The organism is Phaeobacter sp. QD34_24 (assembly GCF_028890115.1).
Lineage (GTDB): Bacteria > Pseudomonadota > Alphaproteobacteria > Rhodobacterales > Rhodobacteraceae > Phycobacter.
On record NZ_JARCJD010000004.1, the window covers coordinates 1 to 57177 of the forward strand.

At 63.5% G+C, this 57177-nt stretch carries 47 protein-coding genes, 1 tRNA gene, 1 pseudogene and 2 riboswitches (1 of these 51 only partly in view); of the genes and pseudogenes, 21 read left to right on the top strand and 28 right to left on the bottom strand.

Annotation, left to right across the window (positions count from 1 at the left end):
- Both PXK07_RS03940 and PXK07_RS03945 read left to right on the top strand, forming a co-directional pair.
- Window positions 1-88 (top strand): annotated as a pseudogene (locus PXK07_RS03940) (IS5/IS1182 family transposase); the annotation flags it as partial.
- A 122-nt stretch (window positions 89-210) separates the two neighbouring features.
- Entirely contained in the window at window positions 211-534 is a 324-nt protein-coding gene (locus tag PXK07_RS03945) for a hypothetical protein (RefSeq protein ID WP_274846893.1), read from the top strand.
- 37 nt (window positions 535-571) lie between these two features.
- Here PXK07_RS03945 and dxs read toward each other — a convergent pair whose 3' ends face one another.
- The 6 genes from dxs to PXK07_RS03975 all read right to left on the bottom strand — a co-directional run bounded on the left by dxs (window position 572) and on the right by PXK07_RS03975 (window position 5753).
- Window positions 572-2500, bottom strand: a complete 1929-nt coding sequence (gene dxs, locus PXK07_RS03950) for a 1-deoxy-D-xylulose-5-phosphate synthase (protein ID WP_274846894.1) — start codon at window positions 2498-2500, stop codon at window positions 572-574.
- A gap of 41 nt (window positions 2501-2541) precedes the next feature.
- Window positions 2542-3426: a polyprenyl synthetase family protein gene (locus tag PXK07_RS03955; protein ID WP_342455858.1), complete on the bottom strand. Its 885-nt coding sequence runs from the start codon at window positions 3424-3426 to the stop codon at window positions 2542-2544.
- A 4-nt stretch (window positions 3427-3430) separates the two neighbouring features.
- Entirely contained in the window at window positions 3431-3679 is a 249-nt protein-coding gene (locus PXK07_RS03960; RefSeq protein ID WP_274846895.1) for an exodeoxyribonuclease VII small subunit, read from the bottom strand.
- Window positions 3680-3854: 175 nt separating this feature from the next.
- Window positions 3855-4340 carry a hypothetical protein gene (locus PXK07_RS03965; RefSeq protein ID WP_274846896.1) on the bottom strand — a complete coding sequence of 162 codons (486 nt, stop codon included), beginning with the start codon at window positions 4338-4340 and terminating at the stop codon, window positions 3855-3857.
- 202 nt (window positions 4341-4542) lie between these two features.
- Window positions 4543-5244, bottom strand: coding sequence for a response regulator (locus PXK07_RS03970; protein WP_274846897.1), 702 nt, complete (start codon window positions 5242-5244; stop codon window positions 4543-4545).
- Window positions 5241-5753: a MarR family winged helix-turn-helix transcriptional regulator gene (locus PXK07_RS03975; RefSeq protein ID WP_274846898.1), complete on the bottom strand. Its 513-nt coding sequence runs from the start codon at window positions 5751-5753 to the stop codon at window positions 5241-5243. The genes PXK07_RS03970 and PXK07_RS03975 overlap by 4 nt, the downstream gene beginning before the upstream one ends.
- A 190-nt stretch (window positions 5754-5943) precedes the next feature.
- Here PXK07_RS03975 and PXK07_RS03980 point away from each other — a divergent pair, with 190 nt between their 5' ends.
- Window positions 5944-6810 (top strand): branched-chain amino acid aminotransferase, encoded by an 867-nt coding sequence (locus PXK07_RS03980; RefSeq protein ID WP_274846899.1) that lies wholly within the window; start codon window positions 5944-5946, stop codon window positions 6808-6810.
- A 100-nt stretch (window positions 6811-6910) separates the two neighbouring features.
- On the opposite strand, the gene PXK07_RS03985 is transcribed toward PXK07_RS03980, so the two are convergent.
- Window positions 6911-7339 (bottom strand): organic hydroperoxide resistance protein, encoded by a 429-nt coding sequence (locus PXK07_RS03985; RefSeq protein WP_274846900.1) that lies wholly within the window; start codon window positions 7337-7339, stop codon window positions 6911-6913.
- A gap of 111 nt (window positions 7340-7450) precedes the next feature.
- Here PXK07_RS03985 and PXK07_RS03990 point away from each other — a divergent pair, with 111 nt between their 5' ends.
- Both PXK07_RS03990 and PXK07_RS03995 read left to right on the top strand, forming a co-directional pair.
- Window positions 7451-7882 (top strand): MarR family winged helix-turn-helix transcriptional regulator, encoded by a 432-nt coding sequence (locus tag PXK07_RS03990; RefSeq protein WP_274846901.1) that lies wholly within the window; start codon window positions 7451-7453, stop codon window positions 7880-7882.
- 119 nt (window positions 7883-8001) lie between these two features.
- On the top strand, window positions 8002-9564 hold the full coding sequence (locus PXK07_RS03995; RefSeq protein ID WP_274846902.1) for an alkaline phosphatase D family protein: 1563 nt from the start codon (window positions 8002-8004) through the stop codon (window positions 9562-9564).
- A gap of 60 nt (window positions 9565-9624) precedes the next feature.
- On the opposite strand, the gene PXK07_RS04000 is transcribed toward PXK07_RS03995, so the two are convergent.
- Window positions 9625-10566, bottom strand: a complete 942-nt coding sequence (locus PXK07_RS04000; protein ID WP_274846903.1) for a DMT family transporter — start codon at window positions 10564-10566, stop codon at window positions 9625-9627.
- A gap of 96 nt (window positions 10567-10662) precedes the next feature.
- Here PXK07_RS04000 and PXK07_RS04005 point away from each other — a divergent pair, with 96 nt between their 5' ends.
- Window positions 10663-12165 (top strand): malonate--CoA ligase, encoded by a 1503-nt coding sequence (locus tag PXK07_RS04005; RefSeq protein ID WP_274846904.1) that lies wholly within the window; start codon window positions 10663-10665, stop codon window positions 12163-12165.
- 104 nt (window positions 12166-12269) lie between these two features.
- On the opposite strand, the gene PXK07_RS04010 is transcribed toward PXK07_RS04005, so the two are convergent.
- Window positions 12270-12896 carry a cation transporter gene (locus PXK07_RS04010; RefSeq protein ID WP_274846905.1) on the bottom strand — a complete coding sequence of 209 codons (627 nt, stop codon included), beginning with the start codon at window positions 12894-12896 and terminating at the stop codon, window positions 12270-12272.
- Between the two features lie 73 nt (window positions 12897-12969).
- Here PXK07_RS04010 and PXK07_RS04015 point away from each other — a divergent pair, with 73 nt between their 5' ends.
- Entirely contained in the window at window positions 12970-13389 is a 420-nt protein-coding gene (locus PXK07_RS04015; RefSeq protein ID WP_274846906.1) for a MerR family transcriptional regulator, read from the top strand.
- A 9-nt stretch (window positions 13390-13398) separates the two neighbouring features.
- Here the strand turns inward: PXK07_RS04015 and PXK07_RS04020 are convergent, their stop codons facing one another.
- Together PXK07_RS04020 and PXK07_RS04025 are read right to left on the bottom strand one after the other, a co-directional pair.
- Window positions 13399-14433 carry an ACP S-malonyltransferase gene (locus tag PXK07_RS04020; RefSeq protein ID WP_274846907.1) on the bottom strand — a complete coding sequence of 345 codons (1035 nt, stop codon included), beginning with the start codon at window positions 14431-14433 and terminating at the stop codon, window positions 13399-13401.
- Window positions 14430-16619: a dehydrogenase E1 component subunit alpha/beta gene (locus PXK07_RS04025; protein ID WP_274846908.1), complete on the bottom strand. Its 2190-nt coding sequence runs from the start codon at window positions 16617-16619 to the stop codon at window positions 14430-14432. Before PXK07_RS04025 ends, PXK07_RS04020 begins: the two co-directional genes overlap by 4 nt.
- A gap of 330 nt (window positions 16620-16949) precedes the next feature.
- Here PXK07_RS04025 and PXK07_RS04030 point away from each other — a divergent pair, with 330 nt between their 5' ends.
- The 6 genes from PXK07_RS04030 to PXK07_RS04055 all read left to right on the top strand — a co-directional run bounded on the left by PXK07_RS04030 (window position 16950) and on the right by PXK07_RS04055 (window position 26479).
- Window positions 16950-17951: an efflux RND transporter periplasmic adaptor subunit gene (locus PXK07_RS04030; RefSeq protein ID WP_274846909.1), complete on the top strand. Its 1002-nt coding sequence runs from the start codon at window positions 16950-16952 to the stop codon at window positions 17949-17951.
- Window positions 17948-21205, top strand: coding sequence for an efflux RND transporter permease subunit (locus PXK07_RS04035; RefSeq protein ID WP_274846910.1), 3258 nt, complete (start codon window positions 17948-17950; stop codon window positions 21203-21205). The genes PXK07_RS04030 and PXK07_RS04035 overlap by 4 nt, the downstream gene beginning before the upstream one ends.
- A 129-nt stretch (window positions 21206-21334) precedes the next feature.
- The gene (acsA, locus tag PXK07_RS04040; protein ID WP_274846911.1) at window positions 21335-23086 is read left to right on the top strand and encodes an acetate--CoA ligase; all 1752 of its coding nucleotides are present in this window, start codon (window positions 21335-21337) and stop codon (window positions 23084-23086) included.
- Window positions 23083-25086 carry a pyruvate dehydrogenase (acetyl-transferring) E1 component subunit alpha gene (gene pdhA / locus PXK07_RS04045; RefSeq protein WP_274846912.1) on the top strand — a complete coding sequence of 668 codons (2004 nt, stop codon included), beginning with the start codon at window positions 23083-23085 and terminating at the stop codon, window positions 25084-25086. The genes acsA and pdhA overlap by 4 nt, the downstream gene beginning before the upstream one ends.
- Window positions 25083-26237: a dihydrolipoamide acetyltransferase family protein gene (locus PXK07_RS04050; protein WP_274846913.1), complete on the top strand. Its 1155-nt coding sequence runs from the start codon at window positions 25083-25085 to the stop codon at window positions 26235-26237. The genes pdhA and PXK07_RS04050 overlap by 4 nt, the downstream gene beginning before the upstream one ends.
- Window positions 26234-26479, top strand: coding sequence for an acyl carrier protein (locus PXK07_RS04055; RefSeq protein WP_274846914.1), 246 nt, complete (start codon window positions 26234-26236; stop codon window positions 26477-26479). The genes PXK07_RS04050 and PXK07_RS04055 overlap by 4 nt, the downstream gene beginning before the upstream one ends.
- 24 nt (window positions 26480-26503) lie before the next feature.
- Here the strand turns inward: PXK07_RS04055 and PXK07_RS04060 are convergent, their stop codons facing one another.
- The 6 genes from PXK07_RS04060 to PXK07_RS04085 all read right to left on the bottom strand — a co-directional run bounded on the left by PXK07_RS04060 (window position 26504) and on the right by PXK07_RS04085 (window position 38908).
- The gene (locus PXK07_RS04060) at window positions 26504-29185 is read right to left on the bottom strand and encodes a cation-translocating P-type ATPase (RefSeq protein WP_274846915.1); all 2682 of its coding nucleotides are present in this window, start codon (window positions 29183-29185) and stop codon (window positions 26504-26506) included.
- Window positions 29186-29255: 70 nt separating this feature from the next.
- A complete protein-coding gene (locus PXK07_RS04065; RefSeq protein ID WP_274846916.1) occupies window positions 29256-29693 on the bottom strand; it encodes a hypothetical protein in 438 nt (145 codons plus the stop codon).
- Between the two features lie 274 nt (window positions 29694-29967).
- Complete coding sequence (locus PXK07_RS04070; protein WP_274846917.1) at window positions 29968-31740, bottom strand: diflavin oxidoreductase; 1773 nt, start codon at window positions 31738-31740, stop codon at window positions 29968-29970.
- A gap of 5 nt (window positions 31741-31745) precedes the next feature.
- Window positions 31746-37250 carry a glutamate synthase-related protein gene (locus PXK07_RS04075; protein WP_274846918.1) on the bottom strand — a complete coding sequence of 1835 codons (5505 nt, stop codon included), beginning with the start codon at window positions 37248-37250 and terminating at the stop codon, window positions 31746-31748.
- A 174-nt stretch (window positions 37251-37424) separates the two neighbouring features.
- The gene (locus PXK07_RS04080; RefSeq protein WP_274846919.1) at window positions 37425-38465 is read right to left on the bottom strand and encodes a zinc-dependent alcohol dehydrogenase family protein; all 1041 of its coding nucleotides are present in this window, start codon (window positions 38463-38465) and stop codon (window positions 37425-37427) included.
- A gap of 367 nt (window positions 38466-38832) precedes the next feature.
- Window positions 38833-38908, bottom strand: a tRNA-Lys gene (locus PXK07_RS04085).
- 188 nt (window positions 38909-39096) lie between these two features.
- On the opposite strand from PXK07_RS04085, the gene dapF reads away from it, so the two are divergent.
- The 3 genes from dapF (at window position 39097) to PXK07_RS04100 (ending at window position 42431) form a co-directional block, all read left to right on the top strand.
- The gene (gene dapF / locus PXK07_RS04090) at window positions 39097-39939 is read left to right on the top strand and encodes a diaminopimelate epimerase (RefSeq protein ID WP_274846920.1); all 843 of its coding nucleotides are present in this window, start codon (window positions 39097-39099) and stop codon (window positions 39937-39939) included.
- On the top strand, window positions 39936-41228 hold the full coding sequence (gene mtaB / locus PXK07_RS04095) for a tRNA (N(6)-L-threonylcarbamoyladenosine(37)-C(2))-methylthiotransferase MtaB (RefSeq protein WP_274846921.1): 1293 nt from the start codon (window positions 39936-39938) through the stop codon (window positions 41226-41228). Before dapF ends, mtaB begins: the two co-directional genes overlap by 4 nt.
- 132 nt (window positions 41229-41360) lie before the next feature.
- Window positions 41361-42431, top strand: coding sequence for a calcium-binding protein (locus PXK07_RS04100; protein ID WP_274846922.1), 1071 nt, complete (start codon window positions 41361-41363; stop codon window positions 42429-42431).
- Window positions 42432-42527: 96 nt separating this feature from the next.
- Here PXK07_RS04100 and PXK07_RS04105 read toward each other — a convergent pair whose 3' ends face one another.
- From PXK07_RS04105 to PXK07_RS04125, 5 genes are all read right to left on the bottom strand, one after another.
- Complete coding sequence (locus PXK07_RS04105; RefSeq protein ID WP_274846923.1) at window positions 42528-43319, bottom strand: cytochrome c1; 792 nt, start codon at window positions 43317-43319, stop codon at window positions 42528-42530.
- A gap of 19 nt (window positions 43320-43338) precedes the next feature.
- Window positions 43339-44670 carry a cytochrome b gene (gene petB, locus PXK07_RS04110; RefSeq protein ID WP_274846924.1) on the bottom strand — a complete coding sequence of 444 codons (1332 nt, stop codon included), beginning with the start codon at window positions 44668-44670 and terminating at the stop codon, window positions 43339-43341.
- A gap of 11 nt (window positions 44671-44681) precedes the next feature.
- Complete coding sequence (gene petA / locus PXK07_RS04115) at window positions 44682-45242, bottom strand: ubiquinol-cytochrome c reductase iron-sulfur subunit (protein ID WP_274846925.1); 561 nt, start codon at window positions 45240-45242, stop codon at window positions 44682-44684.
- 214 nt (window positions 45243-45456) lie between these two features.
- Window positions 45457-46059 (bottom strand): glutathione S-transferase, encoded by a 603-nt coding sequence (locus PXK07_RS04120; protein WP_274846926.1) that lies wholly within the window; start codon window positions 46057-46059, stop codon window positions 45457-45459.
- 60 nt (window positions 46060-46119) lie between these two features.
- Window positions 46120-46740, bottom strand: a complete 621-nt coding sequence (locus PXK07_RS04125) for an FMN-binding negative transcriptional regulator (protein WP_274846927.1) — start codon at window positions 46738-46740, stop codon at window positions 46120-46122.
- A gap of 58 nt (window positions 46741-46798) precedes the next feature.
- Window positions 46799-47058, top strand: a riboswitch (FMN riboswitch).
- 79 nt (window positions 47059-47137) lie between these two features.
- On the opposite strand from PXK07_RS04125, the gene PXK07_RS04130 reads away from it, so the two are divergent.
- Window positions 47138-47593, top strand: coding sequence for a 6,7-dimethyl-8-ribityllumazine synthase (locus PXK07_RS04130; RefSeq protein WP_274846928.1), 456 nt, complete (start codon window positions 47138-47140; stop codon window positions 47591-47593).
- A gap of 38 nt (window positions 47594-47631) precedes the next feature.
- On the opposite strand, the gene PXK07_RS04135 is transcribed toward PXK07_RS04130, so the two are convergent.
- From PXK07_RS04135 to thiB, 3 genes are read right to left on the bottom strand one after another with little or no spacing between them, the layout of a single operon-like run.
- Window positions 47632-48324, bottom strand: a complete 693-nt coding sequence (locus PXK07_RS04135) for a thiamine ABC transporter ATP-binding protein (protein WP_274846929.1) — start codon at window positions 48322-48324, stop codon at window positions 47632-47634.
- Entirely contained in the window at window positions 48311-49867 is a 1557-nt protein-coding gene (locus PXK07_RS04140; RefSeq protein ID WP_274846930.1) for a thiamine/thiamine pyrophosphate ABC transporter permease ThiP, read from the bottom strand. Before PXK07_RS04140 ends, PXK07_RS04135 begins: the two co-directional genes overlap by 14 nt.
- Window positions 49843-50820: a thiamine ABC transporter substrate binding subunit gene (gene thiB, locus PXK07_RS04145; RefSeq protein WP_274846931.1), complete on the bottom strand. Its 978-nt coding sequence runs from the start codon at window positions 50818-50820 to the stop codon at window positions 49843-49845. Before thiB ends, PXK07_RS04140 begins: the two co-directional genes overlap by 25 nt.
- Window positions 50821-50864: 44 nt before the next feature.
- Window positions 50865-50960, bottom strand: a riboswitch (TPP riboswitch).
- A 159-nt stretch (window positions 50961-51119) separates the two neighbouring features.
- Between thiB and aroC the strand changes: the two genes are divergently transcribed.
- The gene (gene aroC / locus PXK07_RS04150; protein ID WP_274846932.1) at window positions 51120-52223 is read left to right on the top strand and encodes a chorismate synthase; all 1104 of its coding nucleotides are present in this window, start codon (window positions 51120-51122) and stop codon (window positions 52221-52223) included.
- 13 nt (window positions 52224-52236) lie between these two features.
- The gene (locus PXK07_RS04155) at window positions 52237-53181 is read left to right on the top strand and encodes an AEC family transporter (protein ID WP_274846933.1); all 945 of its coding nucleotides are present in this window, start codon (window positions 52237-52239) and stop codon (window positions 53179-53181) included.
- A gap of 247 nt (window positions 53182-53428) precedes the next feature.
- On the opposite strand, the gene PXK07_RS04160 is transcribed toward PXK07_RS04155, so the two are convergent.
- The 3 genes from PXK07_RS04160 to PXK07_RS04170 form a co-directional block, all read right to left on the bottom strand.
- On the bottom strand, window positions 53429-54982 hold the full coding sequence (locus PXK07_RS04160; protein ID WP_274846934.1) for a DUF427 domain-containing protein: 1554 nt from the start codon (window positions 54980-54982) through the stop codon (window positions 53429-53431).
- Between the two features lie 129 nt (window positions 54983-55111).
- Window positions 55112-55813, bottom strand: coding sequence for a winged helix-turn-helix domain-containing protein (locus PXK07_RS04165; protein ID WP_274846935.1), 702 nt, complete (start codon window positions 55811-55813; stop codon window positions 55112-55114).
- A complete protein-coding gene (locus PXK07_RS04170; protein ID WP_274846936.1) occupies window positions 55785-56078 on the bottom strand; it encodes a hypothetical protein in 294 nt (97 codons plus the stop codon). Before PXK07_RS04170 ends, PXK07_RS04165 begins: the two co-directional genes overlap by 29 nt.
- 209 nt (window positions 56079-56287) lie before the next feature.
- Between PXK07_RS04170 and PXK07_RS04175 the strand changes: the two genes are divergently transcribed.
- Complete coding sequence (locus PXK07_RS04175) at window positions 56288-56788, top strand: hypothetical protein (protein WP_274846937.1); 501 nt, start codon at window positions 56288-56290, stop codon at window positions 56786-56788.
- 109 nt (window positions 56789-56897) lie between these two features.
- A protein-coding gene (locus PXK07_RS04180) for a ribonuclease HII (protein WP_274846938.1) crosses the window boundary here: on the top strand, window positions 56898-57177 show its start. It continues 338 nt past the right edge of the window; the window shows 280 of its 618 coding nt (coding positions 1-280); it begins with the start codon at window positions 56898-56900; its stop codon lies off the right edge, out of view.

Sequence of the window (57177 nt, forward strand, 5' to 3'; positions counted from 1 at the left end):
GCGACGTGTCGCAACCCGCTACGACAGGTGCCCAAAGGTCTTCCTGTCAGCCATCGCACTCGCAGCGCTCGTCATTTACTGGCTATGAGTCCTGACCCTAATGCGCGCCCGCGCTATTCGGAACTAGTCTTCTTCGCCGTGGTTGCATTTCTGCTCCAAGTTGCTTTGATAGTGGCATTATTCATTTGATGCTTCTTATAGGTGACGAAGTTGGAGCCTCCCAGTTCTGAGAGAGATAGTAACGACAAGGAAGTTGTCGAGCTACGGATATTAATTGCTTCACTTCAGGGGCAACTCAGTAAAACTCCAGGCCGGTTTGAGTATTTTACCACTGTCTTGGGGGTAGTAACTTTGTTGACTGGTGTGTTCGCTACAGCCTTTTTTCTTGTTGTTGACAAAAGCCAAAGGGACTTCGAGGCTCAAGTCATTAGTATCATCGAAGAAAGAGAAAAGGCCCAAGCGGAAGAGTTAAACGACTTGCTCATGATGTTTAAGGATAAAATACCAAGCACTCCGAAGGCGCCGCTTGAGTAACGAGTTTGCGTGATGCTCAGGGCTGGGTCATCTCGAGTTAGGCCCGCTTTTCCCCAATCGTGGCGATGCCCAGCACCTCCAGCACCTTGGCTTCGATCTGGGGGGCGTTCATGGCGGCCACGTCGTACATGTCCTTGGGGCTGGCCTGATCGATGAAGGTATCGGGCAGCACCATGGACCGGTACTTGAAGCCGCTATCGAACACGCCCTCATCCGCCAAAAGCTGCGCCACATGGCTGCCGAAGCCGCCTACAGCGCCTTCCTCGATGGTGATCAGCGCCTCGTGATCACTCGCCAGCTGCAAGATCATGTCGCGGTCCAGCGGTTTGGCAAAGCGCGCATCGGCAATCGTCGGCGTGATCCCCTTGGCCGCGAGCGCCTCGGCGGCTTTTTTCACCTCTCCCAGGCGGGTGCCGAAGGACAGGATCGCGACGCGGGCACCTTTCTGGATCATTCGGCCCTTGCCGATCTCCAGAATTTGCGCCTCTTCGGGCATTTCGACGCCTTCGCCCTCACCACGCGGATAGCGGAAGGCGATGGGGCCGTCGTCATGGGCGGCGGCGGTGGCGACCATATGCTTCAGCTCGGCCTCGTCGGCGGCGGCCATCACCACCATGCCGGGCAGGTTGGCCATATAGGCGATATCGTAGCTGCCCGCATGGGTGGCGCCGTCGGCGCCCACCAGACCGGCGCGGTCGATGGCGAAACGCACCGGCAGGCGCTGGATCGCCACGTCATGCACCACCTGGTCATAGCCGCGCTGCAGGAAGGTGGAATACATGGCGCAGAAGGGCTTCATCCCGCCGGCGGCCAGGGCGGCGGCAAAGGTGACGCCATGCTGTTCGGCAATCCCCACGTCAAAGGTGCGGGAGGGGTAGCGCTCTGCCATCAGGCCAAGGCCGGTGCCATCGGGCATGGCGGCGGTCACCGCACAGATCTTGTCGTCCTTGGCGGCCAGCTTCACCAGCTCGTTGCCAAAGACCGAGGTATAGGAGGGCGCGTTGGAGGGCGGCTTGTTCTGCTTGCCGGTCACCACGTCAAAGGTCGCCGTTGCGTGGCCCTTGTCATCGGCGCGCTCGGCGGGGGCATAGCCCTTGCCCTTTTTCGTCAGCACATGGATCAGGATCGGACCCGAGGCGCGCGCCTTCACGGTACGCAGCACCGGCAGAAGCTGGTCCATGTCATGCCCGTCGATGGGGCCGAGATAGGAAAAGCCAAGGGATTCGAACAGGGTGCCGCCCACGGCCATGCCCTTGAGCATGTCCTTGGCGCGTTTGGCGCCCTCGCGGAAGGGTTCCGGCAGCAGCGATGCGGCGCCCTTGGCGACGGCTTTCAGCTCCTGGAAGGGTTCCTCGGCATAAAGGCGGCTGAGGTAGGAGGACAGCGCCCCCACCGGCTGGGCGATCGACATTTCGTTGTCGTTGAGGATCACGATCAGGCGCTTGCCCAGGTGGCCCGCGTTGTTCATCGCCTCGAAGGCCATGCCGCCGGACATGGCGCCGTCGCCGATCACCGCGATGGCATCGCCCAGACCCTCGGGGATGTTGCCGCCCAGATCGCGCGCCACGGAGAACCCAAGGGCCGCACTGATCGAGGTAGAGCTATGGGCGGCGCCAAAGGGATCATAGGGGGATTCGGATCGCTTGGTGAAACCGGACAGGCCGCCCTTCTTGCGCAGGGTGCGGATACGGTCGCGACGCCCGGTCAGGATCTTGTGCGGATAGCATTGGTGCGAGACATCCCAGATCAGCTTGTCGCGCGGCGTCTCGAAGACCGCATGCAGCGCCACGGTCAGTTCCACCACACCCAGGCCCGCGCCCAGGTGGCCACCGGTTTCGGAAACGGCAGAGATCGTCTCCTGGCGTAGCTCGTCTGCAACCTGCACCAGCTGGCGGTCGCTGAGGCCCTTCAGATCTGCCGGGCGGGCGATCTGGTCGAGTAGCGGGGTGTGGGGCCTCTCTGACATGGCTCCTCCTCAGGAGTGGCGCGGCGGGGGCTGCGCTTTGGTTAGCTGTCGCGCGAGATAACGAAGCGCGCGGCGTCCTTCAAGGTTGCGGCCCCCTCTCCATAGGGGGAAAGCGCGGCGCATGCGGTCTCGCACAACTCTTTTGCGCGGGCTTTTGCCGCCTCCAGTCCCAACAGGGACACGAACGTGGCCTTGCCAGCGGTTTCATCCTTGCGCAGGGCCTTGCCGACCTTGGCGACGTCACCCTCAATATCCAAGATGTCGTCAGCGATCTGAAAGGCAAGGCCCAAGGCGCTGGCATAGGCACGTAAAGCACCTGCATCGGCACCTGCCAGAACGGCGCCGGCGGTGGCGGACCATTCGATCAGGCAGCCGGTCTTGCGGGCCTGAAGCCGGGTGATCTCATCCAGGGTGAGCGGGGCGGCGGCGGTTTCGGCGGCGATATCCAGCATCTGCCCGGAGACCATGCCATCCTTGCCGGCCGAGGCGGCCAGCGCCCGGATCAGTGGCAGGGCATGCACACCCATGTGATCGGAAGAGAGGAGCTCGAAGGCAAAGCTCTGCAGGGCATCCCCGGCGAGCGTCGCGGTGGCCTCGTCCCATTTTCGGTGCAGGGTGGGCTGGCCCCGGCGCAGATCGTCATCGTCCATGCAGGGCAGGTCGTCATGCACCAGCGAATAGGCATGGATGCATTCGATGGCCAGTGCCGCATCCAGCGCCGCCGTTTCATCCACCCCGTGCAGGCGGGCGCTTTCCAGCACCAGGAAGCCGCGCAGCATCTTGCCGCCCAGCATGGCATAGCGCATGGCGTCATGCAGCTGGTCGTCGCCGGTCAGCCTTTTGTGCATATGAGCGGTGATACGGGTCTGCGCGTCCAGAAGCGCAGGTTTGAAGGCCTGCGCGCCGGTCTTGGTCGTGGCGGTCATCCCGTCAGCCCGCATCCAGCGGCTGGGTGCCTGTCGGAGTGCCACTGGCATCCAGGGTGATGGCGGCGACCTTTTCCTCGGCGCGCTTCAGCTCGTCCTCGCAGCGTTTCTTCAGGGCCGCACCGCGCTCATACAGCGCGATCGAGTCATCCAGCGCCACGTCGCCGCGCTCCAGCTGGTCCACCGCGCGCTCCAGCTCGGCCATGGCCTGTTCAAAGCTCATCTCTTCGACGGGGGTCTGGGTCTCACTCATCTGGCTGCCTTTGTCGATCTTGCTCTGTCCACATGTCCCGCAAGCCGGTTCAGCTTGGGCGGGCAGGCCGTTCAGAACATATCCAAGACGCAAAGTCGAGGTGATAAGGCCGCGCAAAGGGGCGATGGATGGCAGATCAAACCGGGATTGGCCTATGCCGGCGAAGGACGCTGACCTAGCCCAGCTCTTCCTGGCACGCGATGGCGGCCTCCAGCCCGACATAGGTGCCGCCGAGATCGATGGCCATGACCTCTCCGTACTCATTATAGAGCGTCATCGTGTATTTCTCGGCGATGTCGAACAGGAAACCCGGGTTGGTGAAATAGATATCCGCGCCGGGCACGCCATTGAGGTAGATGCCGGTGGCCTCGCCGTTGTATTCCTGCCCGTCCAGATCGAAGAGGATCGGATAGGCGGCGCCTTCCTCGATGGATCCCCAGGCCTCGTTAAAGGCGGTGACATAGCCCGCGCCCGCATTGCGGTCGAAACCGATGCGCACCACCGAACCATCCTGATAGGCGGCCTGGATCAGGCAGCCATCGCCAAGGCTTGGGTCGATCATCACGTCCCAACCGCCTGCGGTGCCCCATTGTTCCAGGCCCTGTGCCGTTGCCGCCAGCGGCAGCATCGCGGCAAGTACGGCATATGTGATACGTTTCATTTGGTTGTCCCTCCCGTTGACCATGGGCACGCTGAGTGTCAGCCGGTGTGTCATCCGGCGCCCGTCTACTTGGTACTCTACTTGGTACGTGGTGCAGCCTTGCCAGGCCTGCCTCAAGACAGGGCTGGGCAGCGTCACTGCCTGAGAGGTTAAACGATTTTGCGCAATCTGCCTTCAGAAAATCCCCGAAGCGATGCTGTGGTCAATCCGGCGCCAGCATATAGCCCGCGCCGCGCACGGTTTGCAGGTATTGCGGCTGTTTGGGATCGGCTTCGATCTTGCGGCGCAGACGGGTGATCTGCACATCCACCGCGCGTTCCTGCGCCTGGCCGCGGTCACGGCCCAGGTCCTCGACCAGCTTGGCACGGCTGACCGGCTCGCCGGGGCAGGCGGAGAAGATCTTCATCAGCTGGACCTCGGTGCCGGTGAGGCGGATCAGCTCATCGCCCTGCCACATCTCGCCCCGTTCGATATCATAGCGGATATCGCCAAGATGCAGCACCTTGGGCGCGCTGTCCTCGGCTACCGTATCGGGAATGCGCCGCAGGATCGCGTTAACGCGCAGCAAGAGTTCCTTGGGTTCGAACGGTTTCGACAGATAGTCGTCGGCGCCTGCCTCAAGCCCGGCAATCCGGTCCGGGGTTTCGCCCTTGGCCGTCAAGAGCAGGATCGGCGTTGCCATGGTTTCGCGCAAAGAGCGCGTCAGGCTGACGCCATCCTCTCCCGGCATCATCACGTCCATGATGATCAGGTCGAAATCGAGTCCCGCCAACAGCCGCCGGGCATGGGCGCCGTCGCGGGCTGCGGTGACCAGGAAACCGGCCCGCATCAGGAACTTCTTCAGCAGGCTGCGGATGCGTTCATCGTCATCGACGATCATCAGATGGGCTTCGGGGCTGCTCATGATCCGGTTTCCCGCAGTTTGGCATAGGCGCGGCGCATGTCCGGATCCATCATTGCTTCCAGCACCTTCTTGAACCCCTGCACCGCCTCGGGGCCGGCCTCCTTGTAGGCGGCGCGCATGCGGGCGCGCTGGGCGTCCGACAGGGCTGTTTCCAGGGCGGTGCCCTTGTCGGCCAGGAACAGGTGACGTTCGCGTTTGTCGGCGGTGCCGATGCGGCTTTCGACCAGCCCGTCCTCGATCAGGGTGCGTAACACGCGGTTCAGGGACTGTTTGGTCACGCCGAGGATGGTCAGCAGGTTGTTCACCGTGGTGCCCGGCGCCCGGTTGATGAAGTGGATCGCCCGGTGGTGCGCCCGCCCGTAGGCCATCTCGGCCAGGATCCGGTCGGGATCGGCGGTAAAGCCCCGATAGGCAAAGAACATTGCCTCGATCCCCTGGCGCAGCTGCTCATCGGTCAGAAATAACAGGCTTTCGCCGCCAAATCCCTGCCCTGATCGCCCTTCCGGCATGGCAGTCCCCCCTAAATGATACTCTTCCGGATGGTGATCCGGCCTGCTCTCACAGGCAGTTTAAGTCAGCGTTATTGACATTCCAAGGGTGAAGATGTATCGAATCGCAGCTTTGGCGCAACAATATGTCCGGTTCGGTCATTTCAGGCGCAACTTATGAAAATATCGATGGATTTAGGGGAGGTGCGGCATGGCCGGATATGATGACCGTGACGGATTGATCTGGATGGACGGCGAAATGGTCGAATGGCGGGATGCCAAGGTGCATATCCTGACCCATGCGATGCATTATGCCTCCTCCGTGTTCGAGGGCGAGCGCGCCTATAACGGCAAGATCTTCAAGAGCCGCGAACATTCCGAACGTCTGATGGCCTCGGCCAAGGCGCTGGACATGCCGATGCCCTATACCGTGGACGAAATCGAGGCGGCCAAGGAAGAGACCCTGAAGGCCTCGGGGCTGACCGACGCCTATGTGCGCGCGCTGGTCTGGCGCGGCGCGGGCGAGGACATGGGCGTGGCTTCGGCCAAGAATCCGGTGCGGATGGCGGTGGCCGTCTGGGGCTGGGGCGCCTATTATGGCGACGCCAAGATGCAGGGCGCCAAGCTGGATATCGCGGAATGGAAACGGCCCAGCCCGGAGACCATCCCGGTGCACGCCAAGGCGGCGGGTCTTTACATGATCTGCACCATCTCCAAGCACAAGGCAGAGGCCAAGGGCTGCTCGGATGCGCTGTTCATGGATTACCGCGGCTATGTGGCCGAAGCGACCGGTGCCAATATCTTCTTCGTGAAGGATGGCGAGGTGCATACGCCGAAACCCGATTGCTTCCTCAACGGGATCACCCGGCAGACCGTGATCGGCATGCTGAAGGAGCGCGGCATCACCGTGCATGAGCGCCACATCCTGCCCGAGGAAATGGAAGGCTTCGAGCAGTGCTGGCTGACCGGCACCGCCGCCGAGGTGACCCCGGTGGGCGAGATCGGCCCCTACACGTTTGAAGTGGGTCAGATGACCCGCGAGATCGCCGAAGCCTACGAGGCGCTGGTGCGCAGCTGATCGCACTGGGCTGTTATCAAGATGCAAAAGCGCGGACCGAATGGCCCGCGCTTTTTCAGTTTCAGCACCTGCGGTGCCGGGAGTGCCTTGTGGAAGGCGATCAGACCACCTCGGTGGTGACTTCGATATTGCCACGGGTGGCATTGGAGTAGGGGCAGATGGCGTGGCCCGCATCGGCGATGCGCTGCACCTCAGCCTTGTCGACGCCGGGCATGGAGACTTTCAGCTTCACCTCAAGGCCAAAGCCGCCGCTCTCGCTGGGGCCGATCCCGACCTCTGCATCGACCGAGACATCGTCGGGAACCTTGGCCAGGGTCGCATCCTGGGTGGTGGCGAATTTCATCGCGCCGATATAGCAGGCGGCATAGCCCGCGGCGAACAGTTGCTCGGGGTTGCTGCCCTTGCCGCCGCCGCCCATTTCCTTTGGCGGATCCAGGTCCAGGGTGACCTCGCTGCCGTGGATGCTGGCCTTGCCGTCGCGCCCGCCGGTTGCGGTGGCGCCTGCGGTGTAGATTGCGTTGATGGACATCTCGTCTCCTTGTTGACTCGCGCGTTTTTATATCGTGCGCGATAGAAATAGCAGGCCGATCCCGAAAATCAAGCGCTTGCGATTAAAGCGTGCGCGACATAAACCCACCTCATGACCTCTGCGCTGACAATCGACGATCTGCTGTGTTTTTCGCTCTACTCGGCGAACCACGCGCTGACGCGGCTGTATCGCCCGTTGTTGGAGCCCTTGGGGCTGACCTACCCGCAATACCTGGTGCTGGTGGCCCTGTGGGAGCAGGACGCGCAAAAGGTCAGCGATCTGGGCAAGCGGCTGGATCTTGAGACCAACACGCTGACGCCTTTGCTGAAACGGATGGAGAGCGCGGGCTACCTCAGCCGTCGGCGCAACCCGCAGGATGAGCGCAGCCTGATCGTGTCACTTACCGACAAGGGGGCGGGGCTCAAGGGCGAGGCGCGCCATATCTCTACCTGCGTGATCGAGGCAATGGGCGGGGACCTGGAAGAGCTGATCGAGCTGCGCGATCGGGTCAATGCCCTGCGCGCGCGGATCGACCAGGCCTGAGCGCAAGCCGCCGGTCTTCACAAAACATTTTCCAAAGTTTCATTTTGATCCCGTGGTACTTTTACATTCCCGGGGTCTGTCTGGCGCCACCTATCCAATTGCAACAGACAGGGTTTGTCATGTCTTCTCATCGCTTTATGCGTCCCAGCCGCCGGGCCTTCCTGGCGGGCGGTACCGCTTTTGCCGCCGCGCTGGCGGCGCCTTCGATTTCCCGCGCCGGCGCGCGCCCGATCTTTACCCACGGTGTTCAGTCGGGTGACGTCAACACCATGTCCGGCATGATCTGGACCCGCACCGACCGCCCCGCGCGGGTGATGATGGAAGTCTCCACCACCGAGAGCTTTGCCAATGCGCGCCAGCTGACGCCGATGAACGCGCTGCCCGGAAGCGATTTCGCGGTAAAGCGCATGGTGGACGGTCTGCCGTCCGATCAGGATATCTTCTACCGCTTCGTGGCGGCGGATCTGAACGACCTGCAGGCCACGTCAGAACCCATCGTCGGCCAGTTCCGCACCGCCCCCACCGCGCGCCGCGATGTGCGGTTTGCCTGGTCGGGCGACACCGCCGGTCAGGGCTGGGGCATCGATGACGAAGGCATGCGCACCTATGCCACCATGGCCCAGCACCGCCCCGATTTCTTCATCCACTCGGGCGACACCATCTATGCCGACGGCCCGATGAAGGATGAGGTCGAAAAGGACGGCAAGCTGATCTGGAAGAACGCCACCCTGATCGAGGAAAAGCGCAAAGTGGCCGAGACGCTGGACGAGTTCCGCGGCCAGTGGAAATACAACATGATGGACGAGCACGTGCGCGCGATGAACGCGCTCTGCCCGACCTTCTTCCAGTGGGATGACCACGAGGTGGTGAACAACTGGTCGGATGCCAAGGACCTGAGCGGCGATGATCGCTACACCGAGAAGAACGTGCATGTGCTGGCGTCCCGGTCGGCGCAGGCCTTCCACGAGATGACCCCGATCAGCTACACCCCTGCCGAGCCGGGCCGGGTCTACCGCAAGATCGGCTATGGTCCGATGCTGGACGTCTTCTTCCTGGATCTGCGCAGCTACCGTGCGGGCAATAGCTTGGGCCTGCAGAACAACCCCGCCGATGAGGCCACCACGCTTTTGGGTGCCGAGCAGATCGCATGGCTCAAGCGTGAGCTGGTGAAATCCACCGCCACCTGGAAGGTCATCGCCTGCGATATGCCGATCGGCCTTGTGGTCCGCGATGGCGAGCGGGTCGAGGCGATCTCGAACGGTGACAACGGTAGCGCCAAGGGCCGCGAATTCGAAATCGCCGACCTCTTGCGCTTCATCAAGGCCGCGAAGATCGACAATACCGTCTGGTTCACCGCCGATGTGCACTACACCGCCGCGCATTACTACAACCCGGACAAGGCCGCCTTCCAGGATTTCGAACCGTTCTGGGAATTCGTCTCGGGCCCGCTCCATGCCGGCACCTTTGGCCCGAATGCGCTGGATGGCACCTTTGGCCCCGAGGTCAAGTTCGTGAAGGCCCCGAAAGAGGGCGAAGCCAACCTGCCGCCCTCCGAAGGGTTGCAGTTCTTCGGCCTGGTGGACATCGACGGTGCCACCCAGCAGATGACCGTGCGCCTGATGGACCGTGCCGATCAGGAGCTGTGGAAGATCACCCTGGATCCCAAGGGCACCCGCATCTGACCCTTTGACCCGAGATCGAAATCAGCATTGGCCTCGGCGTAACTGCCGGGGCCAATTGCCTTACCCGCCCTTGGGGTCGGTGAGGGAGCGTGCCTTGCCGCGTTCCAGCCCCAGGCGGCTTTCGCGCCAGATCACCAGCGCGTTGCCCGCGATCACCAGCGTGGCCCCTGCCAGCATGACAAAGGTTGGCAGCTCGTCGAACCAGAAATATCCTAGCAGGATCGCGAAAATCATCGAGACATAGTCATAGGGCGCCAACATCGAGGCAGGCGCAAACCGGTAGGAGGAGGTCACAAGGATCTGCGCAATGCCACCCACCAGGCCGGCGCCGATCAGCATCGCCAGAACCTCGGCGCTGGGCATCACCCAGCCAAAGGGCAGCGTCAGCAGCGCCAGGGCCGAAGCGGTCAGCGAGAAGTAGAAGACGATGGCGGCGGTCGGCTCGGTCATCACCATGCGGCGCACGTGGATCTGCACGAACCCCCGCGCGATGGTCGCCCCCAGCACCAAGAGCGCGCCCAGCGTCGCCCCGTCCGACAGATCCGCACCGGACCCAAGGCGCGGCCAGATCATGATCATCACCCCGACCAGGCCGATGGCGACAGCGGTGATGCGCACCAGGCGGATGGTCTCCCCCAAGAACATCGCCGCCAGGATCAGCGTGAAGATCGGCGTGGCATAGCCGATGGCGGTGACCTCTGGCAGCGGCAACAGACCGAGACCGAGGAAGGTCATCCCCATGGCCGAGGTTCCGACCAAGCCCCGCCAGACATGCACCATCGGGTTCTTCGTCTTCAGCCCTTCCCGCAGATCCCCGCGCAGGGCCAGCCAGACGACAATGACGGGGATCGCAAAGAAGGAGCGGAAGAACACCGCCTCACCCGCCGGAACCTGCTCGGTTGCGGCTTTGATCAATGCTGACAGAATGGTGAACAAGCCGATCGCCGCCACCTTGAGCAGAATCGCCAGGATAGGTCGATGCGATGTTAAGGGTTTTGTCATGGGCGGAAATCTGCGCCTGTGGGCGGCAAAGATCAATGGCTTGATTTCACGTCCCGCCTTGGCGCAGATAGCGGCATTTGATGAAGGATGCTGCCGATGTATGACGCCAACCACCTGATTTCCCGTCTGCGCGCGGCCTCTATCAGCCATGAGACGCGCAATTTTGCCACCTTCCCGGCGCGGGCCAGCATGACCTTTGGCGAGCTGTTCGCAGGGGCCGAGCGCAACGCGGCGGCCTTGGTCGGGATGGGGGTCAAACCCGGTGACCGGGTGGCGGTGCAGGTGGAAAAGACCATCGAGGCGATCCAGCTTTATCTTGGCACGGTGATGGCGGGGGGCGTCTTCCTGCCCTTGAACACCGCCTATACCACCCCCGAGGTGGCCTATTTCCTGCGCGATGCCAACCCCCGCGTTCTGGTCTGCGATCCCGCCCGCGCCGATGACCTGGCCGAGGTGGCAGGCGATGCCCGCGCGGTGACGCTGGATGGCAAGGGCCTTGGCAGCCTGACCGATGCCGTCGTGGGGCGTGGCGGCTTTGATCCTGTGCCACGCGGGCCGGACGATCTGGCGGCGATCCTATATACCTCGGGCACCACGGGGCGCTCCAAGGGGGCGATGCTGAGCCACGCAAACCTTGCCTCCAATTCAGTGATGCTGCGCGATTACTGGCAGTTCACCGACCAGGACGTATTGATCCATGCGCTGCCGATCTTCCACACCCACGGGCTGTTCGTGGCGACTAATGTGGCCCTTTTGGCCGGGGCGCGGCTGGTGTTCCTGAAGGGCTTCAACGCTGACGAGATATTGGAGGCCATGCCACGCGCCACCGCACTGATGGGGGTGCCGACCTTCTACACCCGTCTTCTGGCGGATCCGCGCCTGACGCGGGAGCGGGCCGAGAACATGCGCCTGTTCATCTCAGGCTCGGCGCCGCTTCTGGTGGATACGCATGAGGCTTGGGAGGACCGCACCGGCCACCGCATCCTCGAACGCTACGGCATGACCGAAACCAACATGAGCACCTCCAACCCCTATGAGGGTGAACGCCGCGCGGGCACCGTGGGTTTTCCCCTGCCGGGGGTCGAGGCGCGGATCATGGCCGATGGCAAAGAGGTGGCACAGGGGGAGATCGGCGTCTTGCATGTGCGCGGGGCGAATGTGTTCCAAGGCTACTGGCAGATGCCGGAGAAGACCGCCGAGGAACTGCTGCCCGATGGCTGGTTCATCACCGGCGACATGGCCCGGATGGACGAAGACGGTTATGTCACCATCGTGGGCCGGGAAAAGGATCTGGTGATCACCGGCGGCTTCAACGTCTACCCGAAAGAGGTGGAAGGCCTGATCGATGATCTGCCCGGCGTGCTGGAAAGTGCTGTGATCGGCGTGCCGCATCCCGATTTCGGCGAGGCGGTGGTGGCCGTGGTGGTTCCCACGGGCGAAGGCACCAGTGCCGAGGCTGTGAAGGCCGCACTGTCGGGTCAGCTGGCGAAGTTCAAGCAGCCCAAAGAGGTGATCCTGCTCGACGCCCTGCCGCGTAACACCATGGGAAAGGTGCAGAAAAAAGCCCTGCGCGAGGAATACGCCAGGCTGTTTGCCTGAGAGGCCTATCCTTCTGACCGCCTGGGACAAAGGCCCGGGCAGCGCCCGAACCGCCCCCCACGGGGCGGGCGCTTCACGCCCACCCCGCCGGTTCGTGCACTCCCCTAATGCTGATGCGCCAGATCCTCGCGGCGTTCCTGAATGGCCTGCACCAGGATCTGCCAGGCTGAATTCAGAAACAGCCCTGCCATGATCCCCGCGACGATCAGATCCGGCCAGCCGGTGGCGGTGCCCCAGACCCCCAGCGCCGCGATCATCACCGCCACATTGCCGATGGCATCATTGCGCGAACACAGCCAGACCGAGCGCACATTGGCATCCCCATCCTTGTAGGCGGCCAGAAGCAGCACCGAGGTCACATTCGCCGCCAGCGCCATGAACCCGATGACGCCCATCACCTCGGCCTGCGGAACGCCCAGCACAAAGACGTGGTAGAGGGTCGAGCCGAACACCCAGATCCCCATCAACAACAGGCTGATTCCCTTGGCCAGCGCCGCCAGCGCGCGAGTGCGCAGGCTGGCGCCGATGACCGCCAGCGAGATCCCGTAGGTCAGCGCATCACCGAGGAAATCCAGCGCGTCTGCCTTCAGCGCCTGACTGCCTGCCACCTGGCCCGCGCCCATCTCGACCGCAAACATGCCCGCGTTGATCGCGATCACCACCCACAGGCGCCGTTTATAGGCCGCCGACATCCCATCAAACCGCGCCTCATGCCCGCAACATCCTGCCATGACCCTTGTCCTTTGTTCCGATTCGAGGTCAACCTAATGGCTCTAGTCACTAGAGGTTCAAGAGGGGTCCGCGATGTTTTCCATTGGCGCGCTGTCCAAGGCCACCGGGGTCAAGGTGCCCACCATCCGTTATTACGAGGAGATCGGCCTGTTACCGCCTGCCGGGCGCAACGCGGGCAACCAGCGCCGCTATGGGCAGGAGGGGCTGGAGGCGCTGGGCTTCATCAAGCACGCCCGCGACCTTGGCTTTGCGCTGGAGGACATCAAGGTGCTGATGGACCTCGATGGCGAACTTGGCACCGATTGCGCCGAGGCCAACCGCATCGCATGCGCCCAGCTGGACCAGGTCCGTGCGCGCATTGCGAGGCTCGAGCAGCTTGCGACGGAGCTGGAGCGCATTGCCCATCTCTGCGATGGTGGCAATGGAGGACAATGCAAGGTGCTGACGGCGCTCGGCGATCACAGCCAATGCGCCGCCGATCATGGGTCCTGAGCCTAGGTTCTAGCCGGTGACCAATGCCCGCTGCGCGTCGTCTCCCATGGAGATCAGCAAGGGCGCCTCTGCCTGACGCGCCTTGAAGGCCTCCTTGCCTGTCATCCCCTGCCAGCCTGTGTGCACCAGCGATTGCGCGACGGCGCCGCCCAGGGTGGTGCCGGGGCCGGTGACGATGAACAGGTCCGGTGCGAATTCCAATGCCGCGTTTTGGATTGCGCGGGTGAAATCGTAGGCCTCCACCACCTGATGGCCGAGCGTGTAATCCCAAAGTGCCTGCGTATCGGTGGCGCCGGGCCACCAGACCTGTCCGCGCCCATCGATCAGGGGAACTTCGGGCTGGGTGAACATCTGCGCGTCCAGCCGTTTGCGTCCCTCGGCGGCGACGGGGGCTTGAAGGGCGGTGTGAAAGGCCGCGTGATTGGCAAGGCGCATGGGGAAACGCTCATCCACCACTGGCACGGCGGCTTCAAAGGCGGCAAGCCCAGCCTCATTTCCCGCCAAGACCAGCATGCCGCCCAGATTGATCGACAGCGCCAGATCGTGACCCGCGCGGGCATTGATCTCTGCCACCTGCGCCAGCAGTGCAGCCTTGCGGGCGGGATCATCCTGCCAGTCACCGCCCGTGAAAGGGTAAACCAGCTGGCCGCCGATCAATTGCTCCTGCATCAGCGTGCCCATGGTGTTCACCACGGTGAAGCCATCGTCCGCGCTCAGCGCACCCGCAGCGGCAAGCGCGATATACCAGCCCATGGAGTTGCCGGTGACCGCGACCACCTCGATATCGCTCGCCAAGGACTGCGCATCGGCGAGGGATGCAGCATAGATCAGCGGCGAAGCGATATCTCCGCGCGAATACGTCGCGACCGAGAAACGCTCCGCCCCGTCCAGTGTGGTGACCTCCTCCTGACCGGCGGCGGCGCGCAGGGCGTCAAAGCCCGCAAACAACGCCGCCTTGTTGCCGTGGTGGCGGTGCAGGTAGCCGAGTTCCGGTTTGTTATAGGTGCCCCGGCCGGGGCAGATCAGAACGGCGGTTCGGGTCATTTGGCGCCTCCGGTCAGGTCAAGGGCGGCGGCCAGAATGCTCTCCTTCGAGGGCAGCGTCGCGGCATAGGCAGGCCCGGTGGCGATAAAGCAATCGCCTGCAGCGTGGCGTGCGAGGGAGGTGACGCCTGCTTCGGTGAACAGCGCCATCAACCCTTCGGACTGGCTGCCGGTGGTGCGGCATTCATCGACGATCAGCACATGTTTGCAGCCCTTGGTGGCCTCAATCAGCGCCTCTGCCGGCAGCGGAGCCAGCCAGCGCAAATCGACGATGCGCGTCTTGATGCCTTTTGCCTCCAGTTCGGCCTTGGCCTGCGTCGAAAGATAGCGCCCGTTGCCATAGGTCACGATGGCCAGATCGGTGCCGTCCCCGTGGACTCCGACCTCGCCGATCCCGATCCGCTGATCCGGGGCCGGGTAGCTCCGCATCCAGCCGCCGTCCTTGGCCTCATGCAGGTCGCGCATCGGATAAAGCGCGATGGGTTCGACAAAGACCACCACCCGCTGCTCCTCGCGCGCCAATCGCACTGCTTCGCGCATCATCATCGCGGCCTCGGCCCCATCCGACGGGCAGGCGATCACGATCCCCGGAATGTCGCGCAGCACCGCCAGCGAGTTGTCGTTGTGGAAATGGCCGCCAAAGCCTTTCTGATAGCCAAGCCCTGCAATGCGCAGCACCATCGGGTTGGAGAACTGCCCGTTCGAGAAGAACGGCAGCGTCGCCGCCTCGCCGCGGATCTGGTCTTCGGCGTTGTGCAGATAGGCGAGGAACTGGATTTCCGGCATCGGCAGGAAGCCGTTGTGCCCCATGCCGATGGCGAGGCCCAGGATGGATTGTTCGTCCAGGAGCGTGTCGATCATCCGGTCGGGGCCGAACCGCTGGTGCAGCTTCTGCGTCACGCCATAGACACCGCCCTTGCGGCCCACGTCCTCGCCCATCATGACGATTTCGCCATGCTCCAGCATCAGGTCGGTCAGCGCCCAGTTGATCAGTCGGGACATCGGCTGAGGTTCTTCCATGGCGCGCATGTCGCTGCCAAAGGTCTCGGCACGTTTTTCTGGCGGCACGCCATTGGTGGGCGCGCAGACCCGCGCGGGCGGGATCAGGCTGGCGGCCACATCGGCGCCGGTTTTCAGATGCGGGCGGGTGACCACCTCGGCCCTTATGCGTTCGACGCGGGCGCAGGTGTCATTGTAGATCTTCAGTGCTTCCTGCGGCTGAAGCGCGCCTGCCTCGGCCAGAAGGCGCACCGAATGGAGCAGGGGATCGTTCGCCTCATCCGATTCAACTTCGGATTTCGACAGGTAGGTGGTGGGCACATCAGCGCCGGCATGGCCGTAAAGGCGCACGGTACGAAGGTGCAGGAAGGCGGGCTTGCGGCGGGTCCGCACATATTCGGCGGCTTCCAGCGCGGTGGCGTAGGCCTCAAAGATATCCAGCCCGTCGGTCTTGAAATACTTGATGCCGGGCCGCCCCGCCATCGAGGATTCGATCCAGCCGGTGGGCGTCTTGGTGGAAATTCCGATGCCGTTATCCTCGCAGACGAACAGGAGCGGAAGTGGGATCGACTGCACCGAGGTCCAGCCTGCGGTGTTGATCGCGCCCTGCGCCGTGGAGTGGTTGGCCGAGGCATCGCCGAAGGAACACATGACGATGCTGTCATCGGCCAGGACCTGATGTTCGGGGCGATGGCGTTTGGCGGCGCCCACCGAATAGGCTGCCCCCACCGCCTTGGGCAGATGGCTGGCGATGGTGGAGGTTTGCGGCGGGATCATCAGCGCCTTCGATCCCAGCACCTTGTGCCGCCCGCCCGAAGTGGGATCCTCGGAGGAACAGGCAAAGGACAGCAGCATGTCCCAGGCAATGCGCTGCCCTGGCACCTGATCGGCGCGGGCAATTTGAAAGGCCGCATCGCGGTAATGCAGGAAGGCCATGTCATCGGCCCGCAGGGCACGGGCGACGGCGGCCATGCCCTCATGCCCCGAGGATCCGATTGTATAAAACCCCTCACCCGCCTTCTGCATGGCGCGGCTGGTCAGATCCAGCGCCCGGCTCAGCACCTGGGCGCGATAGACGGCGACGGCGGTATCGGCAGGCAGCCCCTTTCGTGGTGGGGCCCCGGTCGGCAGTTCTCCTGCCGTGACCCGGTCCAGAAAATTCTGATGCACGATCTGGGCGCGATCCATCTGACGTCCTCTTTCCTTGTCCGTCTCACCTTGTCGTCGGGGTTATCTCCCAGATTGCGCGGGATTGCCAATGCCATTGCGCGGACAGCTCACGACAATGGCAAATAACGGTGCGGTAGTCGGCGCTGCACCCATGGGAAACCGACCACCTCGAGGGCGAAAACTACCGTGAATTATACATGTCATGGGCTTTGTTTTTGCAAAAACCTTTGAGAAGCTCGCTTGAGCCAAGTCAAAGCCCAATACATTGATTTCGCCGAATGTGTCGGTCAAAACTAATGGAGCGCATCTTGGATGCTGCGCGTCCCCAGGCCCCGAAGAGGATTGAATATGCGCCTTTTGCTCCCTGTCTATTCGCTGTCGGCCATGCTGCCGGTGTTGTGCCTGCTGATCGGGCAGGCCGTCTCGGCGCAATCCTTTGACGTGGAGTTGCGCGAGGTTTCGGATTGGCGACCGGTCTTTGGCAAGGTGCAGAGCGTGAAACGCGCGCTGGCGCGGGCGCGCCTGTCCGGCAGCCTTGTGGAGCTGAGCGCGGATGAGGGCGATAGCGTGGCCTCGGGGCAGGTGCTGGCCCGGGTCGAGGATGAAAAGCTGGCGCTCGAAATTGCCGGGGTCGAAGCCGGTATCCGTGCGCTGGAGGCGCAGATCGCCCTGGCTGAAATCGATCTGACCCGTGTTCTGGAACTGCGCGAACGCGGCGCCTCTCCGAAAACCGCGGTGGATCAGGCCCAGACAGCGCTGAATGTGGCGGAGGAAAACCTGGCCGCACAGCAGGCGCAGCGGGATCTGCTTTTGGCCCGGCAGGCCGAAGGCATCGTGCGCGCGCCCGAAGCGGGGCGGATCCTCAGCGTGCCGGTGGTCGATGGGATGTTCGTCAATCCGGGTGAAACCGTTGCCACCATCGCGACCGAGAATTTCGTGCTGCGCACCGAGCTGCCCGAACGCCACGCCCGCTACCTGGGCGCCGGTGACACCGTGCGCATCCTGGCGCGCGGGGCGCTGACAAATACCGAGGTGCACAGCGATGGCCGTATCGCCAAGATCTACCCCGAGCTGGTCGCCGGTCAGGTCGTGGTGGATGTGGAGGCCGAGGGCCTGGGTGATTTCTTTGTGGGGGAACGGGTGCGGCTGCTGATCGCCACCGGCCAGCGCCCGGCCATCGTGGTGCCGGACGGTTACCTGCAGCAGCGCAACGGGGTGACCTTCGCGCGGCTCGACAGCGAGGTCGAGGTGGTGGTCCAGCCCGGTGTGCCCGTCGATGGCGGCATCGAGGTGCTGGCAGGGCTGAAACCCGGCGATCGGCTGAGTGCATATGAGGCGGCGCAACAATGAGCACCGAGACCTCTCAGCCCGACGAAAAACCGGAATCCCTTGGCATTGCCGGGTCGATTTCCAGTGCCTTCATCAACTCTCCCCTGACGCCGCTGTTGCTGATCGCCTCCATGATCCTCGGTTTCGTGGCGCTGCTCATGCTGCCGCGCGAGGAAGAGCCGCAGATCTCGGTGCCGATGGTGGACGTCTTCATCCAGGCCAACGGACTGGCCGCCGATGACGCGGTGGAACTGGTTGCAAAACCGATCGAGGCGCTGCTGACGCGGCTGCCGGGCGTCGAACATGTCTACAGTCAAAGCTTTGATGATCGGGTGATGGCTACCGCCCGCTTTGAGGTGGGCGTGCCCGAGGATGACGCCATCCTGCGCGTTCATTCCGAAATCCGCGCCAATTTCGACCAGCTGCCCATCGGCATCCCGGAGCCCCTGATCATCGGGCGCGGGGTCAACGACGTCGCCATCCTGGTCCTGTCACTCGCCCCGCGCGCGGATCTACCGCGCGATGTGGCAGAGCGGTGGGACAGGGCCAACCTGGGCGAGGTCGCCTCGCAGCTGATGTCGGAACTCTCCAAGGCCGAGGACGTGGGCCGCACCTATATGGTGGGAGACAGCCGCACGGAGATCCGGGTGGAACCCGACACCGCCGCGCTGGCCCTTTATGGCGTCACGCTGGAGCAACTGGCCGAAAAGGTGCGCAACGCCAACCGGTCCGAGCTGCTGGGCCGGGTGCGCCAGACCGGCGCCTCGCTGGATCTGCTCAGCGGGCAAAGCCTGGTGGGTCAGCCCGACCTGGGTTTGCTTCTTGTCACCACGCGGGACGGGCGGCCGGTCTATGTGAAGGATGTGGCCCGCGTCAGCATTGCCCCCGCCGATGCCGACAACCGCGCTTGGACCCTGCACCCCGGTGAGGCGACGCCGCGCCCGGCGGTCTCGCTTGCCTTTGCCAAGCGCGAAGGGGCCAATGCGGTCAACGTGGCAGAGGAGCTGCTGCAGCGGCTGGAGATCGCCAAGCGCGACTTCCTGCCCGATGCGCTGGAGGTCGAGGTCACCCGCAACTACGGCGAGACCGCGCAGAAGAAATCGGACGAGCTGTTCTCGCATCTTGCGGGCGCCAGCGTGTCGATCTTCCTGATGATCGTGGTCTTCATCGGCTGGCGCGAAGGGGTGGTGACGCTGATCATCATTCCCGCCACCATCCTGATGACCTTTGCCGCCTCCTACCTGATGGGGTTCACCATCAACCGGGTGTCGCTGTTTGCGCTGATCTTCTCGATCGGGATCCTGGTGGATGACGCCATCGTGGTGGTGGAAAACATCGCCCGCCACTGGCGGCTCGATCCCACCGGCGACAAGACCAAGGTTGCCCTGCGTGGTGTTGCGGAGGTCGGCAACCCGACGATCATCGCAACGCTCACCATCGTATTCGCCCTGCTGCCGATGCTGTTTGTCTCGGGCATGATGGGCCCCTACATGAGCCCCATTCCCACCAATGCTTCGGCGGCGATGATCCTCAGCTTCTTTGTGGCGGTGGTCTTTGCGCCCTGGATCATGCTGCGGCTTCAGCGCAAGACACCGGGTACTGCTGCTGCGCATGGCGGCGGCGAGGACGGCCATGGCGAAGACACCCGCATGGCGCGGATCTATCGCGCCATCGCCCGGCCCCTGCTGGCCAGCCGCACGGGGGCAGCCATCTTCCTGATCCTCGTCTTCGTGGGCACCGGCGCGTCGGTGTCGCTGTTTGGCACCCAGTCGGTGGTGGTGAAGCTTCTGCCCTTTGACGACAAGTCCGAGGTGCAGGTGATCGTCGATCTGCAGGAAGGCGCCACGCTGGAGGATACCGAGCGCGCCCTGTTCGCGCTGGCCAGCGCCGCCGGGGAGATTCCCGAGATCGAAAGCATCCAGGCCTATGCGGGCACCGCTGCACCCTTCAACTTCAACGGGCTGGTGCGGCACTACTTCGTGCGCCAGAATCCAGAGCTGGGCGATCTGCAGATCAACCTGGCCGATTCCGAAGAGCGCGACCGCCAAAGCCATGCCATCGCCCTGGAACTGCGGGAACGCCTTGCGGCGGTTGACCTGCCCGCAGGCAGCTCGGTCAAGGTGGTGGAAGTGCCGCCCGGCCCGCCGGTGCTGGCGACCCTTCTGGCCGAGGTCTATGGCCCCGATCCCGACACCCGGCGCGAGGTGGCGACGGGGTTGAAGGAGATCTTCCGGGACGTGGATTTCATCGTCGATGTGGATGACAGTTTTGGCCGCCCGCCGGAACGGCTCCGGATCGAGATCGACCAGGCCAGCCTCGATTTCCACGGGGTGGAGCAAAGCGCGGTCTATGACACGCTGTCGCTGCTGTTCCACGGCACCACCGTTGGCTATTCCCAGCGCGGTGGCGGGGTGCGGCCGATCCCGATCAGCATGAAGCTGAGTGAGGAACGCCGCCAGGTGACCGAATCCCTGCTGGCAACGCCCTTGGCCGCCCGTGGTCCGGCAGGCATCGGTCAGGGCAACGTGGAACTGGGCGAGGTGGTGCGGGTCTCGGTCGAGCAGGGCTCCTGGCCTGTCTTCCGAAAGAACGGTCTGAACCTAGAGATGGTCACCGCCGATCTGGCAGGCCGTTTCGAGGCGCCGATCTACGGCATGATCGCGGTGCAGGAGGAGATCGACGCCCGCGACTGGCCCGAGGGCATGACACCCCAGGTCACCCTCTACGGCCAGCCCATGGATGAAAGCAAACCGATCCTGCTGTGGGATGGCGAATGGGAGGTCACCTATGTCACCTTCCGCGACATGGGTGCGGCCTTTGGCGCGGCCTTGGTGGGGATCTATTTCCTGATCGTCGGCCAGTTCCGCAGCTTCAAGCTGCCGCTGGTGATCATGACGCCGATTCCGCTGACCCTGATCGGGATCACCCTGGGACACTGGGCGATGAACGCGCCCTTCACTGCCACCTCGATGATCGGCTTCATCAGCCTTGCGGGTATCATCGTGCGCAACTCGATCCTGCTGGTGGATTTCATCCGCCGCGAACAGGACAACGGGCGGTCCTTGCATGATGCGCTGTTGGCGGCGGGGGGCGTGCGTTTCCTGCCGATCTTCCTGACCGCGATCACCGCCATGTCCGGCGCGGCCTTCATCCTGGTCGATCCGATCTTCCAGGGGCTGGGGATTTCGCTGCTGTTCGGGTTGGCGACATCGACCGCGCTGACGCTTCTGGTGATCCCGGCGATCTACTGGGTGGCGCGCGGCGGCAGGGCGTAGGGCACCCCTCAGCACCAGCTCTTTGCGTTGCGGGCGCAGTCGGGGAAACCGGCTGCGCCTTGATCTTGGTCATCTGCGGCTGTGGATTTTCCACCTATGCTCGCTACGGTGGAACCAGGGGGAGTACCTATGGAAGAGACCCGGATCACCAAATCGGACGGTGTCAGGATCGTCTCCAACATGACCGATTATGACGCCCTGAGTGCTGCCTTTTCGTGGCAGCAGGGGCGGGCGCTGATCGATGGGCTGCCCGGTGGCAAGATGAACATCGCCCATGAGGCCGTGGACCGCCATGTCAGTGCAGGCTATGCAGATCAACTTGCGCTGCGCTGGATCACAAAGTCCGGGCAGCGGCATGACTTCACCTATGGCGACCTGCAGCGCGAGGCCAATCGCTTTGCCAATGTACTGCGCGCGCAGGGCTTTCAGAAGGGTGATCGGGTCTATGCGCTGTTGGGGCGGGTGCCGCAGCTTTATATCGCGGCCCTTGGCACGCTGAAGGCAGGTTGCACCTTCTGTCCGCTGTTCTCGGCCTTCGGCCCCGAGCCGATCCGGGCGCGGATGGAGATCGGCGGGGCCAATGCTCTGGTCACCAGCGCGCGGCTTTACAAACGCAAGGTCAAGGGGCTGCGCCCGGATTTGCCGGATCTGCGCCAGGTCTTCGTCATCGATGACGCCGCCGAGAATACGCTGCCATTGGCGGATCTGATGCGCGTTGCCCCGGATCATTTCAAAACCGAACCGATGGACCCCGAAGAGACCGCGCTGCTGCATTTCACCTCTGGCACCACCGGGAAACCCAAGGGGGTCGTGCATGTGCATGACGCCGTTGTCGCCCATAACTGGACCGGCCATATCGCGCTGGATCTGCGGGCGGGGGACATCTACTGGTGCACCGCCGATCCGGGCTGGGTCACTGGTACCTCCTACGGGATCGTGGCGCCGCTCACCAACCGGACCTCGATGATCGTGGACGAGGCGGAATTCGATGTAACCCGCTGGTATGACATCCTGCAAAACGAGCGCGTCACCGTCTGGTACACGGCCCCGACCGCCATCCGCATGCTGATGAAGGCGGGAACCGAGGCGATGCAGGGGTATGATTTCTCTGCCCTGCGCTTCATGGCCAGCGTCGGCGAGCCCCTGAATCCCGAAGCGGTGATCTGGGGTAACGCGAGTTTCGGCCAGCCCTTCCACGACAATTGGTGGCAGACCGAAACCGGCGGCATCATGATCGCGAACTACGCCGCGGCGGATGTGAAGCCCGGCTCCATGGGGCAGCCGCTGCCGGGGATCACTGCCGGGATTGTCGAAATGGACGGGGACAGCGGCGCCCTGCGCGAGGTGACGGAACCCGGTGCCATGGGAGAGCTGGCGCTGCGGGCGGGCTGGCCCTCGATGATGCGCGGCTACCTGCATGAACAGGCGCGATACGACAAATGTTTCCGCGATGGCTGGTATCTGACCGGCGATCTCGCCATGCGCGATGCTGATGGCTATTTCTGGTTCGTGGGCCGCGCCGATGACCTGATCAAAAGCGCAGGCCACCTGATTGGTCCCTTCGAGGTGGAAAGCGCCCTGATGGAGCATCCCGCCGTGGCCGAGGTGGGCGTCATCGGCATTCCCGATGAGACCGCCGGTGAGCTGGTCAAGGCCTATGTGGCGCTGAAACCGGGGTATGAGCCGTCCGAGGATCTGCGGCTCGATCTTCTGGGTCATGCCCGCAAACATCTGGGACCGGCGGTGGCCCCGAAAGATATCGCCTTTCGCCAGAACCTGCCCAAGACCCGCAGCGGCAAGATCATGCGCCGCCTCCTGAAGGCGCGCGAGTTGGGCCTGCCCGAGGGCGATATCTCCACCCTGGAAAGCGACGAGTCATGAGCATCGATCATGTGAAACCCCGTCTCGATCACGCGCATCTGCGCGATCTTCTGAAGGCGATGATCCGCATCCGGCGCTTTGAGGACACCTGCGCCGAGATGTACACCCGCGAAAAGATCCGCGGTTTCCTGCATCTTTATGACGGGGAGGAGGCAATCGCGGCGGGTATCATCCCCTTGCTCGCGGAGCAGGACCGGGTGGTGGCCACCTACCGCGAACACGGCCACGCCTTGATGCGCGGCATCCCCATGGGCAGCGTCCTGGCGGAAATGTACGGCAAGGCGGAGGGCTGCGCCGGGGGGCGGGGTGGATCGATGCATCTGTTCAGCCGCGATCACAATTTCTATGGCGGCAATGCCATTGTCGGGGGCGGTCTGCCTCTGGCTGCGGGGCTGGCGCTGGCGGATCGGATGCAGGGCACAGGCGCCGTCACCGCCTGTTTCTTTGGCGAGGGCGCCGTGGCGGAAGGCGAGTTCCACGAGAGCCTGAACCTGGCGGCGCTTTGGGATCTGCCGGTGCTGTTTGTCTGCGAAAACAACGGCTACGCCATGGGCACGGCGCTGGAACGCTCGGAATCCGAGATTGACATCCATGCCAAGGCGGCCAGCTATGGCATCGACGCCCACGTGGTGGACGGCATGGATATCGTGGCGGTCGAAGGCGCGGCGCGAAAGGCGCTGACAGTCATTGCCGAGACCGGCAAGCCGCAGTTCCTGGAATGCCGCACCTACCGATTCCGCGCCCACGCCATGTTCGATGCCCAGCTTTATCGCCCCAAGGAAGAGGTCGAGGGTTGGCGCGCCAAGGGGCCGATTGTCCGGTTTCAGACCTGGGCCGAAGACAATAACCTGCTGCACGCCGGAGAGATCGCGGAGATCATAGCCGAGGTGGATGCCGAGATTGCCGAGGCCGTCGCCTTTGCCGAAGGGGGCAGGGATGAACCTGTCGGGGATCTCACCCGCTATGTGATGGCGCCGGATCGGCCTGCGCCGCCCGAAGTCGCACCTCCCGGCACCATGGTGACCACCACCTACCGCGAGGCGGTGCGCACAGGCATCGTGGATGCGATGAGCCGTGACCCACGCGTCTTCTTGATGGGAGAGGACGTCGGGCGTTATGGCGGCTGCTATGCGGTCTCCAAAGGCTTGCTTGATCAGTTCGGCGGGGATCGCATCCGCGACACGCCGCTGTCTGAATCCGGTTTCACCGGCGCCGGAATTGGCGCCGCGATGGCCGGGATGCGCCCCATCGTCGAGGTGATGACGGTCAACTTCTCGCTGCTCGCCTTGGACCAGATCCTCAACACCGCCGCCACCTTCCGCCACATGTCGAACAACCAGTTCGGTGTGCCCGTGGTGATCCGCATGGCCACCGGTGCGGGCCGCCAGCTGGCGGCGCAGCATTCGCATTCGCTGGAAGGCTGGTACGCCCATATTCCAGGGCTGCGGGTGCTGGCGCCCGCCACGCTGGAGGATGCGCGGGGCATGCTCTGGACCGCGCTGGAGGACCCGGACCCGGTGCTGATCTTCGAGAATGTCATGCTTTACAATCGCGAAGGCGAGCTGGCCGAGAACGCCGGAGCGGTGGATATCGACCACGCCGTCGTGCGGCGGGACGGCACCGATATCTCGCTGATCACCTATGGCGGCTCCCTGTTCAAGACGCTGGAGGCTGCCGAGGCATTGGCGCAGGAGGGGATCAATGCCGAGGTGATCGACCTGCGCTCCCTGCGGCCGCTGGACAGTGAGACGATCCTGGCTTCGGTGCGCAAGACCCGCCGCGCGGTGATGGTGGACGAGGGCTGGAAGACTGGCAGCCTCGCGGCCGAGATCGGCATGCTCCTGGCCGAAGAAGCCTTCTGGGATCTCGATGCTCCCCTGGCGCGCGTCTGCAGCGCCGAGGTGCCGATCCCCTATGCCGCCCATCTGGAGCAGGCCGCGATCCCGCAGGTGGCCGAGATTATCACGACCGCCCGCCGCGTGATGGGGGAGGCGCCATGAGCGCGTTTCTCATGCCCTCGCTGGGTGCGGATATGGAGGCGGGTACGCTGATGGAGCAGGTGATCGCCCCCGGTCAATCGGTTGCGCGCGGCGATATCATCGCGGTGGTGGAAACCCAGAAGGGTGCGATCGAGATCGAATGTTACGCGGCCGGTACAGTCACCGAATGGCTGGTGGCGATTGGCGAGCGGGTTCCCGTGGGCACGCCGCTGGCGCGGATCGATACCGGGGAAGAGGAAGCGGAGCAGGCCGCTCCACCGCAGCCAGAGCCTACGCCGCAAGTGGTGGAACAGGCGCCCGAACCAGCGCCCGCCCCCAGACCTGTCTCCGGCGGCACGCGTGTGGCGGCTTCCCCGGCGGCACGGCGATTGGCGGCTGAGAAGGGCGTGGACCTTGGCACGATCCCGGTGATGTCCGGCCAGCCGATCCGGCACGGCGATGTGGCGGCGCATCTCAAGGCGGGCGATAGGCCCGAGTCACAGACGGGTCTCAGCGCCATGCGGCAGGCGATTTCGGCTTCCATGTCGCGCTCCAAGCGCGAGATCCCGCATTTCTATCTGACCCATCAGGTGGATCTGACCGCACTGACTGAGTTCATCGCGGAAACGAACGCCGGTCGCGCGCCCGAAGACCGCCTTTTGCAGCCGGTCTTCTACCTGCGGGCCATGGCGCGGGCCTTGAAGAAATATCCCGAGTTCAACGGGCATTTCGAGAAGGACATATTTACCCCGGCGGAGGCCGCTCATATCGGCCTGGCCATCGCCCTGCGCGGCGGCGGGCTGGTGGCGCCGGCGCTGTTCGACGTGGCAGCGCAAGAGCGCGACACCCTGATGGCGCAGATGCGCGACCTGATCGCCAGGGTGCGCGCGGGCCGCTTCAAGGCGCGGGAGCTGTCGGATGCCACCATCACCCTGACGAGCCTTGGCGATCGCGGGATCGACGGGCTGTTTGGCGTGATCTACCCGCCGCAGGTGGCCATTGTCGGCATCGGCACGCCCGCTCTGCGCCCCTGGGTGGTGGACGGCAAGGTGCTGCCGCACCAGATCGCAACCCTCACCTTGGCCGCCGACCACCGCGTCAGCGACGGCCATCGCGGCGCGCTGTTCCTGCGCGCCATCGACCGATTTTTGCAGGAGCCCGAAACCCTATGACACGTGACGACATCGCAAAGGCCCTTGGCGAAGAACTGGTCCGGATCGCCCCGGATATTCCGCTGGACGAGATCGACCGCAGCGCGGAACTGCGCGATGAGTTCGATATCGATTCCATCGATTTCCTGAATCTGGTCACCGCGCTGGGCAAGCGGTTTGCGCTTGAGATGCCCGAGGCGGATTATGGCGCGATGGACAGTTTCGACCATATGGTCGACTATCTTGCCGAGCATCTCTCCTAGGCTCAGGACCAATTGATCCTGCACCTAGTCTCTATCGGTCTTGCGCGTAAGCAGCAGGGTCTGCCCGATCAGCAAGGGCAGCAGGCTGAGGGCGACAGAAAGGGCAAGCCCGGCGGGCCCGGGGTCCGGCAGGCGCAGCAGACCGGCCAGCGCAGGGAACCATAGCGCAGATGCGATCAGGGCCGAACACAGGGCCAGTGCTGCCCAGACATAGGGGTTGCCGGTGACCTCATTTGCCAACAGCCTCCCCTCCGTGCTGCGCACATTGAAGACATTCCACAGCTGCGCCAGCGCCAGTGTCAGGAAGGCGACGGTGACCGATTGCGCCTCTTCCAGTTGCAGCCAGAACAGTGACAGCACAAAGGCCGAGAGGGTGGCCAGGGTGATCAACAGGCTCAACACCCCGATCCAGGTCCATTCGGGTTGGCCCGCGATGGGTTCGGAGGGGTCGCGGGGCGGGCGGGCCATCACGCCATGGTCGCCCTTGCCCAGCCCCAGCGCGAAGGCGGGGAAAACATCCGTCACCAAGTTCAGGAACAGGATCTGCAGTGGCAACAGCGGCGCGGGCAGGCCTGCGCCGACGGCGATGCCGACCACCAGCACCTCGCTGACATTGCAGGACATCAGGTAGACCACGAACTTGCGGATATTGTCGAAGATCACCCGCCCCTGCCACATGGCATCGATCAGAGTGCCAAAGGCGTCGTCCTTCAGCACCACATCGGCGGCCTCGCGCGCGACCTGGGTGCCGCGCTGCCCCATGGCGATGCCGATGTCGGATTTCTTCAGGGCTGGGGCATCGTTCACCCCGTCTCCGGTCATGGCGACCACATGGCCAGCCTTCTGGAACAGGCGGACGAGGCTCAGCTTGGTTTCGGGTGCCACGCGGGCAAAGACATCTGCCGCCAGCACCCGGTCGCGCAGGGCGGGATCTGCGGTCTCGGGATCGAGATCGCGCAGTTCCTTGCCTTCGATGACATGCAATCCGCCCTCTTCCAGCCCGGCCTGGCGGGCGATGGTCTCAGCCGTGGCGGCATGGTCTCCGGTGATCATCGCCACCCGCACGCCTGCGTCCAGACTAGCGCGGATCGCAGCGGGGACATCGGCGCGCAGGGGATCAAGGAAGCAGACCAACCCCACCAGGGTGAGACCCGAATAGGGATCGGTATCGGCCCTGTCGGCACTTTTGCAGGCCAGAGCCAGCAGCCGCAGGCCTTCGCGCGCGGCGGCCCCTTGCCGGGCCTCCCAGTCCTGGCGGGCGGTGGCATCCAGCGGCACCGGCCCGCCCTGACCATATGCGTGATCGCAGATCGCCAGTACCGCTTCGGGCGCGCCCTTTACCGCGTAGAAGAAATCAGGCCCGTCCGCGTGCACGGTGGCCATCATCTGCCGGTCGGGGTCAAAGGCGTGCTGGGCCACATCGGGCAGGCTGTGCGACAGCTCTTGCCGGGCAACCCCTTGAGAGCTTGCAAGCCGCAAGAGGGCAATCTCCATCGGCTCGCCACTGGCCTCGGCTGCCCCATCGCCATGGGCGAGTTCGGCGTTGTTGCACAGGGCGCCGATGCGCAGGGCGAGGTCAAAGCGTGGATCCCCTTGCGGGGCGGTTCCGCCGCCTTCCAGGCGCAGATCACCCCCGGCCAGAAGATAGCGCACCGCCGCCATCTTGTTTTCGGTCAGCGTACCGGTCTTGTCGGTCAGGATCAGGGTCGTCGCGCCCAGGGTCTCGACCGAGGACAGCCGGGTGATCACCGCATTGCGCGCCGCCATCCGCCACATGCCACGCGCCAGGCACAGGGTGGCGACGATGGGCAGGCCTTCGGGGACGGCGGCCACCGCCAGTGCCGTACCGGTGCGGATCATGTCGATGAGCGCATGGCCGCGCAGCACGCCCGCCACCACCATCAGCACCGCAAGGCCCAGCGTCAGCCAGACCAGCCGGTGCCCCAGCCGGTCAAGCCGCCGTTCCAGCGGAGAGACTTCGGCCTGGGCTTCTTCGGTCAGGGCGCTGATCCGGCCGATCTCGGTCTCCATGCCGGTGGCGGTCACGATCCCCTCTCCGGCGCCCTGGGTGATGGCGGTGCCCTTGAAGACCATGTTGCTGCGGTCGGCGACATCGGTTTTCGGTGGCAGCGCATCGGTGCCCTTGGCGACCGGCAGGGATTCCCCGGTCAGAATAGATTCGTCGCTTTGCAGGTTGGAGGCCTTCAGCAGGCGCAGATCGGCGGTAATCACATCGCCCGCATCCAGGATCACGATATCGCCCGGCACCAACGCGCGGGCATCGATGCGCTGCACATGGCCGTCGCGGCGCACCAGGGTCTGCACCTCGGCAATGCGCAGCAAGGCCTCCATCGAGCGCACGGCGCGCAGCTCGGTGAAGAACCCGATGGCGCCGTTGAACAGAATGACGACAAGGATCGCGAAACCTTCGGCCAGATCGCCAAAGGCAAAGGACAGCACCGATGCCGCCGCCAGCAGCCAGATGATGATGCTGCGGAACTGATGCGCCAGCAGTCCCCATGCGCTATGCGGTTTTTGCGCGCGCAGACGGTTCATCCCGTGACGCGCGCGCCGGGCTTCGACCTCCGCCGCAGCAAGACCCCGTGCCGGATCCGAGGTCAGCGCCGCAACAACATCTGCCACCGGCAGGCCATGTGGCAGGCCGGTGGGCAGACCGTGGGGCGCAGCGCCCGTGGCTTGTGTCATTTCCGTCTCCGTCACGTGGCTGTCTGCGTCCTTTGTGCGTCAGCCCCGTCGCGGATCATGCTGTTGCGGATTACACCGGGGTCGAGTGGCGATGACCTGCATCCTTGATGGTTTCGGAAACCGCGTCCATGGTTTCCTTGTTTGCCACCGCCTCGCCCGAGGCGACATGTTCGGCGCTGCGGGTACAGAGGTCGATCCATTCCTGGATGTCCGCGCTCACCCGTTCGGCGGATTGCATCTGCCAATCGCGCAACACCTTCGCGGCGGCGGCGGGATCGCCGGGGCTTTTCTCAAAAATCGCGGCGGTGGCCTGTAGCGCCGTGCGCGCCGCCGTGTGGCGCCGCTCGAACCAGTGTTTGGTGAAGGCTTCGGTCTCTTTCAGCAGCTTTTCCTGGACCTCCCAGAACTGGTGAAGCTGGGGACCGGCCAGCGGGCTAAGCGATAGCAGGGCCTGAGCTGGGCCTTCCAGTGCATTGGCGGATTTGGGGGCGGTTTGTGTCTTGGCCATGGGAATACCTTTGGGATTTGCGTGGGTGGCATGTCGAGAAACAGGCGCCCGGCGTATCGATCAAAGCCGCCCGGACCTGGGTATTATGACAAGGTTACCCTGATTCCCGCGTTGCGGATTTGACCCCAATCAAGGTCAGGTCCCGCAATGGTTGAAAATTCAGCACAAAGCCGTGCAGCGGGCCGGACATGCACAGTGATCGAGCCAATCCGGTGCAGGCCCGGGGCCGATCAGCTGCCTGATATGGGTGCCTGAAATGGGCACTTTTGCGGTGTCAGTACACGTCGCGGACGTAACGCTTGTCGCGCTTGAGGCGGTTCACATAGTCGATTGCCGCCTTGGACGTCATGCCGCCTTGGGTTTCGATGATCGAATGCAGGGCCGCGTCGACATCCTTGGCCATGCGCGTGGCATCCCCGCAGACATAGAAGGACCCGCCCTCTTCCAGCTGGGCGAAAAGATCCTTGCCATTCTCGATCATGCGGTGCTGCACATAGACCTTCTCGGCCTGATCGCGGGAGAAGGCGAGATCCAGACGTGTGAGCAGGCCGGAGGCGCTGAAGGCGCTGATCTCATCCTCATAGATAAAGTCGCTTGTCCGGGTCTGGTCGCCAAAGAACAGCCAGTTCGCCCCGCTTGCCCCGCGCATCTGGCGCTCTTCCAGGAAGGCGCGGAAGGGCGCGATACCGGTGCCCGGACCGACCATGATCATCGGCGCGCTGTCATCTTCTGGCACCCGGAAGCTTTTGTTGGGCGACATGAAGATACCCGCCTCTGCGCCTTGCGGCACGTGGTCGGCAAGGAAGGTGGAGCAGACACCGCCATGGGGGCGGTTCTCGGCCATCCAGCGCACGGCGGCAACGGTGAGATGCACCTCGCCCTGGTGGGCCTTTGGGCTGGAGGAGATGGAATAGGCGCGGTGCTGCAAGGGTTTCAGCCAGCTTGTGACCTCCGCCGGATCGAGCTTCAGATCAGGGGCGAGGTTCAGCAGATCCAGCGCGTCCTTGCCCCACAGAAAGGCCTCAAGCGCCTCCTTGTCCCCGGTGCCGACGACATGGCTCAGCTCGTCATGGCGTGCCAGGGGTTCAATCGCGCGGATGAGATCGCGCGACGGTGTCATGATTTCCAGATCGGTGCGCAGCAGATCGCCCAGCGCGGTGCCGCCAATATCGGTCTCGGCGCTTGCGTCCAGACGGGTGAGCCAGGCCTCTACCAGATCCGGGGCGTTGACCGGCATCACGCCAAGCGCATCGCCGGCCTCATAGGTCATGCCGCTGTCACCCAGATCAAAGGCGATATGGCGGATTTCCTTGGCGGACTTCGGCCCCGACAGCAGGCGATTGTCCAGCATGGTGGAGCGGTAGGGGTTTTTGCGACCCCAGCCGGATTTGGCCTTTTTCGGCGCCGCCTGCGGCGCTGGGTCCCCGGCAGGGGCTGCGGCGCTGATACTGCCCGCATCGGGCAGGGTTGCGGCGATCCAGGCTTCGGCGGCATCCTCGAAATCCACATCGCAATCGATGCGCGGCCCAATGCGCCTGGCGCCCAGCTGCTCCAGCCGGGTATCGACCAGCTTGCCCGCCTGGCAGAAGGCATCATAGGAGGTGTCGCCCAGGGCCAGCACAGCATAGCTGAGCCTTTCCAGGCGCGGGGCGGTGGGCCCGGACAGGGCCTCCCAGAACTGATGCGCATTGTCGGGCATCTCGCCCTCGCCATAGGTGGAGACCACGACGATCAGCGTCTGCATCGTTGCCAGATGCTCCATCGTCACCTCGTCCATTTCGGCAACCCGCGGGGTGAAGCCCCTGGCGCGCGCCTGGGTGGCGGCCTCCTCGGCAAGGCTCTCGGCATTGCCGGTTTGCGTGCCGTAGAGAATGTCGAGGTATTTGACCTCTGCCGCGTGGCCGACAGGGGCGGCGGCAGCCCCACCCACGCCAGCGGCAAGGCGGGAATGCAGACCTGCGAGAAAGCCGCCAAGCCAGATCTTCTGTTCGCCGGAGAAGGGCGCGTCTTCGGGGATATAGGGAACTTTGGTTTTCATATCAGTCATGTCCGTCATTCCGCCGCGGTGCGGGCGATCACCTCGGGGATCGCGTTTTCGACAAAGAGCGCGTCAAAGCTGGGCACGGCACCCAGTGCCGCGCGGTTCTTGGCGCTTTGATGCAGGATCCAGGCATAGGTGCCGGGGCTGTCCATGCTGAGGATGTTGCGCAGGGAGAGCGCGCGTTTGAAATCGCTCAGGCGTTTGTTGGCCACCAGTGCCGCAAGGCCCGCATCGTCATAGCCATCGATGGCCGCCTTGGCGTGTTTGGCAAGCGCCGCCATCAGCGCGAAATCCTCGGTCAGAATGAGGTTGCGGGCGGTCTTGTCTTGGGCAAGGCGGTCGGCGCTGCGCAGCCGCCTGGCGGCAAGGTTTTGCGCCTGCTCCAGCACGATATAGCTGCCCAGAAGCCGGACCATATCTTCGGTGTCCATCTCGCCATAGTCCGGCACCGCACCCTTTTGCACCGGGCGGCCCCTCTTCCAGGCGTTCTTCAGCGCGGTGATCTGATGCGCGGCGAGGGCGGTGGAGAGTTCCTCGACCAGTTCCTTGCGCGATCGGGCGGCGAGGATGGCATCGGCGTCCTGATATTGCAGCAGGGCCTTGGGCATGATCCAGGCCATGTGTCGGCGGGTATTGTCCCAATCCTTGAGCAGGTCGCTGCCCCGCCGGGAGCCGGTCGCCTCGACATGCCATGCCAGCATCTGGCGCACCGCGCCTTCATGGATCGCCGCGTGGTCGGAGCCATCCGCGAGGGTGCCGGACAGCACGGAATCGGCGCTCATCAGCTCGGGAAGACGACCTTCGGGATCGAATTGATAGGCAAAGCCTCCGGACATGCCGTTGCCAAACCCCTTGGCAAAGCTGCCGATATTCAGGATCGCGCCATTGGTCATATATTCGGCGCAGAAGTCCCCGACGCCTTCGACCACGGCGGTGGCCCCGGAGTTGCGCACCGCGAAACGGTCCCCGGCCTGGCCTTCCACGAAGGTGCGCCCGCCTGTTGCTCCGAACAATGCGAAATTGCCGATCAGCACATTCTCGCGCCCCTGGGCGCCGCCGGGGCTGCGCACGATGATTTCGCCGCCGGACGCGCCCTTGCCGACGCCGTCATTGCAGGTGCCGGTATGTTCGAGGACCATGCCGTCATTGCAAAAGGCACCGTAGCTTTGCCCGGCTGAGCCGCTGGTGAAGATCTGCACCGCGCGCGGTTCAAGATAGCGACGGCCCCGACTGTCCTCGAAGGCGGCCGGGGGCAGCGCGGTCAAGTCATGGTTCAGCAGGCGCTCGATATCGATGCCAAGCTGACCGCCGACGGTCTTGTTGCGGTTGTTCAGCGGCGCGTTGGGGCGCAGCTTGATCTGTCGCTCGCCCTTGTCCACCAGCCTGGATTTCACCTGCTCCAGCAGGGCGTCATCGACCGAGAAATCCTTTTCCAGATAGATCGGGTTCTCCACCTTGATCTCGGGAACAGGGGTCAGCATCGCCCGCAGATCCAGCTGGCCGACCGAAGAGGGATGATCGAGCAGGTGCAGCAGGTCGCAGCGGCCTCTTGCCTCGACCAGGGAGCGCAGCCCCAGGCTGGCCAGGATTTCGCGCACCTCATGGGCGATGTTCAGCAGATACTGTGCCAGGGCGCGCGGATCGCCATCGAACACCTCGGGGTTCGTGGTCAGGCCGGCGGGGCATTTGACATTGCAATTCTTGGCCATCACGCATTTCAGCATCATCAGCGCGGTGGTGCCGAATTCGAAACTGTCGCCGCCCAGCAGCGCGCCCTTCACCACATCCGAACCGGTCTGCATCGCGCCAGAGCAGCGCAGCAAGACCTTTTGCCGGATCCCGTTGGCACAAAGCGCCTGGTGGACTTCGGCGATGCCGATTTCGGCGGCGCGGCCGGTGTATTTCAAAGAGGTCACAGCCGCAGCGCCGGTGCCGCCGGTATTGCCTGCGATATTGATCACATCGGCCCCGGCCTTGGCGACGCCGACGGCGATGGTGCCGATACCCTCGGAGGAGACCAGCTTGACGATGACGCGCACCCGGGCGGCCTTGGCGTCGTGGATGAGCTGGCCCAGATCCTCGATCGAATAGGTGTCGTGATGGGGCGGCGGGCTGATCAGCTCCACCCCCGGGGTGCCGCCCCGTGCGGCGGCGATCTCGACGGTGACCTTGGCAGCGGGAAGCTGCCCCCCTTCGCCGGGCTTGGCGCCCTGTCCGATCTTGATTTCGATCTCTTCCAGGTTGGGATCGGCCAGATAACCGGCCCAGACACCAAAGCGCCCGGAGGCAAACTGCTTGATGCGGGAGGCGCGGATCGTGCCATAGCGCGACAGGTGCTCGCCGCCCTCACCGGAGTTGGACATGCCGCCCACCATATTGGTGCCATGGGCCACCGCCTCGTGGGCAGAGGCGACCAGCGCCCCGTGCGACATGGCGCCGGAGGCCAGGCGCGGCGTGATGTCCGAAGCCGGTTGCACCTCGGACAGGTCAATGCGGTCTGCAGCAGGGCGCAGGCGGGATACGTAGTCCAGCGCCATGCCCTTGACCGTGACATGCAGCGCGCCCCTGGTGATGTAATGCCCTTCGACATCCTTGCCGAAGCGCTCCACCAGGGTTTCCGCCAGCACATCCAGGCGACCAAGATCCCCCGCCTTGGGTCCGGTCAGGCGGAGCCGGAACAGTTTTTTGTCGAGCGGTTCGGCATCAAGGCCGCGAATAACGAAGTCAGTGTTGCCCGCGCGGTTGAAGAGCATCATCTCGCGCTTCATCTCCGCCACCGTGTCGAGGAAGGTGATGTCCGCCGGAAAGGCAAGCACATCGCGCAAGGCGGCCGGGCGGCGGTTGCGTTCTTCGGCCATGGTCGCCGAGAAGGAGCGATAGCCCGGCGTGATCTGAAACCCGTCGATCTGCGCCTTGGACAGCTTCTCGAAAGAGGTGTTCACATAGCCGGTGTCGTCGATGCCGAAGGCGTCATCCATCTGTCGCAGGGTGAGCAGGCGGAAGGGGTCGGTTTCGCCATCCAGATCGCGCGCCTGGTCCGTGGCAAATGTGATGGCTTCTTCGGTGAGATCCACAAAGCCACGCACGGCAGTGGTGCCATAGGAGTGGCCCGCCCCCTCGGCGCGTTCCTTGAACAGGCCAAGGATGGGGATGTCCTTGTCGCTTGTCACGCTGAGGGCACGTTCATGCCAGTCGGCCACCGATTTGGCGACCACATCAAAGCACACGCCGCCGACCGGGGTTCTCATATTGGGCAGGTATCTGGCGAATACAGGATCGTTGGTGTCCAGGAAGTTGGGTTCGAAGAACTCCCCGCCCGAGTAGGATTCGACGGTGCAGAGCCCCACCTTGCCCATGGTTTTCATCAGGGATTTTTCTGCCGCTTTCCGGAACTTGAGATAGGCCGCGCGGGCTCCCTCCTGGCCATAAAGCTCTTCGGCGCGCATCCGCACGGCGAGCGGGTAAACCGCAGAGGCCCCGAACCCAAGCGCGCAGGCGATGTGATGCGACGAGCAGATCTGCCCGCTTTCCACCACCAGCGAGACCTTGAAGCGCATCCCCTCCTCGATGAGCCGCTGGTTGATCGCCGAGACGGCAAGCGTCATCGGCATCGGGGCCAGAGCGCGGCTGATATGACGGTCGGACAGAATCGCGATACCGCCCTGGTCGCGCGCAAAGGCGACCACTTCATTGGCGATGGCGTCGATGGCCTTGGTCAGCGCCGCCTCATTGGCCGCCCCATCCGCGAAATCCGGCGCATAAAGCGTGTCAAAGCGCGCCCATGGGGTCGCGTCCTGCGCCTTGATCTTGAGCATTTCGCCCATCAGCAGAACCGGCGAGTTCACCACGATCTGCCGCGAGCGGCTTTGTCCCAGATGCGGCTTTTCGCCAAGCGCGACGCGCAGCGTCATGCCATCCGCTTCACGGATCGAGTCCAGCGGCGGATTGGTCACCTGCGCGAACCGCTGGCTGAAGTATTTGGCAACGCCGCCTTCATTGTCGCTCAAGGCATTGATCGCGTTGCCATAGCCCATCGCGGATACCTTCTCGACGCCGGTTTGCAGCATCGGATCCATCAGGAACTTGAAGCTTTCCTGGTTGAGCGTGTAGCCGACATAGCGCGCGGGGCGCTCAAGATCGCCGTTGTAGCGGGCGGCGGCCATCGCAGGGGTCGTTGCCTCGCATGTGGGCAGATCATCGATATTGACCTGTGCCGCGGCGAGGAGGCGGGCGTAATCCTTGGCCTTGGCCAGCCGTTCCAGCGCCTCTTCGGTCTCGTAGATGCGGCCTTCGGCATGGTCGAGATAGATCATTCCGCCCGCCTCGACGCGGCCACGGCGCAGCACGGTTTCGGGCGGGAAATCGATCTGCCCCGCCTCGGACATCACCGCGAGATAGGCATCTGTTTCGACCGTGCGCATCGGGCGCAGGCCCAGGCGATCAAGACGGGCGCCAATGATGGTGCCATCACCAAAGACCAGCGCGGCGGGGCCGTCGTTCTTTTCTTCCGAAAGCGAGAAATACTCCAGCATCTGCCGCACCTGCGGGCTGATGCGGGAGTCGTTTTCCCAGGCCGGCGGCATCATCGCGACCACGGCGGTGACCAGATCGAGACCTTCGCCATAGACGCGGGCATTCAGGGTCTGATCCAGACGGCAGCTGTCCGATTGTCCCTTCGGGCGCAGGATGGCCGTGTTGCGCGCCAGCGCGATTGCGGCCTCGGAGAGGCGGTTCTTCTTGTCGGTGTTCAGCTCGCCATTATGCGCCATCAGCCGGAACGGCTGCGCCATGGACGGATGCGGATCGGTATTGGTCGAAAACCGGGTGTGGAAGTAGAGCGTATGCACCGCGTGGTCGGGGTCGCTCAGATCGCGGAAATACGGGATGATTTCCCAGGAATTGAGACGGCCCTTGAAGACCTGCATCCGCGCCGAAAGCGACAGCGGATAGAAGCCTTCAAGCGCCGGATCGGTATAGGCTTGGGCCTCGATCTCCAAGAGCGCGGAATGGATGCGCCGGTCAAAGGCGGCTTGTTCCATGCCTTCGGGCGCGGTGAAGACCCATTGCACGATGGGCAACTGCAACTTGATGGCGCGCGGGCCGATCGCGTCGTTGTTGACCGGCATATTGCGCTGGGTCTTGGTCTGGAACCCGGCCCCGGAGAGAGTGGTTTCGATGATCCGCGCGGCGCGGTCATGCTGCGCCGGATCGGCAGGCAGGAAGAAATTCCCGACGCCAAAGCGCCCTTTTTCCAGGTCCACTCCGGTCAGCTTGCGAAAGAAGGCCACAGAAAGGTCCACCGACACGCCGGCGCCATCGCCAACGCCTTCGGACGACATGCCGCCCCGATGCGGCACCGCACAGAGCGCCTCATGGCCTTTCAGCAAGACGTCATGAACCTGTGTTCCGTCTTTGCGCGTGAGGAATCCGACACCGCAATTGCTGTGTTCAAGCGTAGAGTCGTAAAGACCATGGGGATTGGGACAGGCGGGCAAGCTTATCTCCCTAGACAGCATTATGAGACGCGAAAGGAGGGATCCTTTCGTGCACAAGAAGGCTTTGATGTCTGGCGAAAAGCTTGAGAGCCACGTTGAGCCGAGACGGGGTATCCCGCCTCTGGCCGATTTGCAAGGGGCTGGGCCCGGAACTTGGAACCAGTACCCAGCACCGGGGTGCCGGTGGTTCCGAGGCTAGAACTTGGTGATGACGGTTGCGCCGACGGATTGGAACTTGTCCATGTCCATCAGGGCTGCGGGCGCCTCTTCAAGGCTGATCCTGTTGCCCACCAGACGTCCGGGATCCAGTTTGCCATGGGCGATCATATCCAGCATGGCGTCATACCGGTGGGCTTGCATGCCATGAGAGCCGATGATTTCGATCTCCTGGCCAACGACTTTTGGCATCGGAACGGCAGGGGCCGCGTGATCGCCCAGCAGCAGGCCGACTTGAATGTGCTTGCCGCGTCGTTTCAGGCACATGATCGAATTGTGCATCGTCACCGGGTGCCCCAGGGCATCAAGCGACACATGCGCACCACCACGGGTGATCTCCATTATGGCCTCCGGAACGCTGGCGACAGTCTTGCCGTTGATCGCCGCGACAGCACCAAGATCCCGGGCCAGCTGCAGCTTCGTGTCGTCCAGATCGACCGCGATGACGTTGCAGCCCAACGCGTTGGCAATCATCACCGCGGACAGGCCCACGCCTCCGCAACCATGCACGGCAACCCATTGACCGGCTGCGGCCTGTCCCTGATCCACGACCGCGCGAAACGAGGTCGCAAAGCGGCAGCCAAGGCTGGCGGCGGTGGCGAAATCCATGCTTTCGGGCAAGGGCACAACATTCAGATCCGCCTTGTGGATCGCGACATATTCCGCGAAGGATCCCCAATGGGTAAAGCCGGGCTGTTCCTGATTGTGGCAGACCTGCTGATTGCCCGAATGACACTCCGGGCAGGAACCACAGCCGGAAATGAAGGGGACCGTCACCCGGTCACCGGGCTTCCAGTTCTTGACGTCGCGCCCCACCGCTTGGATCACGCCGGCCAATTCGTGGCCCGGCACATGCGGCAACTCGACATCGCTGTCATGCCCCATCCAGCCGTGCCAATCCGAGCGGCACACGCCGGTGGCCTCGACCTTGATGACAACCCCATCCCTGTCGGGAGTCGGATCATCAACGGTGACCAGCTTCGGGGCCTCTTGGAATTTCTCAAACAGGACGGCTTTCATGGCTGGACCTTTCGACGCATCGGCAAACCCGGGGCGGTCTGTCCCGGCAGGGTGGAGAAGCCTTGCTAACCCAGCCTTGGCGTGAAGAAAACAGGGCAGGGGCTTCCACAAGGTGACGGGTCCATGAAGGAATCCGTGCTTGCAGTGGCCGGCCAACACGGACGCCCTGCTTGAAGCGCCGGGACACACTGGATGCCGGAAAAGCGCAGGCAGGGGACATTCCCGACGTGTCGAATTGGATAACACGGTCTGTCGAAAGCCGTGCCAGAGAAGATGATTCCCATCTCAAAAGAACGGACCAAGCCCCACCGCAAGCGGCAGCATCGCGTGTGGTCTGTTTTCAGTGTTTTGATTTCATTTCAGAAAGTGGTGAGCCGTGCAGGATTCGAACCTGCGACCCACTGATTAAAAGTCAGTTGCTCTACCAACTGAGCTAACGGCCCACTTCTGTTCTGCGGTCTAAGCGAATTCATCCAGAAGGATCAAGCGCTTAATTCGCTTCGGTCCGGCTTGGCTTGGTCATCCATGCTGTCCCGATAGGCGGCGTATCTAGGGGGAGAGCGGCGGGGGGTCAACCCCTTTTTTCAAGTTTATCCGCGCAAGGCTGGATTCATTTCGATGCGAGGTCTATATGCCCGCCATGAGCACATCAGATCATATCGGATTCCCTTTCATGAAGATGCACGGGCTGGGCAACGACTTTGTCGTTGTGGATGCGCGTGCACAGGATATCGCGATCACGCCCGCGCTGGCGAAGGGAATCGCTCATCGCCAATTCGGCGTGGGTTTCGATCAGCTCGCCGTGATCTCAAACGGCGCCGGGGATGCGCATCTGACCTTCTACAATGCCGATGGCTCCACCTCGGCGGCCTGCGGCAATGCCACGCGCTGTATCGCCCGTCACCTGATGGAGGAGAGCGGCAAGGACGCGCTGCATCTGACCACCGATCGCGGCGATCTTTATGCGCGGGACGCGGGCGAGGGGCTGACCTCGGTCAACATGGGTGCCCCGCAGCTGGACTGGCGGGAGATCCCCCTGGCCGAGGAAATGGACACGCTGGAGCTGCCCATCGAAGGCGGCCCCACCGCCACTGGCATGGGGAACCCGCATTGCACCTTCTTTGTCGAGGATGCGGATCTGATCCCGCTGGAGGACTTCGGCCCGCGCTATGAACATCACCCGCTTTACCCCGAACGCACCAATGTGCAGGTCGCCCATATCGTTGGCCCCGATCACATCCGCATGCGGGTGTGGGAGCGCGGTGTGGGGGTAACGCTGGCGTCTGGGTCCTCCTCTTGCGCCACGGCCGTCGCAGCGGCGCGCAGGGGCCTCACAGGGCGCCGGGTGCGCATTGATCTGGATGGGGGCACCCTGTGGATCGACTGGCGCGAGGATGGCGTCTGGATGACCGGTCCGACCATGCATGTGTTCAGCGGCACCTTCACTGCCGAATTTCTGGAGTCGCTGGGATGACAGCGCCCAAATTCACCACATTGGGCTGTCGCCTGAACGCCTATGAGACAGAGGCGATGAAAGAGCTGTCCCGTGCCGCCGGGCTGGAGGACGCGCTGGTGGTGAACACCTGCGCGGTAACGGCCGAGGCTGTGCGCAAAGCGCGGCAAGAGATTCGCCGCTTGCGCCGCGAAAACCCGGAGGCGCCGATCATCGTCACCGGCTGCGCCGCCCAGACCGAGCCCGAAACCTTTGCCGCCATGGAAGAGGTCACGCGCGTCATCGGCAATACCGAGAAGATGCAGCCCGAGACCTGGGCCGAAATTGCCAAGGGGCCGGACTTCATCGGTCAGACGGAAAAGGTGCAGGTCGACGATATCATGTCGGTGACCGAAACCGCAGGCCACTTGATCGATGGCTTCGGCACCCGCAGCCGCGCCTATGTGCAGGTGCAGAACGGCTGCGATCACCGCTGCACCTTCTGCATCATCCCCTATGGCCGGGGAAATTCGCGCTCGGTGCCTGCTGGCGTCGTTGTAGACCAGATCAAGCGGCTGGTGGACCGGGGCTATAACGAGGTGGTGCTGACCGGCGTTGACCTGACCTCCTGGGGCGCCGACCTGCCCGCACAGCCGAAACTGGGCGATCTGGTGATGCGGATCCTGAAGCTGGTGCCGGACCTGCCGCGCCTACGCATCTCATCGATCGATTCGATCGAGGTGGACGAGAACCTGATGCAGGCCATCGCCACCGAGTCGCGCCTGATGCCGCATCTGCACCTCAGCCTGCAGCATGGCGACGACATGATCCTCAAACGCATGGCGCGGCGTCACCTGCGTGACGATGCCATCCGCTTTGCCGAAGAGGCGCGCCGCTTGCGCCCCGATATGACCTTTGGCGCCGATATCATCGCGGGGTTCCCGACCGAAACCGAGGCCCATTTCGAGAATTCGCTGAAGCTGGTCAATGATTGCGATCTCACCTGGCTGCACGTCTTCCCCTACTCGAAACGCGAAGGCACGCCTGCGGCGAAGATCCCGAAACAGGTGAATGGCAAGGTGATCAAGGAGCGCGCCGCGCGTTTGCGTGCGGCAGGCGATGCACAGGTACAGAAACATCTGGCCGAACAGGTTGGGAAGACCCACCGCATCCTGATGGAAAATCCCCACATGGGCCGGACCGAGCAGTTTACCGAGGTGACATTCGAGACGCCGCAGGAGGAGGGGCAGATCGTCACCGCTGCCATCACGGGCGTTCGCGGCACTCAGTTGATAGCTGCAAACGAGCCAGTGTTTCCCTCCCCCGTTTGATAGCCGACGATGGATACGATGCGCGTGTAAATCTCCTCATCGTATCACTTCGAAGGGAATACATTCACTGGTTGTTATCCAATCTGCGGCACATTCCCTCGGTGCACTGCAAACAGAATGTTTGAGGGAAAAATGGTAGAAATTCATTTCAGCGGTCGGGATCCGAACCACATTAGTTGGGACAGTTGGCGATATTCATTCCACCCAAATTCCGGAGAGTTTAGGCTTCAAAGTGGTCGTGAGCCGGGCGATTATCAGCCCTCCGTCACGATTGAGACCATTGCCGGGACAGGCCCTGTCGTTACCGAGTTTTCGCTGCAGAGTACGTCCGAAGATATTGATTGGTGGGGCGTACAGTCATTCAGCGTGTCCGGTCTCGAAATTCCCGTGGATCAGTTTGCAGGCGTCCTTTCTCGCAGCTACTCATTGATCGACGCTATTCTCAGCTATGATGAAGCAGAATACGGGGCTGCGAATACGGATGTGGTGACCATCCATGGCGGCGCCGGAAAGGACCATTTATACTTAGCGGACTCCGAGACCCTGCTCGGGAAGAACATCTTCAAGATGGGGCGCGGTGATGACTATGTCTCTGCCAACGACGGCCAGAACACCGTCTTTGGTGGAGCTGGCAATGACCACCTGAGGGGGGGCGATGGAAATGATCGGCTCTTCGGCGAGCGGGGTAATGACTACCTTTGCGGCGAAGGTGGCAATGACAGGTTGAACGGCGGCGCAGGCACCGACACGCTTTACTCCAACTATGGAAACGACACGCTGCGTGGCGGCGGTGGGGATGATATTTTGATCTCCATAGGCGGCGATGAAGGCGGCGATCACCGCCTTTACGGTGGGCGTGGAAATGACACTCTTTGGGCAGGTGATGGCGGCGATGGAATGCTCACCGGCGGCGCAGAGGCGGACACCTTCTTCTTCCGGCAGGGTACCGGTCATGACACGATCACCGACTTCGAGCTGGGGGTCGATACGCTTTGGCTGCATCCGAACATGGGGGTCGATACGCAGGATCTGGCGTCGGTTACGCAGATCACCGATGACGGGATCGTCCTCACCTTTGGGGCTGATGACAGTATCACGCTGCTGGGTATCAGCGATCTTGATGCCCTGATCGACAATAGCATCGTGTCCTACAGCGACGGCACCCTGAGCTTTGGTGATAGCGTGGTCAATATCCTGTACTGACGCCTAGCCGTTCTGGAGTGCGCTCAGTGAGGGCTCATAAGAAAAACCCCCGCCACTGGCGGGGGTTGCTGTTTCTGCATCAAGGTCCGACCCGGTTTAGGAGGTCTTCTTGCCCTTGTGCGGTGCCCAGAGGCGCTTGTTGGTCAGGTACAGCAGAACCGACAGCAGGGTCAGGATCAGCACACCGACGAAACCGGCCTGCTGGCGGGCCATCATCTTGGGCTCGGCGGTCCACATCAGGAAGGCCGCGACGTCCTGCGACATGTGGTGCACGTCATTGGCATGGCCGTCAGCGAATTCCACCTGCTCGTCGGACAGCGGCGGCGCCATCGAGATCCAGCCACCGGGGAAGGCGGTGTTCTCGTAGAAGATGGTGCCTGCTTCTTCCTTTTCCTTGCCGGTGTAGCCGTCCAGCAGGGAGGCGATGTATTCCGCACCGCCCATGCCCTTGAACAGCTGGTTCATGCCCGAGCCGTAGGGACCATGGAAACCGGCACGCGCCTTGGCCATCAGGCTGAGGTCGGGGGCACCTGCGGCGGTGTTCTCCGGGAAGTGATCGACCGGCTTGGCCGGGCGGTCTTCGTCCAGTTCCGGGTCGTAGACGGTGAAGTTTTCGGCCGCATAGGCGCGCACCTGTTCCTCGGGCAGGCCGGGGCCGCCTTCATCGGAGAGGGTGCGGATCGGCACGAACTTCAGGCCGTGACAGGCCGCGCAGACCTCGGTGTAGATCTGAAGGCCGCGCTGCAGCTGGTTCTGGTCGTACTTCCCGAAGGGACCTTCGAAGGAGAACTGGAAGTCCTCCACGTGGCCGGACCCACCTGCCGCAAAACCTGCGGCAGGGACGAGCGCCAGAGCGAAGGCGGCACCGGTTGCGAGTTTCTTCAACATAGGTAGCAGTCCTTCTAGCTTACTCGGCAGGAGTGGCTTCACCGGATTTCTTGCCATAGTGGGCGTCGAAATCCTCTTCGATGGTTTCCGGCATCGCATCCGGCTTCTCGATCACACCCAGGAGCGGCAGGATCACCAGGAAGTAACCGAACCAGTAGGCGGAGGCGATCAGCGAGAAGGAGGCATAGGGCTCTTCCGCGGGCATCGCACCCAGCCACATCAGGGCGAAGAAGTCGATGACCAGCAGGTAGAACCACCATTTGAACATCGGACGGTAGCGACCGGAGCGCACGCGGCTGGTGTCCAGCCAGGGCGCCAGGGCCATCACCGCGATGGCACCGAACATGGCCAGCACGCCGAAGAACTTGGCGTCGATGATGCCGCCGGTCACGAAGGAGGCGATCTGAACCACCCAGACTTCGGAGGTGAAGGCACGCAGGATCGCGTAGAAGGGCAGGAAGTACCATTCGGGCACGATGTGCGCAGGTGTCACCAGCGGGTTGGCTTCGATGTAGTTATCGGGGTGACCCAGGTAGTTCGGCATGAAGCCGACGATGGCCCAGAAGATCACCAGCACCACGGCCAGACCCAGGAAATCCTTGATCACGAAGTAGGGCCAGAAGGGCAGGGTGTCTTTCGCGGCTTCTTCCTTGGACCCTTTGCGGACATCAACACCGGTGGGGTTGTTGTTGCCGGTGGTGTGGAACGCCCAGATGTGGACGATCACCAGGGCGGCGATCACGAAGGGCAGGAGGTAGTGCAGCGAGAAGAAGCGGTTCAGCGTGGCGTTGTCCACGGCGGGTCCGCCCAAGAGCCAGGTCTGGATCGGCTCCCCGATGAAGGGGATGGCGCCAAACAGGCCGGTGATCACGGTCGCGCCCCAGAAGGACATCTGACCCCAGGGCAGAACGTAGCCCATGAAGCCGGTGCCCATCATCAGCACGAAGATCAGCATGCCGATGATCCAGGTGATCTCGCGCGGGGCCTTGTAGGAGCCGTAGAACAGACCGCGGAAGATGTGGATGTAGACGGCAACGAAGAACAGCGAGGCGCCGTTGGCGTGCAGGTAACGCAGCATGAAGCCGCCGTTCACGTCCCGCATGATGTGCTCGACGCTGGCAAAGGCCAGGTCCACATGGGGGGTGTAATGCATCACCAGGACGATGCCGGTGACGATTTGCAGCGCCAGGCAGAAGGCGAGGACGATGCCCCAGATCCACCACCAGTTCAGGTTCTTGGGGGTGGGGATCATGATGGTGTCATAGATCAGGCCGACGATGGGCAGGCGGCTGTGCAGCCACTTTTCTGCGCCCGTCTTCGGTTCGTAATGGTCGTGCGGAATACCGGACATGTTGCGTCTCCTTATCCCAGCTTGATGGTGGTTTCGTCGACGAATTCGGCGACCGGCACATGCAGGTTCTCAGGCGCGGGACCTTTGCGGATCCGGCCGGCGGTGTCGTAGTGCGACCCGTGGCAGGGGCAGAACCAGCCGTTGAATTCACCGGCACCATCGCCCAGCGGCACACAGCCGAGGTGGGTACAGACACCCATCATCACCAGCCATTCGCCGGCTTCGTCCATGGCGCGGTTCTCGTCCGACGCGTCGGTGCCCGGCTTGTTCGGGTTTTCCGAAGCGGGGTCGATCAGATCCGTCAGTGCAACCGCACGGGCTTCGTCGATCTCCGCCTGGGTGCGGCGGCGAATGAACACCGGCTTGCCCAGGAACATCACGGAAATCTGTGTTCCCACTTCCACGCCACTCACATCCACCAAGATCGAGGACAGAGCCTTGACGTCAGCAGAGGGATTCATCTGGTTGACCAGCGGCCAGACTGCGGCACCTGCGGTGACAGCTCCGGCGCCAGCGGTAGCGTAGTAGAGGAAATCTCTCCGAGTTCCTTCGTTATCTTCTACGTGGGACACGAGGTTTTCTCCAATTCCAGCGCCCGTTTAGGGCAAACATGCGCATGCACTGCTAGAATTCCGCAGTGCCTCATCGCGGGTATCTAGCGGGGAGAAGTGCTTTCGTCCAGCCGTCATATACGCGCAGTACCCCGGTGCATGCAGTTTCTTTCGACAAGCTGTCACAAAAACCACTGTTCCCCGGTAGGGATCCGTTAAACCTTAAAGGGCGGTCTCAGGCGGCGGGCGGCATGCTGGCCTGCATCGAGGGGCGCGATTCGAACTCTGCGAACCAATCGGCCAGGGCCTCGTTGCCGTGACGCCAGTTGGAGGTGGGATGGCGGAAATCGAGATAGGCCAGCGCGCAGCCTACGGCGATTTGCCCCATGTCCAGCGGCCCCTTCAGATGCGCCATCCAGCGATCGTTGAGCGCCGAGCAGGCGCCCAGAACCTTGCCCAGCTGCGCCTCCAGCCAGGGCTCGAAAACCATCTCCTCGGGGCGCAGGCGGCGCTCGTAGGTCATCAGTACGGCGGCATCCATGATGCCATCCGCCGTGGCCTCCAGCACCTTGGTATCCCAGGAGCGCCCATATAGATTGCTGCCCGCGCGGTGATCCAGATAGGCGCAGATCACCCGGCTGTCATAAAGCGTCGGCCCGTTGCCGCGCGACAGGGCCGGGATCTTGGCCAGGGGGTTGCTGGTCTTCACGCCCTCGTCGGGGTTCAGTGCCGTGGTCTGCACATCGATGATATCCACATCATCCAGCTGCTCGGTTTCGTGCAGAACCACCATGACCTTGCGCACAAAAGGCGAGGCCGCCGAGTAATAGAGCTTCATGATCTCTCTCCCCTGATTTTTCCCGCAGCCTACAGGCTGTTGCGACAAAGGAAAGAGGCGCTATGGCCCCTTGGCCTCGCGCATCAGGGAGGACAGCTCCTCCAGTTCCGCGCCAAAACCGCCGGAAACAGACCCCGCGGCGCCCAGACGGGCGGCCTCCGGTTTGTTCTGGCTCAGCTTCCAGGTGCCGTCCACGCCGGTAATCTCCAGCCGCACGGGAACAATCATCCGCATCAACCGGTCCAGCGCCGAGGCGTCCATCTTGGCGCTGGTCCAGGGCGGTTTCGGCAAAAGTCGCGCCTCGTAAAAGGCCGATTGCCGGTCCAACAGGTCACGCAGCTCATCGTCGGGGCGCCGCTCCAGCCTGCCGGTCAGGTGGACGGCGATATAGTTCCAGGTCGGCACCTGGTTCTCCAGCCCGTACCAGTCGGGTGAGATATAGCCATCCGGCCCGCTGACGGCGAGGCGCGCGGGCTGCGGAGTGGCCAGCGCTCGCGCAATCGGGTTTGACCGCACCAGGTGCAGATCCGCATATGTGCCATCGTCGCTGAGCAGGAAGGGCACATGGCTGAGCAGGGGCGCTTCATCGGCCGAAATCGCCAGCACGCCAAAGGCGCGCATCCGGGCGAACTGCAAGTTCTGCGCGGTATCGGCATCGTGAAAGATGGGATTGGGGTGCATGTGGGCCTCCTGACGTCGCGAACAGACTTGAATCACCCGGGCGCCCTTGGCAAGTTGCATCCGTTCTCAGGGCGGGGCGGAATTCCCCACCGGCGGTATGCGGGGCATCAACCCCGTAAGCCCGCGAGCGGCTTTTTGGGTCATGCACCCACAGCCAATGGAACGAAGATCGGCTCTGGTGGCTTGGGCAAGCGCGTCCACAGCCCGAAAAGTGGGAACCGGTTTTCGGATCAAGCTGTGGAGCAGACAGGAAAGTGTCTAGCAGATCTGGTGAGAAGCCAGAGCCGACGGTTACAGTCCGGATGGAAGAGAACGTACGACAGGGCCTGCCAATGCGGCGGGTCTCCTGCCGTTCGTTATCGCCTTGGGTGACGTGTCGAACCTAAAGGAGATACCCATGACACACACCCGATATGCATTCATCAAGGCCAACTGGCATGCCGATATCGTCGATCGCGCGCTGGAGGGGTTTCAGGAATTGATCCCGGCCGATCAGATCGATGTTTTCGATGTGCCCGGCGCGTTTGAGATGCCGCTGATGGCGCAGGAGCTGGCAAAGACAGGCCAATATGCCGCCGTGGCCTGTGCTGCCCTTGTGGTCGATGGTGGCATCTACCGGCATGATTTTGTCGCGCAGGCCGTGGTGGACGGTCTGATGCGTGCGGGCATGGACACCGGGGTGCCGGTGCTGTCGGTCTCGCTGACGCCGCATCATTTCCAGGAAACCGATCATCACATGGCGATCTACCGCGATCACTTCGTGCAGAAGGGCCGCGAGGCCGCGCAGGCTGCGCTGATGATCACCAAGACGCGGGAACAGGCAGCGGCGATCTCCGCCGTGAAGGCTGCCTGATAAGTGGTGTGCGCCCGCCATCCTGCGCGGGCGCGTCCCTAACCCAGATAGGCCTTCAAGGCAGGCGGCGGGTTGTCCAGCAGCTCCGCCGTTGGCCGGGGCGGATGAGCCGTGCCCTCGGCGACCAGCACCACCTGATCGGCGATGCGGCGGGCGTCATTTGGGTCATGGCTTACCATCAACAGCGTCGCGCCACTCTCGGCTGCCAGCTCGGCCACGAGATCCAGCATCTCGGCCTTCAAGGCCGGTCCCAGCGCCGCGAAGGGTTCATCCAGCAAAAGGATATCCCGCCCCTGCACCAGCACCCGCGCCAGCGCCACCCGGCTTTGCTGTCCGCCCGACAGGGCGGCAGGTTTGCGCGACTCCATGCCTGTAAGGCCGACGCGCTCCAGTGCCTGTGCCACTAGCGTATGTTCACCGTCGCTGAGCCGCAGGTTCGGATTGAGGCCAAGGCCCACGTTCTGCGCTGCCGTCAGATGGGGAAAGAGGTTGCCATCCTGAAACAGCATCGCCACCGGACGCTTGCCGGGCAGATGGTCTGTCAGCTCCTCACCCCGCCACAGGACACGGCCAGAGACGAGGGGGAGGAACCCGGCAATCGCCTCGATCAAGGTGGATTTCCCGGCACCCGAGGGGCCGATCACCGCAACGCGGGCGCTGGGCGGGATCTCCAGATCAGCGGCCAAAGTGAAGGTGCCGTTCTCGATACGGGTGCGATCAAGCTTCAGCATGCCAGCGGCCTCCACGGTCCAGGATCCAGAACGCCCCCATCGACAACAGCAGCAGCAACAGCGCCGCGCCCGCCGCCGCCTGCATCTGATAGGCGCCCATCAGGCGATAGACCTGCAGGGGCAGGGTGGCGACCTCGGGGTCGGCAAACAGGGCGATGACCCCAAGATCCCCCATCGACAGCGCCGCGGCAAGCCCTGCGGCAAATCCGATCTGCGCCCGCAGGCGCGGCAGCACCACCCGGCGCAGGAAGGGCCAGCCGCGCATATCGAGCGTCAGCGCCAGTTTCCTGTGCCGCTGAACCACGTCACGGCTGGCGGGCACCAGAATGCGCAGCGCGAAAGGCAGCGCCATCACCGCATTGACCAGCGCCGTCACCGGCAGAGCCAGCGCAAAGGGGCTGGCCACGGGATAGATCAGGATGAACAACCCGGTGCCGATCACCAGCGGAGAGGCCGCAAGCCCCAAGAGCCCGGCAATCTCCATCGGCAAAGGCCGCCCCAGCGCCGCCGCCAAAGCCATGGGCAGGGCCAGCGCCAGCAGGATCAGGGTGCTCGCCCCTGCCACAAGGACCGAAGCCAAAGCGGCCTGCCAGACCGAAGCGGGCAATGACAGGACGCCGGGTAGCCCGGACAAGACGACTGCCAGCAAAGGGAGCAGCAGGAAGAGAGCTGCAAAGACAATCCAGAAGGCATCAAGCCCTCGTGCGACCGCGCTGCGCCCGTCCCAGCGGCGTAAGATCCGGTCAAGGCCGGTGCCGAACCCCTCACCCACCGGCGCGCGCAGGGCCAGAGTTGCCGCCAGCGCGGTCAGCACCAGTTGTAAGCCCGACAGAAGTGCCGCGCGCCCCAGATCGAAATCGAAGCTAAAGGCTTGGAATATCGCCAGCTCGATGGTGGTGGCGCGGGGTCCGCCGCCCAGGGTCAGCGCCACGGCGAAACTCGACAGGCAAATGGCAAAGACCACCGCCAGTGCGCCCGGTACGATCCTGGCCAGCATTGGCGCTTCCAAGAGCTGCCACATAGCGCGCGGGCCTGCATCCAGCTGCGCGGCAAGTCGGAAACGTTCGGCGGGGATCTCCTGCCAGCCTTGCAGGATCAGTCGGGTTGCCAGCGGCAGGTTGAAGAAGACATGCGCCAGCACCACGCCGTGCAGACCATATATGGAGAGCGGCTCGAGCCCGAACAGCGCCAGCGCATCGCTGACCCAGCCCGCACGGCCAAAGACCGCCAGAAGACCAAGGATCGCAACGATCACCGGCAGGATGAAAGGTGCGCCGAGAAGCGCGATCAGCACCGAGCGCCCCTTGAACCTGCGCCGCGCCAGCGCGCGGGCAACGGGTACCGCCAAGGCAACGCTGAACAGGGCCGAGAGGCTCGCTTGTATCAGCGTGAACCGCACCGCCGACCAGTCAGCGGCACTGAGGCCCTGGCCTGCCTCGGCCCGCAGGGCGACGGCGGCCAGGGTGCCAAGGATCAGCGCCGCCACCAGGGCAGCGGCGCCATATCCCGCAGCCGGGCTTAACGGCTGAGCGCGCCGCGCCATTCGTCCAGCGCTGCATCACGCACCATCGCAGCCTGATCGGCGGGCAGCAGCAGCGATTTTTCCGGGGTGATCAGCGTTTCAAACCCCTTGGGCAGACCGCCTGCGGGGGTCACCGCCGGATACATCCAGTTGGTGGTGGGGATGATCGACTGGAAGGCATCCGAGACCATGAACTGCAGGAACTGGTCGGCCAGCTCGGGCTGATCACTTGCGGCCAGCTTTCCGGCGACCTCGACCTGCATGTAATGCCCTTCGGCGAAGGAGGCGGCGGCTTTGCTGGCGTCTTCCTCAGCGATCAGGTGATAGGCAGGCGAGGTGGTGTAGGAGAGCACCATGTCGGCCTCGCCCTCAAGGAACATGCCATAGGCCTCGGACCAGCCCTTGGTGACGGTGACGATATTGTCGGCAAGACCGTCCCAGATTGCAGGCGCCTCGTCGCCATAGGCGGCCTTCACCCACATCAGCAGGCCCAGGCCGGGGGTAGAGGAACGCGGGTCCTGGATCACGATCTTGGCGTCGCTGGCGGCCAGTGATTTGAAATCGCCGGGAGCAGCGGCATCCGCATTGTGCACAAAGGCGAAATAGCCCCAGTCATAGGGAACGAAGGTGTCGTCCTCCCATGCGATGGGCAGGTCATAGTCGGCGCTGACGGAATGCGCGGCAAAGAGCCCGCTGTCCCTGGCGGCGGCGGTGAGGTTGGTATCGAGCCCCAGCACAACATCCGCGTCCGAGCGCGCGCCTTCCAGCTTGACCCGCGCCAGAAGGGCCGCGCCATCGCCTGCGCCGACCAGTTTCAGGTCGCAGCCGCAGACCTCTTCAAAGGCGGCCTCAACCGCCGGGCCGGGGCCCCAGTCGGAGACAAAGCTGTCATAGGTGTAAACGGTCAATTCGGGCGTCTCGGCAAATGCCGCCGATGCGCCCAGCAGTCCCGCTGCAAAAACAGAATACTTCATGGCATCCTCCTTTGCGGCGACGGGCAAGGGTGGAGCCTTCTGAGGGGTCTATCCATAACCTTCCCTCCGCCGGTGTTAGCCGGTTCAGGTTCAACGGGTGTGATCTCAGCGTCTTTTGCGACGCACCCCGAGGTGAGGCGCACCCTAAGTCCCGAAGTCAGAGAAGACAAGAAAGGACGGGATGTTTCGCGTGCGAAACAGGTGACCGGGACCTTGCCGCGCCGTGCGCTGCGACTGCAATTGCACTTGAGCCATGCCCGCCCCGCCGCTAAGCACGTTTCGCAAAGGAGACCGCCCCCATGTCGATGAACAGCTTTGGCCATCTTTTCCGCGTCACCACCTGGGGTGAAAGCCACGGTCCCGCGCTGGGCGCCACCGTCGATGGCTGCCCGCCGAACGTGCCGATTGAACCGGAGATGCTGCAGCAGTGGCTCGACAAGCGGCGCCCCGGTCAGAACAAGAACATGACCCAGCGCAACGAACCCGATGCGGTCAAGATCCTGTCGGGCGTCTTCGAAGGCAAATCCACCGGCACGCCGATCCAGCTGATGATCGAGAATACCGACCAGCGGTCCAAGGATTACGGCGATATCGCCCAGACCTTCCGCCCCGGTCATGCGGATATCACCTACTACCAGAAATACGGCAACCGCGACTATCGCGGCGGCGGACGCTCCTCGGCGCGGGAGACGGCGGCGCGGGTGGCTGCGGGCGGCGTTGCGCGCGAGGCGATCAAGACGCTGGTGCCGGGTCTTGAGATCAAGGGCTACATGGTCGCCATGGGCGAGATGGAGATCGACCGGGAGCGGTTCGATTGGGACGCCATCGATCAGAACGACTTCTGGATCCCCGATGCAGACGCGGTTCAGGATTGGGAAGACTACCTGCAGGCCCTGCGCAAGGCGCATGATTCCGTCGGCGCCGTGGTCGAGGTCGTGGCCCGCGGCGTGCCCGCAGGCATCGGCGCGCCGGTCTATGGCAAGCTCGACACCGATCTGGCGGCGGCGATGATGTCGATCAACGCCGTGAAGGGCGTGGAGATCGGCGAGGGCATGAATGCTGCGCGCCTGAAAGGATCGGAAAACGCCGATGAGATCTTCATGGGCAATGACGGCCAGCCGGTCTACTCCAGCAACCACGCGGGCGGCATCCTGGGCGGGATTTCCACCGGTCAGGATGTGGTGGTGCGCTTTGCGGTCAAGCCGACCTCCTCGATCCTGACGCCGCGCCAGTCGATCCGCAAGGACGGCACCCCGGCGGAGGTGATCACCAAGGGCCGCCATGATCCTTGCGTCGGCATTCGCGCCGTGCCGGTGGCCGAGGCGATGATGGCCTGCGTGATCCTGGACCATTTGCTGCTGCATCGCGGCCAGATCGGCGAGAACCAGGGGCGGATCGGCTAGGGGGAGCGGGCCGATGGGCGCGATCCTTGCCATCACATTCCCGATCTATGCGGCGCTGGGCCTTGGCTATCTCATCGTCTGGAAGGGCTGGTTCAGCCCTGAGGACATGCGCCGGTTCGGTGCCTATGTGCTGAATATCGCGCTGCCTGCGCTGATCTTTTCCGCCGTTGCGGCGCGCAATCCGGCAGAGGTGTTCCAGCCCGGCTATGTGCTGATCTACGCGCTGGGCGGAATCGCCACCATTTCGGTGGCCTATCTGCTGTTCACCCTGCGTGGCGTGGACCCGCGCCGTCGGGCGCTGGGGGTGATGGGGTCGACCTGCCCCAACAATGGCTTTGTCGGCTATCCGATCATGCTGCTGACCTTCCCGGATCTGGCCGGGGTGATCCTGGCGCTGAACCTCTTGGTCGAGAACCTGATCCTGATCCCGACCTGCCTGTTGCTGATGGAGCTTGCAGCGAGCGCGCCGGGTCAGCCGCTGCTTCCCAAGCTGCGGGGGATCCTTTGGAACATGGCGAAGATGCCGATGCTGATCGCGCTGGCGCTGGGCATCGCGGTCTCGCTTTCTGGCCTGTCGCTGCCGGGGCCATTCCTGCGGTTCGTGGATATGCTGGCGGCCTCGGCCGGGGCCTTGTCGTTGGTGGTGATCGGTGGCTCGCTGGTGGGGCTGCCGATGCATGGCAACCGCAGCCTTGCCGCACAGGTCGCGGCGAGCAAATTGTTGTTGCATCCCGTCCTGGTGGCAGGGGCTGCGGCGCTGCTGCTCGGCGCGGGAATGGTGACGCTGCAGCCCGAGTTGCACAGCGCGGTGATCCTCTCGGCGGCGATGCCGATGTTCGGGATCTACACGGTACTGGCCCAGCGACAGGGGCTGGAGGGGGTTGCAAGCCTTGCCATGCTGACCGCCACCAGCCTGGCCTTTGTGACCTTGACCGTTCTTCTGTGGCTGCTGGTCTGACCTGATTTGTGCCATGACCGAGTGCTCCCGCGCCCGCAGGGGCCCGACGTTGCCGGACCCCTTTTGTGCGGCCTTGGGCCGGGCGCTGCCCTTCGGGCAGCGGGGAAGGATCTGCTGAGAGGTCCATTGAGGGGCAAATATGCCCTTAATGGACCCTTTCGAGGGTCATGCCCTCTGGCGAAGCCTCAAGGGTGAACCGCGCGGCCGCGGGGCGGCCCTTGACCCTTCACCAGAGCGCGGAACCGGATCAGGCGGTCGGGATGGCGTAGCAATTCACCGGGCGGGAGACATTGTGCAGCTCGACCTCTCCCAGGGGTATGGCGGTGGAGGGATCCTTCAGCACATCGGCGCTGACCACGATCTGATGGCCAAGCGATTTGCCATAATCCCCAAGCCGTGCCGCCACATTGGCAGCCTGGCCGATCACGGTGAAATCGAGCCGTTCCTGCGAGCCGACATTGCCATAGGTGACTGATCCATAGGCCAGACCGGTGGAGCAGTGCAGCGCCTCCAGGCCGGTTTCGGCTGCAAGATCCGGCAGGGCATCGACGATGGCGCGGGCCGATTTCAAGGCCTGGTTGCGGGCACGGAAGCTTTTCTGCGGATCGGCGGGAAAGACCGCCAGCACCGCGTCGCCGATGAATTTCAGCACCTCGCCGCCATTGTCATGCACGATGGTCGAAATACGCTCGAAGAAGCCGTTCAACAGCTGGATATAGGCGCGCCGCCCCAGATTCTCTTCCAGGCGGGTGGAGTTGCGCAGGTCGCAGAACATGATGGCGGCGTCGATCTCGTCGCCGTCGCCGCGGCGGATCTCGCCGCCCAGAACCCGCGCACCCGAACGTTTGCCCACATAGGTTTCCAGCAGGGATTGCGCGTTCTCGCGCTGCATGAAGACCTCGTAATAGCGGGCGATCACGGCGGAGCATTCGAAGATCAGGCCGAGATTGGCGGTGGTGAAGCCATCCGGGTGATCGCTGGCCACGGTGATCACGTTGATGCGCCCGTCGGAGAAGGGCAGCGGCATGGCGACGTAATCGGTGGCGCCTGCCTCGCGCAGGTCCTGAAGGATCGGGAAGGCATCATCCGGCAGATCGCGGTGCAGCCGGTGGCGCACACCCCCCAGGCCTTGGGAGACATGGCGCAGGGGGCTGCTCTGATACTCGGGCGAGTTGAGGATGTCATAGCTGGGGGTCATGACAGTGATCTCGTCCGTGCCCTGTTTCCAGACGTAGTTCTTGCCCGCGATCATCGGATGCAGCGACCAGGAGAGCACCGACAGGCGGGTCAGATGCACGCCCTGTTCGCGCAGTTTCTCGGCCAGGGCCTTGGTGAATCCCTCGGGGGTGGGCAGCATGGCCGCCTCGCGCAGGAGCCAGTCGATCAGCGGCCCTGAGATATTGCCATGCGCGGGCGGGGTCAGCGCGTTGTCGCCCAGATCGATATGGGTGTTCTGATCGCAGACAAAGCCCACATGGCCCGCAATCCCCGAGGCTTCGGGGAGGGTCTGCTCGTAGATCCAGACGGCGTTGTCGATGCGCTCTTCCTTCAGCTTCAGGTCGTGATAGCAGGCGGTGCCCTTGAAGGGGCAGAAGGTCTGGCGGCCGACCCGATCAGACAGCGGCACGAGGATGTCTTCGCGCGGGAAATAGACCGTGGGCGGCATGCGGGTTTCATACATGACCTTGGCGGCCTGGCTTTCGGCCAGCAGGATACCGTTTCGATAGACACGAACCGGACCGCTGAGCGGCTCGACAAGGATGCCATAGCCTCCGGCGGGTGGCGCAACATGAACGTTCATCGGACAGGAACCTGTTTTGGACGGTATGCCGCTATATGGAGCTGCCACCGCCCGGTTTCCAGAGATTGTCACAGTCGCTCTCGCACAGGTGATGTGCAGAGACTGCGCCGATCTGTCGGGTCGGCACGGTCAGATCATGCGGATGACGTCCTTGCGGATGGCCAGCACATAGCCGCGTTTGGCGATGTTCTTGACCAGAAGCTCGCTGACCATCTGGTTGCCCAGGGTATCGCGCAGGCGCTTGATCCGTGTGGCGCCCGCGGCCTCGTCGCAATCGCTGCTGTGACGGCCCGAGATCACCGCTTCGATCTCGGCACCGGAAAGGACATCGTCATCCATGCGCGCCTCAGCCAGGGCCGAGAGGGTTTCCATCGCGGCGGGGGTCAGCTTGAAGCCCATGCTGTTGAGGTAGACGGTGTTCTCTTCCCGGCTGATCAGCAGCTCGCTGACCTGTATGCCCGCCCGTTCGATCTGGGCCATGCGGCGGTTCAGCATCATCAGCATGGTCAGTACCACCAGGGCGGCAATCAGCATGGCGGTGGCAAAGACCAGCAGCACGAAGATCACCATGCGGTAGCTGGCCAGCGTGTCGGCAAAGGCGGTGCCGGACTGGGCGAGGATCTCCAACAGCTTGATCTCGGCCTGGCTGGTCAGGTCATTCTCGACAAAGACCCGCTCGACCCGGGCGTTGAAGGCATTGGCATCGGGCAGGGTGAGCAACAGCCAGGTGCCCGCAAGGACCAGCATGGCGACGATGGCGCCGATGCCCAGGGTGATCACCCGCCCACCGGCGGCGCGCATCTCAGAAACGGAGGAAGTAGGTGCCCGCATTGGCCTTCCTCTGTTGCAGGCCGTCGGGGCCGAAGACCGAGATCACATTCAAGAGCGTCCAGCCCGTGGGCGCAAGGCGGGCGGCGATTTCCTGGCGGGCGGCGCCTTTCTTGCAGGGGCCCGAGATCTGGATGACGCCATAGTGCAGTTTCAGCGGGTTGTCCTGCTTGGCCTTGTAATCGGCGTAGCAGTCTGCCGCGCGGGCCTGTGCAGCGCCCGACAAAAGCGCCAGAGCCAGGACGGGGATGAGGAGGAGCTGTTTCATGCGCCAACTCTGCGCGCGATTGCGGTGATATTCAATAACAACAGCGATTTGCAGGGGCTGATATTCGATATCAGGCTGCCGTTATTGCCTGTCTGGCCGGGGCAGGGGGAGGGTCATCTCATCGGCCGGAGTTCTTATCCGGCGTCCTCACCCGTATCCCCCGGCGCCTGTCAAACCGTGACGGTTGCCCCTTATCGAAAGGTCCTGATATGTCCCTGATCGCTTTTCCCCGGAACCAGCACCGCAAGTTCATTGCCCTGATCCTGTCGCTCTCCCTTGCCCTGACTGGGGTTTCCGCTGCGCCCGCCCGCGCCGACGAGGATGTGGCAAAGTTCATCGCGGGCATGGCCCTGCTTGGCATCCTGGGGGCGGCGATCAACGATGCGCGCCATGACAATCAGCACGGGCATGTGGCGCCTCCTCCGCAGCATCCCCCGCATCACCCGCGCCCGCATCCTCCTACGGTGCATCCCCGTCCGCTGCCGCCGCATGTGGCAAGATACGACCTGCCCGCGCAATGTGTGCGCTACTTCCCGCGCTACAGCAAAAGCCACACCCTGGTCGGGCAGACCTGCCTTCAGCGCCACTACAGATTCGAGAGCAGCCTGCCGCAGGCCTGCCGGGTGACCTTCTGGAATGGGCAGGTTCACCGCAGTGGCTACAAGCCCAGCTGCCTGCAAAACCGGGGCTACCGCATCGTGCGAAAGTGATATTTGCGCAACATCGCGCTGTGATATCAGAGGGGCCTCGGCCCCTCTTTTCCTGTCTGGGGCGGCGCAAGCGCTTGCAAACCGGCGCCGGTTTCGCTCTGACAGGGGCATGGATATGCCTGACTACAGCTTGGAGACTGCCGCCCGCGATCGGGGGCATATACGCATTGCCGGTGTGGATGAGGTGGGCCGCGGTCCGCTGGCCGGGCCGGTGACGGCGGCGGCGGTGATCCTGGATCCCGCGAACATCCCCGAGGGGCTCAACGATTCGAAAAAACTGAGCGCCAGGAAGCGCGATGCGGTGGAGCAGGCGATCCTGCAGGGCGCCACGGTCTCCATCGCCCATGCCACGGTGAAAGAGATTGATTCCCATAACATTTTGCGGGCTT

Excerpts from the sequence above, each read along its gene's own strand:
- PXK07_RS04010 (WP_274846905.1), bottom strand. The coding sequence starts at position 12,896 with ATGGCAGGATGTTGCGGGCATGAGGCGCGGTTTGATGGGATGTCGGCG.
- PXK07_RS04165 (WP_274846935.1), bottom strand. The coding sequence starts at position 55,813 with ATGCGGGCACCTACTTCCTCCGTTTCTGAGATGCGCGCCGCCGGTGGG.
- PXK07_RS04175 (WP_274846937.1), top strand. The coding sequence starts at position 56,288 with ATGTCCCTGATCGCTTTTCCCCGGAACCAGCACCGCAAGTTCATTGCC.
- PXK07_RS04155 (WP_274846933.1), top strand. The coding sequence starts at position 52,237 with ATGGGCGCGATCCTTGCCATCACATTCCCGATCTATGCGGCGCTGGGC.
- mtaB (WP_274846921.1), top strand. The coding sequence starts at position 39,936 with ATGACAGCGCCCAAATTCACCACATTGGGCTGTCGCCTGAACGCCTAT.
- PXK07_RS03995 (WP_274846902.1), top strand. The coding sequence starts at position 8,002 with ATGTCTTCTCATCGCTTTATGCGTCCCAGCCGCCGGGCCTTCCTGGCG.
- PXK07_RS03975 (WP_274846898.1), bottom strand. The coding sequence starts at position 5,753 with ATGCCGGAAGGGCGATCAGGGCAGGGATTTGGCGGCGAAAGCCTGTTA.
- PXK07_RS04055 (WP_274846914.1), top strand. The coding sequence starts at position 26,234 with ATGACACGTGACGACATCGCAAAGGCCCTTGGCGAAGAACTGGTCCGG.
- PXK07_RS03970 (WP_274846897.1), bottom strand. The coding sequence starts at position 5,244 with ATGAGCAGCCCCGAAGCCCATCTGATGATCGTCGATGACGATGAACGC.
- dxs (WP_274846894.1), bottom strand. The coding sequence starts at position 2,500 with ATGTCAGAGAGGCCCCACACCCCGCTACTCGACCAGATCGCCCGCCCG.
- PXK07_RS04135 (WP_274846929.1), bottom strand. The coding sequence starts at position 48,324 with ATGCTGAAGCTTGATCGCACCCGTATCGAGAACGGCACCTTCACTTTG.
- PXK07_RS04080 (WP_274846919.1), bottom strand. The coding sequence starts at position 38,465 with ATGAAAGCCGTCCTGTTTGAGAAATTCCAAGAGGCCCCGAAGCTGGTC.
- PXK07_RS03960 (WP_274846895.1), bottom strand. The coding sequence starts at position 3,679 with ATGAGTGAGACCCAGACCCCCGTCGAAGAGATGAGCTTTGAACAGGCC.
- PXK07_RS04075 (WP_274846918.1), bottom strand. The coding sequence starts at position 37,250 with ATGCTGTCTAGGGAGATAAGCTTGCCCGCCTGTCCCAATCCCCATGGT.
- PXK07_RS04025 (WP_274846908.1), bottom strand. The coding sequence starts at position 16,619 with ATGGATCGCGCCCAGATCGTGCATCAGAATTTTCTGGACCGGGTCACG.
- PXK07_RS03990 (WP_274846901.1), top strand. The coding sequence starts at position 7,451 with ATGACCTCTGCGCTGACAATCGACGATCTGCTGTGTTTTTCGCTCTAC.
- PXK07_RS04050 (WP_274846913.1), top strand. The coding sequence starts at position 25,083 with ATGAGCGCGTTTCTCATGCCCTCGCTGGGTGCGGATATGGAGGCGGGT.
- PXK07_RS03980 (WP_274846899.1), top strand. The coding sequence starts at position 5,944 with ATGGCCGGATATGATGACCGTGACGGATTGATCTGGATGGACGGCGAA.
- petB (WP_274846924.1), bottom strand. The coding sequence starts at position 44,670 with ATGTCCGGTATTCCGCACGACCATTACGAACCGAAGACGGGCGCAGAA.
- PXK07_RS04065 (WP_274846916.1), bottom strand. The coding sequence starts at position 29,693 with ATGGCCAAGACACAAACCGCCCCCAAATCCGCCAATGCACTGGAAGGC.
- PXK07_RS04170 (WP_274846936.1), bottom strand. The coding sequence starts at position 56,078 with ATGAAACAGCTCCTCCTCATCCCCGTCCTGGCTCTGGCGCTTTTGTCG.
- dapF (WP_274846920.1), top strand. The coding sequence starts at position 39,097 with ATGCCCGCCATGAGCACATCAGATCATATCGGATTCCCTTTCATGAAG.
- PXK07_RS04000 (WP_274846903.1), bottom strand. The coding sequence starts at position 10,566 with ATGACAAAACCCTTAACATCGCATCGACCTATCCTGGCGATTCTGCTC.
- PXK07_RS04100 (WP_274846922.1), top strand. The coding sequence starts at position 41,361 with ATGGTAGAAATTCATTTCAGCGGTCGGGATCCGAACCACATTAGTTGG.
- acsA (WP_274846911.1), top strand. The coding sequence starts at position 21,335 with ATGGAAGAGACCCGGATCACCAAATCGGACGGTGTCAGGATCGTCTCC.
- PXK07_RS04015 (WP_274846906.1), top strand. The coding sequence starts at position 12,970 with ATGTTTTCCATTGGCGCGCTGTCCAAGGCCACCGGGGTCAAGGTGCCC.
- thiB (WP_274846931.1), bottom strand. The coding sequence starts at position 50,820 with ATGAAGTATTCTGTTTTTGCAGCGGGACTGCTGGGCGCATCGGCGGCA.
- PXK07_RS03955 (WP_342455858.1), bottom strand. The coding sequence starts at position 3,426 with ATGACCGCCACGACCAAGACCGGCGCGCAGGCCTTCAAACCTGCGCTT.
- PXK07_RS04070 (WP_274846917.1), bottom strand. The coding sequence starts at position 31,740 with ATGACTGATATGAAAACCAAAGTTCCCTATATCCCCGAAGACGCGCCC.
- PXK07_RS03985 (WP_274846900.1), bottom strand. The coding sequence starts at position 7,339 with ATGTCCATCAACGCAATCTACACCGCAGGCGCCACCGCAACCGGCGGG.
- PXK07_RS03965 (WP_274846896.1), bottom strand. The coding sequence starts at position 4,340 with ATGAAACGTATCACATATGCCGTACTTGCCGCGATGCTGCCGCTGGCG.
- PXK07_RS04120 (WP_274846926.1), bottom strand. The coding sequence starts at position 46,059 with ATGAAGCTCTATTACTCGGCGGCCTCGCCTTTTGTGCGCAAGGTCATG.
- PXK07_RS04105 (WP_274846923.1), bottom strand. The coding sequence starts at position 43,319 with ATGTTGAAGAAACTCGCAACCGGTGCCGCCTTCGCTCTGGCGCTCGTC.
- PXK07_RS04060 (WP_274846915.1), bottom strand. The coding sequence starts at position 29,185 with ATGACACAAGCCACGGGCGCTGCGCCCCACGGTCTGCCCACCGGCCTG.
- PXK07_RS04030 (WP_274846909.1), top strand. The coding sequence starts at position 16,950 with ATGCGCCTTTTGCTCCCTGTCTATTCGCTGTCGGCCATGCTGCCGGTG.
- PXK07_RS04020 (WP_274846907.1), bottom strand. The coding sequence starts at position 14,433 with ATGACCCGAACCGCCGTTCTGATCTGCCCCGGCCGGGGCACCTATAAC.
- PXK07_RS04160 (WP_274846934.1), bottom strand. The coding sequence starts at position 54,982 with ATGAACGTTCATGTTGCGCCACCCGCCGGAGGCTATGGCATCCTTGTC.
- PXK07_RS04035 (WP_274846910.1), top strand. The coding sequence starts at position 17,948 with ATGAGCACCGAGACCTCTCAGCCCGACGAAAAACCGGAATCCCTTGGC.
- aroC (WP_274846932.1), top strand. The coding sequence starts at position 51,120 with ATGTCGATGAACAGCTTTGGCCATCTTTTCCGCGTCACCACCTGGGGT.
- pdhA (WP_274846912.1), top strand. The coding sequence starts at position 23,083 with ATGAGCATCGATCATGTGAAACCCCGTCTCGATCACGCGCATCTGCGC.
- PXK07_RS04130 (WP_274846928.1), top strand. The coding sequence starts at position 47,138 with ATGACACACACCCGATATGCATTCATCAAGGCCAACTGGCATGCCGAT.
- PXK07_RS04005 (WP_274846904.1), top strand. The coding sequence starts at position 10,663 with ATGTATGACGCCAACCACCTGATTTCCCGTCTGCGCGCGGCCTCTATC.
- PXK07_RS04125 (WP_274846927.1), bottom strand. The coding sequence starts at position 46,740 with ATGCACCCCAATCCCATCTTTCACGATGCCGATACCGCGCAGAACTTG.
- PXK07_RS04140 (WP_274846930.1), bottom strand. The coding sequence starts at position 49,867 with ATGGCGCGGCGCGCTCAGCCGTTAAGCCCGGCTGCGGGATATGGCGCC.